The 55,043-nt window shown below is 70.4% G+C and carries 55 protein-coding genes and 1 tRNA gene (2 of these 56 running past the window's edge); 18 read left to right on the forward strand and 38 right to left on the reverse strand.

Translation table 11 applies throughout. From position 1 onward, the window contains the following. The 3 genes in view from ubiU to AC1RN5_RS11805 are tightly spaced (each overlapping or abutting the next) and all read left to right on the forward strand, a layout consistent with a single transcriptional unit that may run on beyond the window. On the forward strand, positions 1–802 hold the 3' portion of the coding sequence (gene ubiU, locus AC1RN5_RS11795; RefSeq protein WP_493041335.1) for a ubiquinone anaerobic biosynthesis protein UbiU. It extends 191 nt beyond the left edge of the window; the window shows 802 of its 993 coding nt (coding positions 192–993); its start codon lies beyond the left edge, outside the window; its stop codon occupies positions 800–802. Further along, positions 799–1,707, forward strand: coding sequence for a ubiquinone anaerobic biosynthesis protein UbiV (gene ubiV, locus AC1RN5_RS11800; protein ID WP_493041336.1), 909 nt, complete (start codon positions 799–801; stop codon positions 1,705–1,707). Before ubiU ends, ubiV begins: the two co-directional genes overlap by 4 nt. Then, the gene (locus tag AC1RN5_RS11805; protein ID WP_493041337.1) at positions 1,704–2,915 is read left to right on the forward strand and encodes an NAD(P)/FAD-dependent oxidoreductase; all 1,212 of its coding nucleotides are present in this window, start codon (positions 1,704–1,706) and stop codon (positions 2,913–2,915) included. The genes ubiV and AC1RN5_RS11805 overlap by 4 nt, the downstream gene beginning before the upstream one ends. Here the strand turns inward: AC1RN5_RS11805 and AC1RN5_RS11810 are convergent. The 11 genes from AC1RN5_RS11810 to AC1RN5_RS11860 are packed head-to-tail and all read right to left on the reverse strand — an operon-like array spanning position 2,851 to position 16,596. Beyond that, positions 2,851–3,453, reverse strand: coding sequence for a molybdenum cofactor guanylyltransferase (locus AC1RN5_RS11810; RefSeq protein WP_493041338.1), 603 nt, complete (start codon positions 3,451–3,453; stop codon positions 2,851–2,853). The two genes, AC1RN5_RS11805 and AC1RN5_RS11810, sit on opposite strands and share 65 nt — an antisense overlap. Then, a complete protein-coding gene (locus AC1RN5_RS11815; RefSeq protein WP_493041339.1) occupies positions 3,450–4,115 on the reverse strand; it encodes a carbonic anhydrase in 666 nt (221 codons plus the stop codon). The genes AC1RN5_RS11810 and AC1RN5_RS11815 overlap by 4 nt, the downstream gene beginning before the upstream one ends. Further along, complete coding sequence (locus AC1RN5_RS11820) at positions 4,112–4,660, reverse strand: hemerythrin domain-containing protein (protein WP_493041340.1); 549 nt, start codon at positions 4,658–4,660, stop codon at positions 4,112–4,114. The genes AC1RN5_RS11815 and AC1RN5_RS11820 overlap by 4 nt, the downstream gene beginning before the upstream one ends. 23 nt (positions 4,661–4,683) lie before the next feature. Next, positions 4,684–5,871 (reverse strand): alginate export family protein, encoded by a 1,188-nt coding sequence (locus AC1RN5_RS11825; protein ID WP_493041341.1) that lies wholly within the window; start codon positions 5,869–5,871, stop codon positions 4,684–4,686. A 3-nt stretch (positions 5,872–5,874) separates the two neighbouring features. After that, positions 5,875–6,999 (reverse strand): peptidylprolyl isomerase, encoded by a 1,125-nt coding sequence (locus tag AC1RN5_RS11830; protein ID WP_493041342.1) that lies wholly within the window; start codon positions 6,997–6,999, stop codon positions 5,875–5,877. 5 nt (positions 7,000–7,004) lie between these two features. Continuing rightward, positions 7,005–7,808 carry a respiratory nitrate reductase subunit gamma gene (gene narI / locus AC1RN5_RS11835; RefSeq protein ID WP_493041343.1) on the reverse strand — a complete coding sequence of 268 codons (804 nt, stop codon included), beginning with the start codon at positions 7,806–7,808 and terminating at the stop codon, positions 7,005–7,007. Between the two features lie 13 nt (positions 7,809–7,821). After that, entirely contained in the window at positions 7,822–8,529 is a 708-nt protein-coding gene (gene narJ, locus AC1RN5_RS11840) for a nitrate reductase molybdenum cofactor assembly chaperone (RefSeq protein ID WP_493041344.1), read from the reverse strand. Between the two features lie 3 nt (positions 8,530–8,532). After that, positions 8,533–10,056: a nitrate reductase subunit beta gene (gene narH / locus AC1RN5_RS11845; protein ID WP_493041345.1), complete on the reverse strand. Its 1,524-nt coding sequence runs from the start codon at positions 10,054–10,056 to the stop codon at positions 8,533–8,535. Then, a complete protein-coding gene (locus AC1RN5_RS11850) occupies positions 10,053–13,784 on the reverse strand; it encodes a nitrate reductase subunit alpha (protein ID WP_493041346.1) in 3,732 nt (1,243 codons plus the stop codon). Before AC1RN5_RS11850 ends, narH begins: the two co-directional genes overlap by 4 nt. Next, entirely contained in the window at positions 13,781–15,205 is a 1,425-nt protein-coding gene (locus AC1RN5_RS11855; RefSeq protein ID WP_493041347.1) for an MFS transporter, read from the reverse strand. The genes AC1RN5_RS11850 and AC1RN5_RS11855 overlap by 4 nt, the downstream gene beginning before the upstream one ends. Then, entirely contained in the window at positions 15,205–16,596 is a 1,392-nt protein-coding gene (locus AC1RN5_RS11860; protein ID WP_493041348.1) for an MFS transporter, read from the reverse strand. The genes AC1RN5_RS11855 and AC1RN5_RS11860 overlap by 1 nt, the downstream gene beginning before the upstream one ends. A 316-nt stretch (positions 16,597–16,912) precedes the next feature. On the opposite strand from AC1RN5_RS11860, the gene ftrB reads away from it, so the two are divergent. Then, entirely contained in the window at positions 16,913–17,671 is a 759-nt protein-coding gene (ftrB, locus tag AC1RN5_RS11865) for a transcriptional activator FtrB (protein ID WP_421933583.1), read from the forward strand. Between the two features lie 106 nt (positions 17,672–17,777). On the opposite strand, the gene moaA is transcribed toward ftrB, so the two are convergent. The 3 genes from moaA to AC1RN5_RS11880 all read right to left on the reverse strand — a co-directional run bounded on the left by moaA (position 17,778) and on the right by AC1RN5_RS11880 (position 22,484). Beyond that, a complete protein-coding gene (gene moaA, locus AC1RN5_RS11870; protein ID WP_493041349.1) occupies positions 17,778–18,767 on the reverse strand; it encodes a GTP 3',8-cyclase MoaA in 990 nt (329 codons plus the stop codon). Between the two features lie 197 nt (positions 18,768–18,964). After that, positions 18,965–20,158 carry an NnrS family protein gene (locus AC1RN5_RS11875; protein WP_493041350.1) on the reverse strand — a complete coding sequence of 398 codons (1,194 nt, stop codon included), beginning with the start codon at positions 20,156–20,158 and terminating at the stop codon, positions 18,965–18,967. Between the two features lie 88 nt (positions 20,159–20,246). Beyond that, positions 20,247–22,484 (reverse strand): adenosylcobalamin-dependent ribonucleoside-diphosphate reductase, encoded by a 2,238-nt coding sequence (locus tag AC1RN5_RS11880; RefSeq protein ID WP_493041351.1) that lies wholly within the window; start codon positions 22,482–22,484, stop codon positions 20,247–20,249. Between the two features lie 185 nt (positions 22,485–22,669). Here AC1RN5_RS11880 and AC1RN5_RS11885 point away from each other — a divergent pair, with 185 nt between their 5' ends. Continuing rightward, entirely contained in the window at positions 22,670–23,278 is a 609-nt protein-coding gene (locus tag AC1RN5_RS11885) for a hemerythrin domain-containing protein (protein ID WP_493041352.1), read from the forward strand. Positions 23,279–23,287: 9 nt separating this feature from the next. Here the strand turns inward: AC1RN5_RS11885 and AC1RN5_RS11890 are convergent, their stop codons facing one another. The 9 genes from AC1RN5_RS11890 to AC1RN5_RS11930 form a co-directional block, all read right to left on the reverse strand. Further along, positions 23,288–24,475, reverse strand: coding sequence for a molybdopterin molybdotransferase MoeA (locus AC1RN5_RS11890; RefSeq protein ID WP_493041353.1), 1,188 nt, complete (start codon positions 24,473–24,475; stop codon positions 23,288–23,290). After that, entirely contained in the window at positions 24,472–25,011 is a 540-nt protein-coding gene (gene moaB, locus AC1RN5_RS11895) for a molybdenum cofactor biosynthesis protein B (protein WP_493041354.1), read from the reverse strand. Before moaB ends, AC1RN5_RS11890 begins: the two co-directional genes overlap by 4 nt. Before the next feature lie 27 nt (positions 25,012–25,038). Further along, on the reverse strand, positions 25,039–26,328 hold the full coding sequence (locus AC1RN5_RS11900; protein ID WP_493041355.1) for an acyl-CoA dehydrogenase family protein: 1,290 nt from the start codon (positions 26,326–26,328) through the stop codon (positions 25,039–25,041). A 141-nt stretch (positions 26,329–26,469) separates the two neighbouring features. Continuing rightward, on the reverse strand, positions 26,470–26,637 hold the full coding sequence (locus tag AC1RN5_RS11905) for a hypothetical protein (RefSeq protein ID WP_493041356.1): 168 nt from the start codon (positions 26,635–26,637) through the stop codon (positions 26,470–26,472). 42 nt (positions 26,638–26,679) lie between these two features. Next, complete coding sequence (locus tag AC1RN5_RS11910; RefSeq protein WP_493041357.1) at positions 26,680–27,330, reverse strand: tetratricopeptide repeat protein; 651 nt, start codon at positions 27,328–27,330, stop codon at positions 26,680–26,682. Positions 27,331–27,358: 28 nt separating this feature from the next. Continuing rightward, a complete protein-coding gene (locus tag AC1RN5_RS11915; protein ID WP_493041358.1) occupies positions 27,359–28,114 on the reverse strand; it encodes an SDR family oxidoreductase in 756 nt (251 codons plus the stop codon). Beyond that, positions 28,104–28,775, reverse strand: coding sequence for an iron-containing redox enzyme family protein (locus AC1RN5_RS11920; protein ID WP_493041359.1), 672 nt, complete (start codon positions 28,773–28,775; stop codon positions 28,104–28,106). The genes AC1RN5_RS11915 and AC1RN5_RS11920 overlap by 11 nt, the downstream gene beginning before the upstream one ends. Before the next feature lie 11 nt (positions 28,776–28,786). Further along, the gene (locus AC1RN5_RS11925) at positions 28,787–30,232 is read right to left on the reverse strand and encodes an AMP-binding protein (protein ID WP_493041360.1); all 1,446 of its coding nucleotides are present in this window, start codon (positions 30,230–30,232) and stop codon (positions 28,787–28,789) included. Next, a complete protein-coding gene (locus AC1RN5_RS11930) occupies positions 30,229–30,948 on the reverse strand; it encodes a thermostable hemolysin (protein WP_493041361.1) in 720 nt (239 codons plus the stop codon). Before AC1RN5_RS11930 ends, AC1RN5_RS11925 begins: the two co-directional genes overlap by 4 nt. 164 nt (positions 30,949–31,112) lie before the next feature. On the opposite strand from AC1RN5_RS11930, the gene AC1RN5_RS11935 reads away from it, so the two are divergent. From AC1RN5_RS11935 to AC1RN5_RS11945, 3 genes are all read left to right on the forward strand, one after another. Beyond that, entirely contained in the window at positions 31,113–31,628 is a 516-nt protein-coding gene (locus AC1RN5_RS11935; RefSeq protein ID WP_493041362.1) for an RNA polymerase sigma factor, read from the forward strand. Between the two features lie 88 nt (positions 31,629–31,716). Then, positions 31,717–32,700 (forward strand): FecR family protein, encoded by a 984-nt coding sequence (locus AC1RN5_RS11940; RefSeq protein ID WP_493041363.1) that lies wholly within the window; start codon positions 31,717–31,719, stop codon positions 32,698–32,700. Positions 32,701–32,754: 54 nt separating this feature from the next. Beyond that, on the forward strand, positions 32,755–35,154 hold the full coding sequence (locus AC1RN5_RS11945; RefSeq protein ID WP_493041364.1) for a TonB-dependent receptor: 2,400 nt from the start codon (positions 32,755–32,757) through the stop codon (positions 35,152–35,154). A gap of 12 nt (positions 35,155–35,166) precedes the next feature. Here the strand turns inward: AC1RN5_RS11945 and AC1RN5_RS11950 are convergent, their stop codons facing one another. Genes AC1RN5_RS11950 through AC1RN5_RS11965 form a run of 4 tightly spaced genes read right to left on the reverse strand, consistent with a single transcriptional unit; the run spans position 35,167 to position 38,478 of the window. Then, on the reverse strand, positions 35,167–35,619 hold the full coding sequence (locus AC1RN5_RS11950; protein WP_493041365.1) for an OsmC family protein: 453 nt from the start codon (positions 35,617–35,619) through the stop codon (positions 35,167–35,169). Then, complete coding sequence (cydX, locus tag AC1RN5_RS11955) at positions 35,612–35,731, reverse strand: cytochrome bd-I oxidase subunit CydX (protein ID WP_421930681.1); 120 nt, start codon at positions 35,729–35,731, stop codon at positions 35,612–35,614. The genes AC1RN5_RS11950 and cydX overlap by 8 nt, the downstream gene beginning before the upstream one ends. Positions 35,732–35,748: 17 nt before the next feature. Further along, complete coding sequence (cydB, locus tag AC1RN5_RS11960) at positions 35,749–36,897, reverse strand: cytochrome d ubiquinol oxidase subunit II (protein WP_493041366.1); 1,149 nt, start codon at positions 36,895–36,897, stop codon at positions 35,749–35,751. Between the two features lie 12 nt (positions 36,898–36,909). Beyond that, a complete protein-coding gene (locus AC1RN5_RS11965; protein WP_493041367.1) occupies positions 36,910–38,478 on the reverse strand; it encodes a cytochrome ubiquinol oxidase subunit I in 1,569 nt (522 codons plus the stop codon). A gap of 255 nt (positions 38,479–38,733) precedes the next feature. Here AC1RN5_RS11965 and AC1RN5_RS11970 point away from each other — a divergent pair, with 255 nt between their 5' ends. Together AC1RN5_RS11970 and AC1RN5_RS11975 are read left to right on the forward strand one after the other, a co-directional pair. Then, entirely contained in the window at positions 38,734–40,197 is a 1,464-nt protein-coding gene (locus AC1RN5_RS11970; protein ID WP_493041368.1) for an ATP-binding cassette domain-containing protein, read from the forward strand. Continuing rightward, complete coding sequence (locus tag AC1RN5_RS11975) at positions 40,194–41,786, forward strand: ATP-binding cassette domain-containing protein (protein WP_493041369.1); 1,593 nt, start codon at positions 40,194–40,196, stop codon at positions 41,784–41,786. The genes AC1RN5_RS11970 and AC1RN5_RS11975 overlap by 4 nt, the downstream gene beginning before the upstream one ends. On the opposite strand, the gene phnN is transcribed toward AC1RN5_RS11975, so the two are convergent. Both phnN and AC1RN5_RS11985 read right to left on the reverse strand, forming a co-directional pair. Beyond that, a complete protein-coding gene (phnN, locus tag AC1RN5_RS11980) occupies positions 41,767–42,363 on the reverse strand; it encodes a phosphonate metabolism protein/1,5-bisphosphokinase (PRPP-forming) PhnN (RefSeq protein ID WP_493041370.1) in 597 nt (198 codons plus the stop codon). The two genes, AC1RN5_RS11975 and phnN, sit on opposite strands and share 20 nt — an antisense overlap. Before the next feature lie 144 nt (positions 42,364–42,507). Beyond that, positions 42,508–42,583, reverse strand: a tRNA-Ile gene (locus AC1RN5_RS11985). A gap of 145 nt (positions 42,584–42,728) precedes the next feature. Between AC1RN5_RS11985 and AC1RN5_RS11990 the strand changes: the two genes are divergently transcribed. Beyond that, a complete protein-coding gene (locus AC1RN5_RS11990) occupies positions 42,729–43,466 on the forward strand; it encodes an SIMPL domain-containing protein (protein WP_493041371.1) in 738 nt (245 codons plus the stop codon). A 66-nt stretch (positions 43,467–43,532) separates the two neighbouring features. Here AC1RN5_RS11990 and AC1RN5_RS11995 read toward each other — a convergent pair whose 3' ends face one another. Together AC1RN5_RS11995 and panD are read right to left on the reverse strand one after the other, a co-directional pair. Further along, positions 43,533–43,994: a hypothetical protein gene (locus tag AC1RN5_RS11995; protein ID WP_421930674.1), complete on the reverse strand. Its 462-nt coding sequence runs from the start codon at positions 43,992–43,994 to the stop codon at positions 43,533–43,535. Then, the gene (gene panD / locus AC1RN5_RS12000) at positions 43,994–44,350 is read right to left on the reverse strand and encodes an aspartate 1-decarboxylase (RefSeq protein ID WP_304700681.1); all 357 of its coding nucleotides are present in this window, start codon (positions 44,348–44,350) and stop codon (positions 43,994–43,996) included. Before panD ends, AC1RN5_RS11995 begins: the two co-directional genes overlap by 1 nt. A gap of 270 nt (positions 44,351–44,620) precedes the next feature. On the opposite strand from panD, the gene AC1RN5_RS12005 reads away from it, so the two are divergent. Both AC1RN5_RS12005 and AC1RN5_RS12010 read left to right on the forward strand, forming a co-directional pair. Continuing rightward, the gene (locus AC1RN5_RS12005; protein WP_493041372.1) at positions 44,621–45,259 is read left to right on the forward strand and encodes a hypothetical protein; all 639 of its coding nucleotides are present in this window, start codon (positions 44,621–44,623) and stop codon (positions 45,257–45,259) included. Continuing rightward, positions 45,260–46,180, forward strand: coding sequence for a M23 family metallopeptidase (locus AC1RN5_RS12010; protein WP_493041373.1), 921 nt, complete (start codon positions 45,260–45,262; stop codon positions 46,178–46,180). Here AC1RN5_RS12010 and AC1RN5_RS12015 read toward each other — a convergent pair. The 4 genes from AC1RN5_RS12015 to AC1RN5_RS12030 form a co-directional block, all read right to left on the reverse strand. Beyond that, positions 46,174–46,317 carry a hypothetical protein gene (locus AC1RN5_RS12015; protein ID WP_493041374.1) on the reverse strand — a complete coding sequence of 48 codons (144 nt, stop codon included), beginning with the start codon at positions 46,315–46,317 and terminating at the stop codon, positions 46,174–46,176. The genes AC1RN5_RS12010 and AC1RN5_RS12015 overlap by 7 nt on opposite strands. Then, positions 46,317–46,757 carry a hypothetical protein gene (locus AC1RN5_RS12020; RefSeq protein ID WP_493041375.1) on the reverse strand — a complete coding sequence of 147 codons (441 nt, stop codon included), beginning with the start codon at positions 46,755–46,757 and terminating at the stop codon, positions 46,317–46,319. The genes AC1RN5_RS12015 and AC1RN5_RS12020 overlap by 1 nt, the downstream gene beginning before the upstream one ends. 198 nt (positions 46,758–46,955) lie before the next feature. Continuing rightward, a complete protein-coding gene (locus tag AC1RN5_RS12025; protein ID WP_493041376.1) occupies positions 46,956–47,840 on the reverse strand; it encodes an alpha/beta hydrolase in 885 nt (294 codons plus the stop codon). 78 nt (positions 47,841–47,918) lie between these two features. Next, positions 47,919–48,275 (reverse strand): hypothetical protein, encoded by a 357-nt coding sequence (locus AC1RN5_RS12030; protein WP_493041377.1) that lies wholly within the window; start codon positions 48,273–48,275, stop codon positions 47,919–47,921. A 102-nt stretch (positions 48,276–48,377) separates the two neighbouring features. Here AC1RN5_RS12030 and AC1RN5_RS12035 point away from each other — a divergent pair, with 102 nt between their 5' ends. Next, positions 48,378–49,628, forward strand: coding sequence for a serine hydrolase domain-containing protein (locus AC1RN5_RS12035; protein WP_493041378.1), 1,251 nt, complete (start codon positions 48,378–48,380; stop codon positions 49,626–49,628). A 4-nt stretch (positions 49,629–49,632) separates the two neighbouring features. Here AC1RN5_RS12035 and AC1RN5_RS12040 read toward each other — a convergent pair whose 3' ends face one another. Next, the gene (locus AC1RN5_RS12040; RefSeq protein WP_493041379.1) at positions 49,633–50,001 is read right to left on the reverse strand and encodes a hypothetical protein; all 369 of its coding nucleotides are present in this window, start codon (positions 49,999–50,001) and stop codon (positions 49,633–49,635) included. 197 nt (positions 50,002–50,198) lie between these two features. Here AC1RN5_RS12040 and AC1RN5_RS12045 point away from each other — a divergent pair, with 197 nt between their 5' ends. From AC1RN5_RS12045 to AC1RN5_RS12055, 3 genes are all read left to right on the forward strand, one after another. Then, entirely contained in the window at positions 50,199–50,420 is a 222-nt protein-coding gene (locus AC1RN5_RS12045) for a flagellar basal body rod C-terminal domain-containing protein (RefSeq protein ID WP_421930664.1), read from the forward strand. Positions 50,421–50,547: 127 nt separating this feature from the next. Continuing rightward, on the forward strand, positions 50,548–50,814 hold the full coding sequence (locus AC1RN5_RS12050) for a hypothetical protein (RefSeq protein ID WP_493041380.1): 267 nt from the start codon (positions 50,548–50,550) through the stop codon (positions 50,812–50,814). A gap of 32 nt (positions 50,815–50,846) precedes the next feature. Further along, positions 50,847–51,467 carry a TIGR02466 family protein gene (locus AC1RN5_RS12055; RefSeq protein ID WP_493041381.1) on the forward strand — a complete coding sequence of 207 codons (621 nt, stop codon included), beginning with the start codon at positions 50,847–50,849 and terminating at the stop codon, positions 51,465–51,467. On the opposite strand, the gene AC1RN5_RS12060 is transcribed toward AC1RN5_RS12055, so the two are convergent. After that, positions 51,464–53,098, reverse strand: coding sequence for a M28 family metallopeptidase (locus tag AC1RN5_RS12060; protein WP_493041382.1), 1,635 nt, complete (start codon positions 53,096–53,098; stop codon positions 51,464–51,466). The genes AC1RN5_RS12055 and AC1RN5_RS12060 overlap by 4 nt on opposite strands. A gap of 134 nt (positions 53,099–53,232) precedes the next feature. Between AC1RN5_RS12060 and AC1RN5_RS12065 the strand changes: the two genes are divergently transcribed. Further along, entirely contained in the window at positions 53,233–54,048 is an 816-nt protein-coding gene (locus AC1RN5_RS12065) for an RMD1 family protein (protein WP_493041383.1), read from the forward strand. A gap of 37 nt (positions 54,049–54,085) precedes the next feature. Here the strand turns inward: AC1RN5_RS12065 and rpoD are convergent, their stop codons facing one another. Continuing rightward, positions 54,086–55,043, reverse strand: partial view of an RNA polymerase sigma factor RpoD gene (rpoD, locus tag AC1RN5_RS12070; RefSeq protein WP_493041384.1) — the 3' portion only. 1,001 nt of this gene lie beyond the right edge of the window; the window shows 958 of its 1,959 coding nt (coding positions 1,002–1,959); its start codon lies beyond the right edge, outside the window — the gene reads right to left on this strand; the stop codon is at positions 54,086–54,088.

Below are 55,043 nucleotides of genomic sequence, written 5' to 3' on the forward strand. Positions count from 1 at the left end.
TCTGGTGGCGGTCAACACCTTCGCCCGCGCCGGCGACGTCGACGCCTGGCGAACCTCGGTCGACAGCGCCGCGGCGGCCGGCGCCGACGCCATCATCGTCGCCGACCTGGGGGTGCTCGCCTACGCCCACGCCCAGCATCCCGGCCTGAGGCTGCACCTCTCGGTCCAGGCCGCCGCCGGCACCGCCGAGGCCATCGCCTTCTACGCCCAGGCCTATGGGGTGAAGCGGGTGGTCCTGCCCCGCGTCCTGTCGGCGCCCGAGATCGCCGCCCTGGTGCGCGAGACCGATGTGGAGGTGGAGGCCTTCGTCTATGGCGGACTGTGCGTGATGGCCGAGGGGCGCTGCGCCCTCTCCTCCTACGCCACCGGCAAGTCCCCCAACCTCTCCGGGGTCTGCTCCCCGCCGGACGCCGTCTCCCTGGAGGAGACCGACGGCCTGCTCACCCCGCGCCTCGGGGGCTTCATGATCGACCAGGTCGCGCCGGGCGCGGCGGCCGGGTATCCGACCCTGTGCAAAGGCCGCTTCGAGGCGGAGGGAACGGCCTCCCACCTGTTCGAGGACCCCACCAGCCTCAACGCCATGGCCCTGCTGGCCGAGCTGCGGACCGCCGGGGTGCGGGCGGTGAAGATCGAGGGGCGCCAGCGGGGCAAGGCCTATGTGGCCCGCGTGGCCGCGGCGTTCCGGGCCGCCCTCGACGCCCTGGATCGCGGCGAGACCACCGCCCCCTATGAGGCGCGCCTCACCGGGCTGGCCGAGGGCGGGCGGGAGACGGTCGGCGCCTACCGGAAGACCTGGCGATGAGCGGCGCGCCGATCGAGATCGCCCTGGGGCCGCTGCTGTTCAACTGGTCAGCCGACCGCATCGCCGACTTCTACGCCGCCGTCGCGGAGGAGAGCGACCTCGACCGCGTCTATCTGGGCGAGGTGGTCTGCGGCAAGCGCGAGCCCTTCATCGCCGGGCCCCTGGCCGAGGCCGCCGATCGCTTGACCCGGGCCGGCAAGACCGTGGTCTGGTCGACCCTGGCCCTGCCGGCGACGCCCCGCGACCGGCGCGGGATCGCCCAGATGGCCGCCGGCGAGGACCTGGTGGAGATCAACGACGTCTCGGCCCTGGCGCAGCGTCCCTTCGGAGCCCCCTTCGTGGCCGGCCCCCTGCTCAACATCTACAACGAGGCCGCCGCCCGCGAGCTGATGGCCCGCGGCTGCGTGCGCCTGTGCCCCAATGTGGAGCTGTCGCTCCCGGTCATCGGCCGCCTGGCCAAGGCCTGTCCGGCGCTGGAGATCGAACTCTTCGCCTATGGCCGCCTGCCGCTCGCCCTGTCGGGGCGCTGCTATCACGCCCGCGTCCAGGGCCTGCACAAGGACTCCTGCCAGCTGGTCTGCGACCGCGACCCCGACGGCTTGGCGGTGCGGACCCTGGAGGGCCAGGACTTCCTGGCCGTGAATGGGGTCCAGACCCTCTCCCATGGGGTGCAGGTGGCCGACCTGCCGGTCGCCGACCTCCGCGCGGCCGGGATCGGGGCCCTGCGCCTGTCGCCCCACACCGGAGACATGCTCAAGGTCATCGCCGCCTTCCGCGGCTTCAGCCAGGGGCGGCTCTCGCCCCAGGACCTGGGGGCCCAGGTGCGGGAAGCCGGGCCGCCGGGGCCCCTGGTCAATGGCTATCTGCACGGCCGCGCGGGCGTCGACTGGGCGCCGGCGTCATGACCGCCTGTCCCTCGCGCCAGGTCTTCGACGTGGTGGTGCTGGGGGGCGGCATCGCCGGCGCCGCCCTGGCCGCCCAATTGGCGGGCGACCGCCGCGTGGCCCTGGTGGAGCGGGAACCGCAGCTCGGCTACCACACCACCGGGCGCTCCGCCGCCATGTACATCCCCTCCTATGGCGGCCCCGCGGTCCAGCCCCTCACCGCCGCCAGCCGCGGCTTCTTCGAGGACCCGCCGTGCGGCTTCGCCGGGCGCCTGCTGAGCCCGCGGCCGGTGCTGCACATCGCCCGCGCCGACCAGGCCGAGCGCCTGGAGGCCTTCGCGCGCAGGACGCCCGGCGCGACCCTGCGCCGGCTGGGCCGCGAGGGCGCCCTGAGCCGGGCGCCGATCCTGCGGCCGCAGGCGGTCCAGGCCGCCCTGCTGGAGACCGGGGCGGGAGACCTGGACGTGGCGCGGCTGCATGGCGGCATGGTGCGCCGGGCCCGCGAGGCCGGCGCCGTCATCCTCGCCGACGCCGGCAGGCCCGACATCGCCCGCGAGGAGTCGCGATGGCGCGTGCGGACCCGCCAGGCCAGCCTCATCGCCCCGACCCTGGTCAACGCCACCGGCGCGTGGGCCGACGAGACCGCCCGCGACGCCGGCCTCGCCCCCAAGGGCCTGTCGCCGCTGCTGAGGACCGCCATCCTGGTGGACGCGCCCCGCGAGCTCGGCTTCCACGACTGGCCGGTGGTGAAGGACATCGACGAGCGGTTCTACTTCCGCCCCTTCGGCGGACGCCTGCTGATCACCCCGGCCGACGAGACCCCGAGCCCGCCCTGCGACGCGGCCCCCGACGAACTGGACATCGCCTGCGCCATGATGCGCTTCCATGACGCCGCCGATCACCCGGTGACGCGCATCCACCACCGCTGGGCGGGCCTGCGCACCTTCGCGCCCGACCGCGCCCCGGTGATCGGCTGGTCCGAGACGGCGTCGGGGTTCTTCTGGCTGGCGGGGCTGGGGGGCTTCGGCATCCAGACCGCCCCGGCCGTGGCCCGGCTCGCCAGCGCCCTGGTCCGGGGCCGCCGCGCGCCCCAGGATCTGACCGACCATGGCGTGGTCTCCGCAGCCTACGATCCCGGCCGTCTCGGCGAGGCGGCCGGCCCGATCATCCCGCCAGGGCGAGGTCCGCCCGTGATGGCTGATGGGCCGCCAGGTCTTCCAGCGTATTGAGGTTCACGAAGGGGTCGGGACCCGCGGCGTCCCAGGCCACCTCCCGCAGACCCACGTCCTGGGCGAAGCCCCTCAGGGACGAGCGTCCCGTGGCCAGATAGGCCTCCAGGCGATCGCGCGCCGCGACGCGCCAGAGGCCGCAGACCGGATGCAGGCGGCCGCCGCTCACCGGCAGGACCGCGCCGACGTCCGCCTCCAGGGCCCGCGCCAGCCGGTCGCTCAGGTCGGCCGGCAGATAGGGCATGTCGCAGGCCAGGGTCTGGACCCAGAGCGCGCCGTGGCGGCGGCCGAAGTCCAGGGCCGAGGCCAGACCCGCCAGGGGCCCGCCGATGTCCGGCGGATCGAACAGCAGGGGGACAGCGGCCCCCTGCCCCGCCTGGCCGACGTCCCGCACGGCGACGGCGACGTGGGGCGCATATCCGGCGGCCAGCTCCAGGGCGCGGTCCAGCAAGGGCCGGCCGCCCCAGGCGCGCAGGGGCTTGCCGCCCCCCATCCGGCGGCCCTCGCCCCCGGCCAGCACCACGGCGACGCCGGTCATGTTCTTGTCCTGGCGGGCTTGCGGCGCGGATCGGCGCCGGCGGGCGCCCCGATCAGGGCCCGGGCCTGGGGCAGGTCGGCGACGGTGGTCTCCAGGTCGCGCAGCAGGCCGTCATGGATGGAATAGATCCAGCCGTGCACCGTCAGGGGCTGGCCGCGCCGCCAGGCGTCATGCACCAGCGGATTGCCCGCCAGGCTGATCACCTGTTCCACCACGTTGCGTTCGCACAGATGGTTCACCCGGGTCTCGACGTCGAGGATGGCGTCGAGCTCCCCGGCATGGCGCCAGAACAGGCTGCGCACCGGTTGCAGCCAGTGGTCCACCAGGCCATGACGCTCACCGCTCAGGGCCGTCCGCACCCCGCCGCAGCCATAGTGGCCGCAGACGATCACGTGCCGCACCTTGAGGACCTCCAGGGCGTACTGCAGCACCGAGAGGAAGTTGGCGTCCTGGGCCGGGGCCAGGTTGGCGAGGTTGCGGTGCACGAAGAGTTCGCCCGGCGCCAGGCCCGTCAGGTCATGGGCCGGCAGGTGGCTGTCGGCGCAGCCGATCCACAGATAGTCCGGCGCCTCCTGGGCCGCCAGGTCGGGAAAGAAGTTCCGGTCGTCGCGCGCCCTGGCCGCCGCCCAGGCCAGGTTGCGGCGGAACAGGGCCTGGGTCACGCGTCGGGCTCGTGGAGCACGCGCCCGCGGCGCGCGGCCAGCCGCCGCCCCAGGGTCGCCAGGTCGTCGGCGTCCAGCCGCAGCCGGGCGATGGGCAGGATGACGGCGTTCTCCAGCCCCAGGTGCCGGCGCTCCTGGCTGGCGAACTCCGAGAGGATCTTGCGCCGGCCCGGATCCAGGCCGGGCGCGCACTGCTTCGACAGGCAGGCCTTGAGCAGGTCGCTGACCTGGCTGGCCTTGGCGACATCGGCGCGGTGCTCGGCCGAGAGCATGCCCAGCACCGCCTCGACCTCGTCCTCCGGCAGGCAGCGGCGGCGCAGCAGGGGGAAGAAATCCTCCTCCTCGTCGATGACGTGCAGGGCCAGGTCGTGGCCCAGGAAGGCCACCACCTTGCCGATCTTGTCGCCGTCGAACACCGTGGCCGCGCAGACCTCGTCGATCATCTGGCAGAGCTGCCGGTGGCGATAGTGTTCTGCGAAGAACCAGTCGAGAGGCTCGGCGAGCAGCTCCAAGGGAACCTCCTCGATTTCGGTCGTTTGTTTCACCACCGGCTCCTCTCGACCTTGGGTCAGAGCTTGAATTCGAGCGTCAGCCAGATCTTCGTCCGATCGGGGAAGGCGGGCCGGTCGCCCTGGAAGGCGGCCGCCTTCAGCTCGGCGCCGATCTTCGGGGTCAGGGGCATGGAGATCGAGGCGTCGAGCTCCTGGCCGAGCCCGGCGCCGCCGCCGGACTCGTCGAACTGGTGCAGCGCCGCCTGGATCTTCACCGGCTTGCCACGCGGACCCTTGAGCACCGAACTGCCGGTCAGGCTCAGGTCACGCACGCCGTTCGCCGGGGTGGTGAGGAAGACGTCGGCCCACCCCTGATAGATGTGCAGGGTGGCCAGCGGCGTCGAGAACCCACGGCGGCCGTCGCCGTCCAGCTGCTCGAAGCCGAGCGCCACGGCGTTGGTCTTGGTCTTCAGCCCCGCTGAGAGGGCGATGTAGTCCAGGTCGAAGCTGGTGGGGCTGTTGCCGTAGTCGGTCTGGCGGGCGTACTCGGCTTCATAGGTGGCGCTGAGGCCGGCCTTCAGCGGGCGGGCGCCCGTCAGCCGCGCGCCCCAGGTGGCGCTCGACTGGGTCGGCGCATTTGCGAAGTCCAGCAGGTAGCCATAGGCCGAGACCTGGCCGAGGCCGGTCTTGGCGTCCACCTGGGCCAGGTGGGAGTCGCTGCGCCAGTTCCCCTGCGGATGATCCTCGCCGAAGATCCGGTGGACCTTGTCGATATAGGCGTAGGTGACGCTGACCTTGGGGGACGGCCGGTAGACCAGCTTGACCGCGTCGAAGGTCTGTTCGTTCTGGCGGAAGCCGACATTGCCCACGAAGCGGGCGTTGGCGAGGATCAGGCGCTGGCGCCCGACGACCGCCTCGCCCTGCGTCCCCGTCCAGGACACCTGGGCGCGGTTGAGTTCGGTGGTCTCCGGATCGGTCACCAGGGGATAGGCGGTCTTGCCGTTGGTGCTGCTGTTGTAGCGATCTGACAGGGCGGTGACGTTCTCCCCCTCCACCAGGGCCTTGAAGCCGTGGAAGGCCGGGGTCTCGTAGCCCAGCCGGGTGCGCAGGGTGACCGCCTGGGCGTCCTTGGAAAACCCGTCCTGGGACACGGTCTCATAGCGCAACCGCGACTCCAGGATCAGGCCCTTGGGCGCTTCGGCCGCGCTGGCCAGGGACGGGGCGGCCAGGGCCGCCAGGCCCAGGAGGCCGGGAAGAAGACGCATGACTCAGACTCTCCGAACGATGGTGTAGGTGCGCGCCTTGGGCGTCAGCTTGGTCCTCAGCAGGGAGGCCATGGCCGCGATGGCCGGGTCCTTGGCGCCCTGGGCGGCCGAGATCAGGTGGGTCCAGCTCTCGTCCCCGGCGTTGTCGACGAAGTGGGCCACCGCCCGGCGCACGAAGGCCGGGACGTCGAGATTGTCGGCCAGGGCCGCGGCCCGCACGCGCCCGGCCAGCTCCGGGTCGGTGGCGTCGAGCCAGGCCTCGAGCTCGTCGGCCGAGCCGCCCTGGGACAGCAGTTCGCCCAGCGACAGGGAGCCGGTGGCGAACCGGCCGTCGCGGCTGAGACTGAAGGCCACGCCCTGGGCGCGGGCGCGGTCGGCCAGGTCGGAGACATAGCGGGTCGCCGCGGCGGTCCAGGCGCGGCTCTCCAGGTGGAGGGCGATCTTGTCCTCCACATAGTCGAAGGGCAGCTCGCGGCCCTCGATCCGGCGTTCCAGCTTCAGGATGTGCCAGCCGAAGCGCGAACCGACCGGGCGCGGGAAGATGTCCCCGGCCTGCAGGCCACCGAGCGCGCGCTCGATCTCGCCCACGACGTCGCCGGGACCCAGTTGGCCGAGGGACCCGCCGACCTTGCCCGAGGGACAGTCCGACAGGGTCTTGGCCAGGTGGGCGAACTGCGACGGCTGCGCCAGGCAGCGGTCCAGGACGCCCTGGGCGGTCTGGCGCGCCTGCTCGAGGGCCTCGGCGTCCTCGCCCTGGGGCTCGATGAGGATGTGGGCGGCCTCCAGCAGGGGCGGACTGGTGAAGTGCGCGCGCTGGGTGTCATAGACCCGGCGGCATTCGGCCTCGCTGGGAGACTCGATCTCGATCTCCGCGTCGAGGACGGCCCGGATCAGGGCCTCCTCATTGGTCTCCTCCCGGCCGGCCTCGTCCTTGATGGGGTTCGGCGTCAGGCCCAGCTCGTCGGCCCGGTGCAGCAGCAGGGCCTTGACCGCCAGCGCCTTGCCGGCGGCGGCGCGGGCCTCGGCGGCCGACAGGCTGGGATGGTTCTGGACCTCCTCGGCGATGAGGAACTCGGGGATCTCCACCCCTTCGACGACGACGGTGGCGGTCGCGGCTGTGGCGGTCATGGGGGCTACTCCGCGGCCTTGAGGGGCGCGGGCCGGACCGCCTGGCTGGTCGGATGGACGGCGGCGGGCTGAACGCCGGGCTTGGTCGGATAGACCGGGGCGCCCTTGTCGCGGCGATGCGGCAGGGGACGCCGCGTCCGGACCAGCTGCCAGCCCCGGCGATTGAGGTACCAGATCGGCGCCGAGAGCATGTGCACCAGGCGGGTGAAGGGGAAGACCAGCAGAATGGTCATGCCCAGCACCAGGTGCGCCTTGAAGATCGGATGGACGTCGGAGACGTAGTCGGCGACCCCCGGCTGGAGGGTGAAGACCCCCTGGGCCCACATCATGAACTTGACCATCTCGTGCCCGTCCAGGTGGCCGAGGGAGACCGGGATGGTGGCCAGGCCGAGGGTGAGCTGGAGCATCAGCAGGATCAGGATGGCGGTGTCGCCGAAGCTGGAATTGTGGCGGATGCGCGGATCGAACAGCCGGCGATGCAGCAGGATCAGGCCGCCGACCAGGCACAGGGCCCCGGCGAACCCGCCGGCGACGATGGCCAGCAGCTGCTTAGCGCTGTGCGGCACCCCCAGGGCGTCGAACACCCAGATAGGGGTCAGCAGGCCCACGAAGTGGCCGCCGAAGATCATCAGCACCCCGACGTGGAACAGGACCGAGCCCAGCACCAGCTGCTTGCGCCGCAGGAGCTGCGATGAGCCCGAGCGCCAGGTGTATTGCTCGCGGTCGAAGCGGATGACCGATCCGAGGGCCAGGACGGTCAGGGCGATGTAGGGATAGACGCCGAACAGGATCTGATTGAGCAGTTGCATCTCAGGGGGCTCCTCAGGCCGTCGCGCCGGCGCGGCGTGACGCGCGCGGCGGTTCGGCGTTCATGGCCTCGACCAGGGCGCTGGCCTTGGGGCAGTCGGAGTCGGACGGGCCGAAGGTGACGGCGGTCTCGGCCCAGGCCTTGTCGAGGGCCTCCAGGTCGTTGGGGTTCTCCTCGGGCTCGCTGAGCAGGGCCGCCAGCACGCCCGGATCGGCCTGGGTATCGGCCAGGCGGGCCAGGGCCCCGAACACCGCGCGATAGGCGCTGCCGCGGGTCTTGAGCCGTTCGCCCATGGCCTCCAGCACGTGGCTGGCCTCGCCCAGCAGGGACGCGGCCTGGGGCTCGGACAGGGTCGAGAGGAATTCGAGGAACACCGGCAGGAAGTCCGGCAGCTCGTTGGCCGCCAGGTCGAGCCCCTGAGCCCGATAGAGCTCCAGCAGGGCCACCATGGCCTCACCGCGATCACGGCTCTCGCCGTGCACGTGCTCATAGAGGTTGAGGGAGAGCGAGCGCGTGCGGTCGAACAGCTCGGTGTAGCGCTCCTGCAGGTCGTAGATGTCGTCCTCGGTGATCTCCACCACCAGCTTGCGCAGGGCCTGGACCAGGGTCTTGTTCAGCATGCCCTCGGCCTCGATCACGGCGAGCGCCTCGGGGGCGAAGGCCTGCAGATCGCGGTTGGGATAGGTGAGCAGCAGCGCGAGCGCCTTGTAGGTGCGGGCCATGTCTCAGACCTCCATGGGGGTTTTGGCGCGCGAGCGCTTGTTGGGACCAAACAGGCCCAGCTCCGTGCGGCCGCCGGAGCAGCCATTGCCGAAGGAGAAGCCGCAGCCGCCGCGCATGTCGTAGGCGTCCTCGGCGGTCTCGCGGTGAGCCGAGGGGATGACGAAGCGGTCTTCGTAGTTGGCGATCGCCAGGTAGCGGTACATGGAGTCGATCTCCGCCGCCGTCAGGCCGACCCGTTCGGCCAGGGCGTGATCGATCACCCCCTCCACCGTCTTGGCCCGCATGTAGCCGCGCATGGCCAGCATGCGCTCCAGGGCCAGCTGGACCGGCGCTTCCTTGCCGGCGGTCAGCAGGTTGGCGAGGTACTTGATCGGGATCCGCAGCGAGTGGACGTCGGGCATGTCGCCGTCCATCTCCAGGGCGCCGGCGGCCACGGCCGACTGGATCGGCGAGAGCGGCGGCACGTACCAGACCATGGGCAGGGTCCGGTATTCCGGGTGCAGCGGGAAGGCGATCTTCCAATCGATGGCCATCTTGTAGACGGGGCTCTTGCGGGCCGCCTCCAGCCAGGCCTCCGGCACGCCGTCGGCGCGCGCCTGGGCGATCACCGCCGGATCGCTGGGATCCAGGAAGACGTCGAGCTGGGCCTGGTAGAGGTCCTGCTCATCGGGGGTCGAGGCCGCGGCCTCGATGCGGTCGGCGTCGTAAAGCAGGACGCCGAGATAGCGGATGCGGCCGACGCAGGTTTCCGAGCACACGGTCGGCTGCCCGACCTCGATGCGCGGGAAGCAGAAGGTGCACTTCTCCGACTTTCCGGATTCCCAGTTGTAGTAGATTTTCTTGTAGGGGCAGGCCGAGACGCACATCCGCCAGCCGCGGCACTTGTCCTGGTCGATCAGGACGATGCCGTCCTCCTCGCGCTTGTAGATGGCGCCCGAGGGGCAGGCCGCGACGCAGGTGGGGTTCAGGCAGTGCTCGCACAGCCTGGGCAGGTACATCATGAAGGTGTTTTCGAAGGCGCCGTAGATCTCCTTCTCGACGCCCGCGAAGTTGTAGTCGGCCGAGCGCTTGGAGAACTCGCCGCCGAGGATTTCCTCCCAGTTGGGCCCGCGCTCGATCTTCTCCATCCGCTGGCCGGTGATCTTCGACCGCGGCCGGGCGGTGGGGAAGGCCTTCATCTCCGGCGCCGTCTGCAGGTGGGCGTAGTCGAAGTCGAAGGGCTCGTAGTAGTCGTCGATTTCCGGCAGGTCCGGGTTGGCGAAGATCTTCGCCAGGATCCGCCACTTGGCCCCCATCTTCGGCTCGATCTTGCCGTTGGCCTTGCGGGTCCAGCCGCCGTTCCAGCGCTTCTGGTTCTCCCAGTCGCGGGGGAAGCCGACGCCGGGCTTGGTCTCGACGTTGTTGAACCAGGCGTATTCAACGCCCTCGCGGTTGGTCCAGACGTTCTTGCAGGTGACCGAGCAGGTGTGACACCCGATGCACTTGTCGAGGTTCAGCACCATGCCGATTTGCGCGCGAACCTTCATTGGGCGAAATCCTTGGCGTTGAGAGGTTCTTCCAACCAGTCGACCTTGGTCATCTTGCGCAGGACCACGAACTCATCGCGGTTCGAGCCGACCGTGCCGTAGTAGTTGAAGCCGTAGGCGAGCTGGGCGTAGCCGCCGATCATGTGGGTCGGCTTGAGGACCGTGCGGGTCACCGAGTTGTGGATGCCGCCGCGCTTGCCGGTGATCTGGGATCCCGGCGTGTTCACGATCTTTTCCTGGGCGTGATACATGAAGGTGGTGCCTTCACGGATCCGCTGGGAGACCACCACCCGGGCGGTGAGCGCCCCGTTGGCGTTGAAGGCCTCCACCCAGTCGTTGTCCACCAAGCCGACCTTCTTGGCGTCGGTCTCGGAGACCCAGATGACCGGTCCGCCCCGGTTGAGGGTGAGCATCATCAGGTTGTCGGAATAGGTGGAGTGGATGCCCCACTTCTGGTGCGGGGTGATGAAGTTGAGGACGATCTCCTTCTCGCCATTGGGCTTGAGGCCCTTGACGTAGGTGGTCTTCAGATCGATCGGCGGACGGTAGACGCAGAGCGCCTCCCCGAACGCCCGCATCCACAGGTGATCCTGATAGAGCTGCTGGCGGCCGGTCAGGGTCCGCCACGGGATCAACTCGTGGACGTTGGTGTAGCCGGCCGTGTAGCAGACCTTCTCGCTCTCGATGCCCGACCAGGTCGGCGAGGTGATGATCTTGCGCGGCTGGGCCAGCAGGTCGCGGAAGCGGATCTTCTCGTCTTCCTTGGGCAGGGCCAGGTGGGTGTGCTCGCGGCCGGTCTGCTTTTCGAGGGCTTCCCAGGCCTTGACCGCGACCTCGCCGTTGGTCTCTGGCGCCAGCATCAGGATGGTCTCGCAGGCGTCGATGTCGGTATCGATCCGCGCCAGACCCTGGGTCTGGCCCTCCTCCAGCACCGCGCCGTTGAGGGCGGTCAACAGGTCGACCTCATGGTCGGTCTTCCAGCCGATCCCCTTGCCGCCGTTGCCGGTGGCCTTGAGCAGCGGACCAAGGGCGGTGAAGCGCTTGTAGGTGTTGGGATAGTCGCGCTCGACCACGGTGATCTGCGGCATGGTCTTGCCGGGGATCGCCTCGCACTCGCCCTTGGACCAGTCGCGAACGTCGAAGGGCTGGGCCAGTTCGGCGGCGCTGTCGTGCTGGATAGGGGTGAGGACCACGTCCTGCTCGACCCCCAGGACCTCCGGGGAGACATCGGAGAAGGTCTTGGCGATCGCCTTGAAGATCTCCCAGTCCGACTTCGACTCCCAGGCCGGATCCACGGCCGCCGACAGCGGGTGGATGAAGGGGTGCATGTCGGAGGTGTTGAGGTCGTTCTTCTCGTACCAGGTGGCCGTCGGCAGGACGATGTCGGAATAGACCGCCGTGGTGGACATCCGGAAGTCGAGGGTGACCAGCAGGTCGAGCTTTCCCTCCGGCGCCTCGTCATGCCAGACGACCTCGTTGGGCTTGCGCCGGCCGTCCTCGCCCAGGTTCTTGCCCTGGACGCCGTGGGAGGCGCCGAGCAGGTGCTTGAGGAAGTATTCGTGGCCCTTGCCCGAGGAGCCCAGCAGGTTGGAGCGCCAGACGAACATGTTGCGCGGCCAGTTGGCGGGATCGTCGGGGTCCATGCAGGACATCTTCAGATCGCCGCTCTTGAGCTGGTCGAGGGCGTAGGCCTTGGGGTCCTGACCCGCCGCCGCGGCCGCCTTGGCCACCTCCAGGGGGTTGGTCTGCAGGGCGGGCGCCGAGGGCAGCCAGCCCATCCGCTCGGCCTTGGCGTTGAAGTCGATCATCGCCCCGTCCCACACGCCTTCCGGCGCGGTGGGCGAGAGGATCTCGCTCATCTCCACCGTCTCGTACCGCCACTGGTCGGAGTGGGCGTAGAAGAAGGAGGTGGAGTTCTGCTGGCGGGGCGGCTTCACCCAGTCGGTGGCGAAGGCCAGCGGGGCCCAGCCGGTCTGCGGCCGCAGCTTCTCCTGGCCCACATAGTGAGCCCAGCCGCCGCCCGACTGACCGACGCAACCGCACATGACCAGCATGTTGATGGCCGCGCGGTAGTTCATGTCCATGTGGAACCAGTGGTTCATGGCCGCGCCGATGATCACCATCGACTTGCCATTGGTCTTCTCGGCGTTGCCGGCGAAGCCGCGGGCCACGGCGATGATCTGGTCCTTCGGCACCGAGGTGATCGCCTCGGCCCAGGCCGGGGAATAGGGCTCCACCTCGTCGTAGCTGGCCGGCATGTGGTCGCCGCCGAAGCCCTGGTCGACGCCGTAATTGGCCAGGAACAGGTCGTAGACGCAGGCCACTAGGGTCTCGCCCTCGGGCAGCATCATGCGCTTGACCGGCACGTTGCGGACCAGCACGTCGGGGTGGTCGGTCATGGCGAAGCCGTTGGTGGCCGCGCCGCCGAAATAGGGGAAGCGCACCGCGGCGACCTCGTCGTGGACGCCCTTGAGGCCCAGGCGCAGGGTGGTCTCGCGACCGGCCCCGTCCTTCTCCTCGAGGTTCCACTTGCCGTCCTCGCCCCAGCGGAAGCCGATGGAGCCATTGGGGACGATCACCTCGCCGGTGGTCTCGTCCAGGGCGACGGTCTTCCAGTCGGGGTTGTTGGTCTCGCCCAGCGCCTGGTCGAACTCGGCGGCGCGCAGCAGGCGCTCGGGCACATAGGCGCCGTCCTGCGGCACCAGGCGCACCAGCATCGGCAGGTCCGAGTACTTCCGCAGGTAGTCGCGGAAATAGGGCACCTGGCGGTCGATGTGGAACTCCTTGAGGATCACGTGGCCAAAGGCCATGCCCAGGGCGGCGTCGGTCCCCTGCTTCACGGGCAGCCACAGGTCGGAGAACTTCGAGGCCTCCGAATAGTCGGGGCAGATGACCACCGACTTGGCGCCGCGGTAGCGGGCCTCGGTGTAGAAGTGGGCGTCCGGGGTGCGGGTCTGCGGGACGTTGGAGCCCCAGAGGATCATGAACCCGGAATTGAACCAGTCGGCGCTCTCGGCCACGTCGGTCTGTTCGCCCCAGGTTTGGGGCGAGGCCGGCGGCAGGTCGCAGTACCAGTCGTAGAAGGATCCGCAGACCCCGCCGAGCAGCTGCAGGTAGCGCGCGCCGGCGGCGTAGGAGACCATGGACATGGCCGGGATCGGCGAGAAGCCGAAGATCCGGTCCGGGCCCCATTCCTTGATGGTGTAGGCGTTGGCCGCGGCGATGATCTCGGTGACCTCGTCCCAGGTCGCCCGGATGAAGCCCCCGGCCCCGCGCATGGTGACGTAGGAGGCGCGTTGGCTCGGATCCTGCTGGATCGAGGCCCAGGCGGCCACCGGGCTGCGGGTGGCGCGCGCGGCGCGCCACAGCTTCAGCAGGCGTGAGCGGATCAGCGGGTATTTCACCCGGTTGGCGGAATAGAGGTACCAGCTGTAGCTGGCGCCCCGGGCGCAGCCCCGCGGCTCATGGTTGGGCAGCTCCGGCCGGGTGCGCGGATAGTCGGTCTGCTGGGTCTCCCAGGTGACGATCCCGCCCTTGACGTAGATCTTCCAGGAACAGGAGCCCGTGCAGTTCACCCCGTGGGTGGAGCGGACGACCTTGTCGTGCTGCCAGCGGCGCCGGTAGGCCTCCTCCCACTTGCGGTCCTCGTCGGTGAGGACGCCGTGGCCTTCGGAGAACAGCTCGGTCTTGCGGGCGAAGAAGGTGAGGCGATCAAGGGTATGGCTCATGCCACGATTTCCATCTTCGAAGGGGTTTGGGGCGCGTGCAGCAGCGAGGATTTGCGGGCGTAGAAGGCCCAGTTCACCGCGACGCAGCTGAGGTAGAAGGCCAGGAAGACCAGCAGGGCGGTGCCGGGCCCGCCGGTGGCCTTCATCGAGTCGCCGAAGGCCAGCGGGATGAAGAAGCCGCCGAAGGCGCCGATGGCCGAGCTGAAGCCGACGATGGCCGCCGACTCCATGTCCGCGGCCTTGAGGCGCGCGGCCGGATCGGCCTGCGGCAGCAGCCGGGGCATGTCGGCCCGGACGATCGCGGGGATCATCTGGAAGGTCGAGGCGTTGCCGACCCCGGTCCAGAAGAACAGCCACATGAAGCTGGCGAAGAAGATCGGGAAGGAGGGCGCCGCGCCAAAGCCGCCGACGCTGTGCATCACCGACAGGACCCCGAGCGCCAGGGCGATGAAGACCCAGTGGGTGACGTTGTGGCCGCCGAACTTGTCGGAGACCCAGCCGGTGAGCGCCCGTGAGGCCGCGCCGACCAGCGGGCCCAGGAAGACCAGCTGCATGGCGTGGGTCCCGGGGAACAGGGTCTTCATCAGCAGGGGGAAGGCCGCCGAGAAGCCGATGAACGAGCCGAAGGTGCCCAGGTAGAGCCAGCAGATGACCCAGTTGTGCTTGCGCTTGAAGACCACCGACTGCTCGGCGAAGGAGGCCCGCGCCGAGGCGATGTCGTTCATGCCGAACCAGGCCAGGCTGCCGGCCACCAGGATGAAGGGGACCCAGACGAAGCCGGCGTTCTGCAGCCAGATGGTCGAGGCGACCCCGTTGTCCATCGCCGTCTGCGGCGCGCCCACCAGGGGCATGAACATCCCCAGCCCGATCACCACCGGCACCAGGAACTGCATGACGCTGACGCCGAGGTTGCCGAAGCCGGCGTTGAGGGCGAGCGCGTTACCCTTTTCGGCCTTGGGGTAGAAGAAGGAGATGTTGGACATCGAGGAGGCGAAGTTGCCGCCCCCCAGCCCGCAAAGCAGGGCCAGGACCACGAACACCTCATAGGGGGTGGTGGGATCCTGCACGGCCATGCCGATGCCGATCGCCGGGATCAGCAGGGACAGGGTGGTGAGCGTCGTCCACAGCCGGCCGCCGAGGATCGGGACCATGAAGCTGTAGAAGATCCGCAGGGTCGCGCCCGACAGGGCCGGCAGAGCGGTGAGCCAGAAGAGCTGCTCGGTGGTGAACTTGAAGCCCACCAGCTTCAGCTTGGCCACGACCATCGACCAGACCATCCAGACCGAGAAGGCCAGCAGCAGGTTGGGGATCGAGATCCAGAGATTTCGCCGGGCGATCGCCTTGCCGGACCCCGACCAGAAGGCCGAATCCTCGGGGCGCCAGTCGGTCAGGACGTGACGGGCGGGTTTGCGGGAAGCCATCAAGGCGCTCCTCTTGTTGGGGTCGCCGCGCGAGCGCGGGCGGGCGCACCGGAAGCCGGGCGCGGTTGAAGATCGGCGTGCAGGGACGCCATTTCGGGAAGTTCGGGCAGCTCACCCAGCTGCGGGGCGCCGGCGTGCTCCATCCGGCGGATGGCGAAGTGCATCCAGGTCAGGGCGCTGGCCACCAGGACGAACAGCAGCATGAAGCAGCTGGTCCAGACCCCGGTCAGGTCGTTGAGCGCCCCGAAGGCGATCGGCAGGACGAAGCCGCCGAGACCGCCCACCATGCCCACCAGGCCGCCCACCGAACCGATGGTGCCGGGATAGTAGACCGGGATGTGCTTGTAGACCGCGGCCTTGCCCAGGCTCATGGCGAAGCCGAGGCAGAACAGCAGGATGATGAAGGGGATCAGGCCCGTGGCCAGGCGGAAGGCGATCGGCCCATGGACCCCGTCCACCACATAGCTGGTGGGCGGATAGGACAGCAGGAAGGTGGCCACCACGCTGATGCTGAAGGTGATGTACATCACCTTGCGCGCGCCGATCTTGTCGGAGAGCCAGCCGCCAAACACCCGGAACAGCGACCCGGGGATCGAATAGGCCGCCGCCAGCATGCCGGCCGTGCGGATATCCAGGTGATAGACCGCCACCAGATAGTGAGGCAGCCAGAGCGCCAGGGCCACGAAGGCGCCGAAGACGAAGAAGTAGTAGAGGGCGAAGCGCCAGACCTGCAGCTTCATCAGCGGGGCGAACTGCATCGCCGCGGCGACCGGCTTGGCGCCGGTCCGGCGGCGTTCCACCAGTTCCGGATCGTCGCGGGTCAGCAGGAAGTAGACGACCGCGATCACGGCAAGGGCCGCGGCCCAGGCCTGGGCGACCGTCTGCCAGCCATAGGCGATCATCACGAAGGGGGCGGCGAACTTGGTCACCGCCGCGCCGACATTGCCGGCCCCGAAGATGCCCAGGGCCGTGCCCTGCTTTTCCTTGGGGAAGAACTTGGAGACGTAGGCCACGCCGACCGCGAAGGAGCCGCCCGCCATGCCGACCCCGAGGGCCGCCAGCAGGAACTGCGGATAGGTCTGGGCGTGGGAGAGCAGGAAGGTGGCCAGGGCCGCCGACAGCATCACCACCAGGTTCACCACCCGGCCGCCGTACTGATCGGCCCAGACCCCCAGGACGACGCGCACCAGGGAGCCGGTGAGGATGGGCGTGCCGGCCAGCAGGCCGAACTCGGCCTCGGTCAGGCCGAGGTTCTGCTTAATCTGCACGCCGATGATCGAGAAGATCGTCCACACCGCGAAACAGGCGGTGAAGGAGAAGGTGCTCATCCAGAGCGCCATGCCGGCGCCCGGGGCGTTCTCTGTGGTGGGCGGTGTGACTGCGACGCTCAACTTGTCCCCCGGCCTCTTCGCTGCGGGTGCCAGACGCCCTCGCTTCGGCCAAGTTTATGGAGCGGGCGGCGACTCTTTGGATTGACGATCATCAAATCCAGCCGCCGATGTTGCTAGGTTTATCGGCTCCGCATCAGGAATAGCGGGTGCGGTTTACGTACGTAGTTGGCCCGATTACTTTTGTTGGCTGCGGCGATTGACGGACATCAAGCAGCCCCGGCGACCGCGACCCATTGGCGCCGCTTGATCTAGGTCAAGGCCAGACTCGCCTGCGAAGCCGAAGTGAGGTTGACGCAAGGGGACCATAGGAATGTCGATGCGAGTCGTGGACGTGGAGCGCGTAAAGGGTTTGTCCCTGTTCTCCGGTGTCTCGGACGAGACCTTCAGCGCCGTGACGGCGGGCGCCTTCCTCCAGAAATTCCCGGCGGGCACCACCCTTCTGCACGAAGGCGATCCGGTCGATTTCCTCTATGTCCTGCTCGACGGTCTGGTTGAGCTGGAGGGGACCTGGAACGACAAGGAGACCACGCTGGCGGTCCTGCGCCCGGTCTCCACCTTCATCTTCGCCGCCGTCGCCCTGGACGCCGACGCCCTGATGAGCGCGCGCACCGTCGAACGGTCCGACATCCTGATGCTCTCGGGCGAGGCCCTGCGCCGCGCCATGCAGACCGACCCGCGCTTCAGCTACGCCGCCACCCTGGAACTCGCCGGCTGCTATCGTGGCCTGGTGCGGTCGCTGAAGAACCAGAAGCTGCGCGGCGGGGCCGAGCGCCTGGCCAACTATCTCATTACCCAGAAGGTGCGCCAGGGCGGGGCCGAGACCTTCACCCTGCCCCACGAGAAGCGCCTGCTGGCCTCCCTGCTGGGCATGACGCCGGAGAACCTGTCGCGCGCCTTCGCCACCCTCACCGGCTACGGCGTGGTGGTGAACGGACCCGAGGTCACCATCGCCCGGCCCGTGGTGCTGGAGCGCCTGGCCAAGCCCGATCCGCTGATCGACAATCATCAGCCCCCCAGCGCCACGCCGATCGGCAAGGCCGAGCGGGAGCTCTGGCCCGCCAGCCGCGCCGGCTAGAGCATTTTCCGATAAGTGTGAAACGGTTATCGGATCGAAAAATGCTCTAACCTTTTGAATTAGAGCCCTTTCCGATCTGATTGAAGCAATCGGATCGGAAAGGGCTCTAGCCGCCGAACTGCGCCAGGTTGCGGGTGTCCCCGGCCTGGCCGCTGGCCAAGTCATGCCCCAGGGGCTTGCCGGTCAGGGCTTGAGCGACCCGCGCCGCCAGCAGGTCCGAAGCCCCCTCCCCCGCATCGGCCGCCAGCAGGTCGCGCAGGTTCACGCCGCCCTGTCCGAACAGGCATAGGCGCAGCAGGCCCTGGGCCGTGACCCGCAGGCGATTGCAGCCGTCGCAGAACCCGGCGCCATAGGGGGCGATCAGACCGATCCGCCCGGCGAAGTCCGGATGCTCGTACTCCGTGGCCGGGCCATCGTCGGAGGCGCGGGGGCGGGCGCTCCAGCCCTCCTGAGCCAGCCAGGTCTTCAGGCGTTCGCCGCTCACATGCTGGTCGGTGAAATAGGCGGCGTTGTCGGCGGTGCGCATCAGCTCGATGAAGCGGACGGCCACCGGACGGCGGCGGACGAACTCGGCGAAATCGGCGAAGCCGTTCTCCAGGCTGTCGCGGAGCAGGACCGCGTTGACCTTCACCGTGGGGACGCCGATGGCCAGGGCCTGGTCCAGGCCGGCCACCACCTGATCGAGGCGGTCGTGGCCCGTCAGGCGGGCGAAGGCCTGGCGGTCCAGGGCGTCGATGGAGACGTTGAGATTGGTCAGGCCCGCGGCGCGCCAGCCGGCCACGTGGCGATCCAGGTTCCAGCCGTTGGTGGTCATGGCGACCTTGGCGATCCCGGGAACCTCGGCGACCCGGGCGATGATCTGGCCGACGTCCTTGCGCACCGTGGGTTCGCCCCCGGTGAGGCGCACCTTCTCGATCCCCAGTCTCTGGAAGGTGGAGACCAGGGCGCCGATCTCGTCGACGCCGAGGAAGGCGGGCCCGGCGGTCTTCCGGTAGCCGTCGGGCAGGCAGTAGGTGCAGCGGAAATTGCACACCTCGGTCACCGAGAGGCGGAGGTAGCGGAAGCGGCGGCCGAACCCGTCGATCAGGGGGTCCATGGGACAGGTTCCTCACGGGACAGAAGAGGCGCCGGTCTCCCGGCGCCCCAAGACCCGGCGGATCGCCGGTGTCGACGTCACCCAAGCCGACGCCGGAGGGAGGAATGGCGTCGCGCACGACGGGCGGATCGAGGGTGAGCCTAGGGGGGCCTGCGCGCCCGGGGTATGACGGCTGACGGCGTGGGCCTTGATTTCGGTTAAGCCGGACTTGGCCGGGCCTTGCCGCGCGGGCTGACGGGCCATCCGAGCAGCATCGGCCCATAGGCCAGGGCGAAGCCGCCGAAGGCCGCGCTCCACAGGACGCCGGAGGTCGCCAGCAGCACCGTGCTGCCGGGTCCGCCGAAGCCGGCGCACACCCGCACCAGGGCCGCGGCGTTGACCAGCAGATAGATGGCGAGGGTCCAGCCGTCGGCGACCCGGGGACGGCCGCTGTGGCCACGGGTGGCCCGGGTCATCATGGCCAGGGTCATGACCCCGACCGCGCCGGCCGTCAGGGCGTGGACCCCGGCGGTCCGCGGCACGATGTCGGGCGCCAGGATGGTGAGGCCGATCAGGATCAGCCCGACCCCGAGCCAGGCGTATCCAAGGTGAAGCACCCAGACCAGGGGCTCGGTCAGGGTCCTCAGGCCCTGCCAGCGCGCCAGGCGGGCCAGGGCCGCGAGCCCCGAGGCCGTCAGCAGCGCGCCGGCCAATGGGGTTTCGGGGGCCGCCACCCAGGCCGCGCCGCCCAGGCCGGTGAGGATCAGGGCGGCCATGTCGGCGCGGTCGGCGGGGGCCGGCATCGGGCCGGGGGCGCGCTGGGTCAGCCAGTTGCGGGTGAAGCTGGGGGTGACCCGCCCGCCGATCAGGGCGATCAGTAGGGCGATGGCGCCCAGCGCCGCCCGCTGGCCGACCGCCTCCGGGGCCCCCAGATGGAAGGCGATATTGGCGCAGGCCAGCACGGTGACCAGCCCACAGACGGCCAGGTTGCGCCAGTTGCGCCCGGCCAGGACCTCGCGCCAGATCACGCCGGCGAACACCACCAGGAAGGCGCTGTCGATCACGCTGGCCCAGACCCCGAGTTCGGTGGCCGCCAGCATGGCCAGGCGTCCGGCCAGCCACAGGGACGACAGGGCCACGAGCGGGGCGCCCATCACCGGCAGGCGGCCGGTCCAGTTGGGCACGGCGGTCAGCAGGAAGCCGGCGACGATGCCGGCCAGGACCCCGAACAGCATCTCGTGGATATGCCACTCGCGGGAGAGGGCGGCCCAGGGCAGGTGACCGGTGAAGGACAGCAGCCAGAGGGGAACGGCCAGCGTCGCCCAGATCGAGGCGGCGAGGAAGAAGGGGCGGAAGCCGTAGCTGAAGAGCTTGGGCCCCCGGTAGGCGCGCCGATCGGCGGCGGTGGCCATGGGGCGACTCCGGTCATCTAGAGGACAGGCCCCCTTCTAGGCCTGTCCGGCCCCACCGCCCTTGTCGGACATCAAGCGCCGACCCTTCTCATGCGCATTTGGAGTAGCCGCAGCCGAAACAGGTGTCGCAACCCTCCTTGCGGACCAGCTCGAACCCTCCGCATTGCGGGCAACAGGCCTTGCCGGCGGTGTGCGCGTGGGGGGCCGCGGCGGCGTGAGCCGGGGCCGCGGCGGCGTGAGCCGGGGCCGCGGCGGCCTCGATCCTCAGGTGTCGCTCGATCACCCCGCCGATGGCGGCGGGCAGCGAGGGGACGTAGCGGCCGTCGATCCAGCCGCCGCCGCTGGGGTCGAAGACCGCCTTCAGCTCCTCGGCGACGAAGGCGACGTCCCCGCCCCGGCGGAACACCGCCGAGATCATCCGCGTCAGGCCGAGCGTCCAGGCGTAGTGCTCCATGTTCTTGGAGTTGACGAAGATCTCGAAGGGTCGCGGCCCCTCCCCGGTGTCGGCATCGTTGATGGTCACATAGACGGCGTGCGCGCTCTGCGGCCATTTGATCTTGTAGGTGGCGCCCTGCAGGACGTCGGGCCGTGGCGAGAGCTTGGGTTCGGTCGGCGCGGCCGCCTCCGGGGTCGGCGCCACCGACAGCACCGAGCCGGTGACGGCGTTGGGCCGGTAGGTGGTCAGGCCCTTGCAGCCCAGGCGGTAGCCTTCCAGGTAGATGTCCGAGAAGTCGGCGAAGGCGATGTCCTCCGGGCAGTTCACGGTCTTGGAGATCGAACTGTCGATGCAGGCTTGGGCCGCGGCCTGCATCCGCAAGTGGTCGGCCGGGGTCAGGTCCTGGGCGCTGACGAACAGCTCGGCCGGCGGGGCGGCCTCGCCCTTCAGCCCGCGCCAGACGGTGAGCGCATAGTCCTCCACCTGCTCCTCGCGCGAGGAGCCGTCCGGCTGGCGCACCTTGCGGGTATAGGCATAGGCGAACACCGGCTCGACGCCGGAGGAGACATTGCCCGCCAGCAGCGAGGTCGTGCCGGTTGGCGCGATGGAGGTCAGGCAGCCGTTGCGCAGCCCATGCTCGGCGATCAGGGCGCGGGTCTCCTCGTCGAGGTCCCGCAGGTTTGGGCGGTCCAGGATCTGCGGGTCGTAGAGCGGGAAGCAGCCCTTCTCGGCGGCCAGCTCGGCCGAGGCGCGATAGGCCTCGCGCTTGATCACCCCGAGCCAGCGCTGGGTCAGGGCCACGGCCTCGTGGCCGCCATAGCGGGCGCCGCAGAACAGCAGGGCGTCGGCCAGGCCGGTGACGCCGATGCCGATCCGCCGCTTGGCGCGCGCCTCGGCCGCCTGCGCCTCCAGGGGGAAGCGGGAGATGTCGATGACATTGTCCAGCATGCGGACGGCGGTGCGCGTCAGTCCCCCCAGCCGCGCCGCGTCCAGTTCGGCCCCGTCGGAGAAGGGCGCCTCCACCAGCCGAGCCAGGTTCAGGGATCCCAGCAGGCAGGCGCCGTAGGCGGGCAGCATCTGCTCGCCGCAGGGATTGCTGGCCAGGATCTCTTCGCAATAGGCCAGGTTGTTGTTGGCGTTGACGCGGTCGATGAAGATCACGCCGGGCTCGGCGGCGTCATAGGTGGCGGTCATCAGCCGCGCCCAGAGGTCGGCGGCCCGCACATTGCGATGGACCTTGCCGTCGAACACCAGCGGCCATTCGGCGTCCGCCGCCAGGGCCTGCATGAAGGCGTCGCTCACCAGGACCGAGAGGTTGAAGTTGCGCAGGCGGCCGGGCTCGCGCTTGGCGTCGATGAAGGCCTCGATGTCGGGGTGATCGATGCGCAGGCACCCCATCATCGCCCCGCGGCGCTGCCCCGCCGAGAGGATGGTGCGGCACATGGAGTCCCACACATCCATGAAGCTGAGCGGCCCGGAGGCGTCGGCGCCGACGCCGCGGACCAGGGCCCCGCTGGGCCGCACGGAGGAGAAGTCCATGCCGACCCCGCCCCCCTGCTGCAGGGTGACGGCGGCCTCGCGGACATGCTCGAAGATGGCGCCCAGGTCGTCCGGAATCTTCCCCATGACGAAGCAGTTGAACAGGGTGACCGACCGCTGGGTGCCGGCTCCGGCCAGGATGCGGCCGGCCGGCAGGAACCTGTAGTCGGTGAGCGCGTCCATCACCTCGGCGCGGAAGGTCTCGCGGCGCTCGGGCGCCTCGGGTTCGCTCACCGCGCGGGCGACGCGCGCCCAGGTCTCGGCGAGGCTGGCGTCTCCGCCCCCGCCGTGCGGGGCGAAGCGGTACTTGCTGGACCAGATTTCTCCGGCGAGGGGATTATCGAAGGCCATGGCGGTCTCTCTGCGTGGGGAGAGCGAGGCTGGCCGATTCCCTGCGGCGTCAGGGTCGCGCAACGGGTGTCGCAGGCGGCGAAATCGGCCAGGCCTGGACTTGGCGAAAATCAAGCCGGCGTCCCGCCCCGTTCAAGGCGCTCGCGACGAAGGGGGCCTAGTCTGACCTCATTGAGGAGACCGCCATGATCCCTATCCCCACCCCTGGACTCAATCTCTGGGCCCGCGAGATGGTCAAACGATCGCCGGAGGCCAACGACATCTTCCGCGTCCAGGGCCCCCTGACCACGGTGGAGAAACTCGAGCGCGACCTGACCCTGGCGTCGCGGGGCGACAAGGCCGGCGACCGCGCGGCCGCCAAGCTGATCGACCACATCCTGGAGCGCTATCACGAGACCCATCGCCAGGAGTTCCCCAAGGCGATCGACCTGGCCCGCACGGTCGAGCGGGTTCACGCCACCGACCCCGACTGCCCCAGGGGTCTCGCCGACCACCTGGCGATCATGGCCGACGACCTCGAGGGTCATCAGCGCAAGGAGGAGAACATCCTCTTCCCCACCATGCTGGCCGGCTCCTGCGGCGTGCTGCGCTTCCCCATCTCGCGGATGATGTCCGAGCATGACGACGTCTATGAGCAGCTGGCCCGCCTGGCGGCCCTGACCAAGGATTTCACCCCGCCCCAGGGCGCCTGCCAGACCTGGCGCGCCCTCTCCCAGGCCTGCAAGAAGCTCGATCGAGACCTGCGCGAGCACATGCGCCTGGAGAACGACGTCCTCTTCCCCCACTTCCTGTAGCCGGGGTCCTCAGAAGTCGAGGACCTCGACCTGGTCCCCCGTCGCCGCGGCGGGGTCGCCGGGCCGCCGGCGAATGAGCAGCTCGGCCAAGGCCAGGGCCTTCTGTGACGAGGAGTCCTGATCCGACAGTGGCGCGACTCCGGTCGCGACGGTCCGCGCCCGCAGGAAGGTCTCCCGATCGCCGCACGCCTCCAGCGCCTGGGCCAAGGGCGCCCGGCGCCAGGCCAGGGCGCGGTCGGGATCCTGCCCGCCCAGACCGGCGATCAGCGGCGCCAGCAGCAGCCGCGCCGTCACCATGGCCGCGGTGGGATTGCCTGGTAGGCCCACCACCAGCTTGCCCCCGGCCCGCCCCAGCCAGACAGGCTTTCCGGGCTTGATGGCCACCTTGGCGAACACGCAGTCCAGGCCGAAGGGCGCGAACATCGCCTTGGCGTAGTCGCGCTGACCGACCGATGCGCCGCCGGTCACCACCACCAGGTCCGCGGCCTCCAGGGCCGCGCCCGCGGCCGCCTGCAGCCCCGGCAGGTCGTCCCCCAGCCGCCGTCGGCCGATCACCTCCCCGCCCCAGGCGCGCACCAGGGCGGCCAGGCCGAAGGAGACGCTCTCGGGGATCGACGCCCCGCCGCCCGGTCCATGACCGGGGTCGTGCAATTCGTCGCCGGTGCTGAGGATCATCACCCTGGGCCGGGCCACCACCTCCAGTTCGGACAGATCGGCGGCGGCCGCCGCGATCAGCCGTTGCGGGGTGAGCCGCAGGCCCGCGGCCAGCAGTTCGTCGCCGGCCCGGAAGTCGCAGCCGGCGGCGCGGACGTGCCGACCGCCGCAGGGCGCCTGGGCGAAGAAGGCCACCTCGCCCTCGTCGCGCACCGCCTCCTGCATCACCACCCGGTCGGTTCCGGCCGGCGCCGGCGCGCCGGTGAAGATGCGCACGCAGGCGCCGGGCGCGAGAGGATGCTCAAAACCCCGGCCGGCATAGGCCGCGCCCATCACCGGCAGGCGGACGGGCCCGTGGGACAGATCGGCCTCGCGCACGGCGTAGCCGTCCATGGCCGAGACCGCGACGGCCGGGGACGACCTCTGCGCCAGGACGGGAACGGCGAGAACCCGGCCGTCGGCCTGGTCGAGTCCGACGCGCTCACGGGCCAGGGGCCGGGCCAGCCGGGAGACCAGGGCCGTGGCGTCGTCGAAGGCGATCAATTGCAGACGCCCCGATAGCGGGGGATCTGGCCCACCAGGGAACAGGGGCGGAAGCGGCTGTCGAACTCCTCGGCCAGCACCAGGTCCCAGGCGTCCTTGCAGGCGCCGGTGGAGCCGGGGACGCAGAAGATGAAGGTCTCGCCGATCTGGCCGGCCAGGGCGCGCGACTGCAGGGTCGAGACCCCCACCGTGCCGCGGCTGGCCTGGTGGAAGACCACCGAGAAGCCGTCCATGGTCCGGTCCAGCAGGGGTTGAACCGCCTCGGGCGTCACGTCGCGCGGCGAGAATCCGGTGCCGCCGGTGGTCAGGATGACGTCCACCTCGGCCGCCGCCGCCCAGGCGCGGACCTGGGCCGCGATGGCCTCGACCTCGTCGGCCACGATGGCGCGGCCGGCCAGGACGTGACCCGCGCTCGTCAGCCGGTCCGCCAGCAGGCCGCCGGAGGTGTCGGTGACCTCCGTGCGGGTGTCGGAGATGGTCAGGACCGCGATGTTCAGCGGATGGAAGGGCAGCCGTTCGTCGATGCCGGTCTTCATGGGGTGTCGGGTTCCAGGATTATGGGTCTAGGCCGGAGTCGGGACCTGCCCGGCGTCCAGCGGCGCGCCCTCGCGCCAGGCCCGCAGGCGGGCGCCGTGGCGGCCCATCTCCAGCTTGGCGATGGCCCGCTTGTGCACCTCGTCGGGACCGTCGGCGATCCGCAGGGCGCGCATGCCGGCATAGGCCCGGGCCAGGCCGAAGTCCTCCGACAGCCCCGCCCCGCCGTGGGCCTGCATGGCGTCGTCCAGCACCTTCAGGGCGGTGCGCGGCGCGGCCACCTTGATCATGGCGATCTCGAGCTGGGCGGCCTTGTTGCCCACCTTGTCCATCATGTCGGCGGCCTTCAGGCATAGCAGCCGGGTCATCTCGATCTCCAGCCGGGCCTCGCCGATGCGTTCCTCCCAGACCGACTGGTCGGCCAGGCGCTTGCCGAAGGCCACGCGGGAGAGCAGGCGGTCGACCATCTTCTCCAGGGCCACCTCGGTGGCGCCGAGCGCGCGCATGCAGTGGTGGATGCGGCCGGGGCCGAGACGGCCCTGGGCGATCTCGAAGCCGCGCCCCTCCCCCAGGATCAGGTTCTCGACGGGCACGCGGACGTCGCGCAGCATCACCTCGGCGTGGCCGTGGGGGGCGTCGTCATAGCCGAAGACCGGCAGCATGCGCACCACCTCGAAGCCTGGCGCGTCGGTGGGGATCAGGATCTGCGACTGTTGGGAGTGGCGGGCGCCCTCGGGGTCGGTCTTGCCCATCAGGATGGCGATCTTGCAGCGCGGATCGCCAATGCCCGAGGACCACCACTTGCGGCCGTTGATGACATAGCTGTCGCCGTCGCGGCGGATCGAGGTCTGGATATTGGTGGCGTCGGAGGAGGCCACGTCGGGCTCGGTCATCAGGAAGGCCGAGCGGATCTCGCCGTCCATCAGGGGACGCAGCCACTGGGCCTTCTGCCGGGCCGAGCCGTACTGGCGCAGCACCTCCATATTGCCGGTGTCCGGCGCAGAGCAGTTGAACACCTCCGAGGCGAAGCCGACCCGGCCCATCTCCTCGGCGCAGAGCGCGTATTCGAGGTTGCTGAGGCCCGGCCCCTTGTAGTCCTCCTCATCCTCCTCCGACGGATTGAGGAACAGGTTCCAAAGCCCCTCGGAGAAGGCGCGCGCCTTCAGCTCCTCGACGATGGGGATGACGCTCCAGCGGGCGGCGCCCTCGCGGTCGGTCTGCTTTTGATAGACCGGGATGGCGGGATAGACGTGGTCGGCCATGAATGTCCGGACGCGATCGCGCCACATGGTCTCACGCTCGGAAAGGCCAAAATCCATGGGCAGGCTCCATCAAGGTCGATGGCAAGCCTTAGGCCGCGCGCGCCGGACGCGCCTTGATGGCGGTCAACCCGTTCGCCGACGATGATCACCCCGGCGGCGGGGCGAGACGGCGCTGGCGTCGTCTCGCCCCTCCCGGCGTCAGGCCTTGGTGTCGAGGATGGTCCCCTGGCCCTTGGGCGGGGTCGCCTTCGGAGCAGGCTTCTGCGCGTCGTCGGCGTCGTTGTCGTTGCGGATCTCCGGCCCGCTCGCCTCGGCCGCTTCAGGCGTCTTGGGCGGGGTCACGGGACCGACGCTGGAAATGCTCACGATGATGATCCTTCAGGTTGGGAAGAGACGAGGATGGGGGCCTCAGGACTTGAGCTTCTGGCGCGCCTTGGCCAGCAGGGCCGTGGCCTCGGCGCGGCGGCCGCGGTCGGCGAGCTCCCGGCCCGGGCGAGGCGGGGCGGCGAGCGCGCGGTCCAGGGCCTTCACGGCGCCCGCGGCGTCGCCCTGGCGCAGCAGGAAATCGCCCTGGAAGAAGTTGGGATCGACCCCGGTCGGGTTGGCCGCCAGGGCCTTGGCCAGATAGGTCCGGGCCTTGGCGGGATCGCCGAAGCCGATGGGGAAGCCCGGCACCTGGGCGTAGAGGGAGCCCAGGGTCGTGTAGACCGAGCCGTCGCCGAGTGCGGCCGGATTGATCCTCTCGGCCTTCTGCAACAAATCCCGCGCGCTCTTGGCCAGGGCCAGGCCGCCAAGGCCGCCCTTGGCGCCGGCCTCCGTGGCCTGGGCGATGGCCTCCCAGACCAGGGGTTCGGCGCGGTTGGGGTACTGTCGGGCCAGCGCCTCGGCCTGGCCGGCGAGGCGCTCGGCCTCGGCGGCCTGGGCGGCCTTGTCGCGGACTTCGTAGTTCACGTGGGCCCAGCCGCGCGCCAGGCCGTCGATACGACCGTCGAAGGGCTCGGCGGCCTGGGCCGCGCTGGCGGTGAGGGACAGGGCGAGGAGGCAGGCGGCGAGTTTCATGGGTTTCGGTCTCATGGGTCCTGGGGGATCAGCTGGCGAACAGCCGGGCGGCCTTGCGGTCGTTGGCCGAGAGGGCGCGGTCGACGAGGCCGGGGAAGACGGCGTTGAGGCGGACGAACAGGCTTTCCGGGAAGCCGAAATAGACGTCCCGCCGGCGGCCCCGGATGGCGTCGACGATGCGGGCGGCGATCAGCTTGGGCTCGTCCATGTTCATGTGGGTGAGCTTGGCGAAGGCCATCACCTCGGCGGAGTTGAGCGCGGTGCGCACCGCGCGCGGCGCCACATAGGTCACCGCCACTCCGGTCCCCGCCAGCTCCCGCCGCAGGGCCTGACTGAAGCCGCGAAGTCCGGCCTTGGCGCTGGAATAGGTGACGAAGTGGGCGAAGTTGATGGACCCGAACACCGAGCCGACATTGACGATCTGCCCCTGCCCGCGGGCCTTCATGGCCGGCAGCACGGCCTGGGTCAGGCGCACCGGGGCCACCAGATTGACCATGTAGCTGGCCAGCAGGTGGCTGGGGGACTGCCGCTCCAGGGGGCCGAAGTGCTGAATGCCCGCCAGGTTGACGACGATGTCCCAGGCCTTGCCCGACACCGCCGTGGCGGCGGCCTCCAGGCCCTCGGGCGTGGAGAGGTCGGCCTTGAGGTAGCCCACCGCCTGGGCAGGCGCGACCCGGTCCAACACCGTGACCCGCGCGCCCTCGGCGGCGAGCTGGGCGCTGATCAGCGCCCCCAGTCCGCCGGCGCCGCCGGTGAGCAGGATCTCCTTGTCCTCAAACCGCATGGGCAAGCTCCCGGTCGTGCGGAATGGCGCGGAACACCGCGGCGAAGCGGTCGAAGATCCCCTTGGCCACCTCGATGATCGCGGCCTGGTCGGCGGGATCGTCCAGCCGGTCCATCAGCTTCTGGAAGAAGACCAGGTGCTCCTGGTCCAGCGCGCCGTGCGAGGTGAGATAGCTGAAGCACTCCGGCCCCAGGTTCAGGCTCTTGGCGACGGCCGAGGCGCCCTGGGTGGCCAGCTGGACGCTGGTCCCCTCCAGCACCAGGACCATGCCGAAGAAGCCCATCGGATTGACCTTGGCGATGTAGTCGTAGGCGTAGTCCACCATGGCCTGGGTGGCCGGGCGCGGCGGGCCGCGGCGCACCGCCTCGGCGTCGCCGCCGCAATGGCGGATGTCGTTGAGGATCCAGGCCTCGTGGCCGGTCTCCTCGGCGATGTATTCGTCCAGGGCCTCGCGGAAGCCGGCATGGGCGTCGTCGAGCCCCGCCTTGGCCGCCTGCATCAGGGGCACGGTGTGACAGACGTGGTGATAGGCCTCGGTCAGATAGGCGATGTAGGTCTCACGCGAGATCCTGCCGGCCAGGCCGTCCTGGATCTGCGGCACGGCGGCCAGGGTCGCCTGGCCCTCAAGGGTTTCGGTGATCAGTCTCTCGAAGAAGGTCACGTTGGCGGTTCCTAGGCTTGGGCTTCGACAAAGGGATGGGCGAGCAGCACCGCGCGGCGGGGCCGGCCGTTGCCGGTCAGCTCCCCCGCGGCGGGATCGAAGGGGGCGCGCACCTGCCAGCGGCCGATCTGGGCGTAGGCAGGCAGGTTGCGGTTGGCGCGCTGGACGGCGGCCTCGAGGTCGGCGGCCGCCATGTCGGGGGCCAGCGGCACCAGCAGGGCGCCCAGCCGCGCCTGGCCCTCGCCGAACACGATGGCCTGGCGGATCTCCGCCTGGGCCAGGAGTTCGCTCTCCACCCATTCCGGCGCGATGTTGCGGCCATAGGCGTTGATGATGGTGTTGGCGCGCCGCCCGTCGATGTGCAGGAAGCCGTCGGCGTCGAACCGGCCGAGGTCGCCGGTGCGGACCGGACCCAGGGCGGGCTCGCCGCCGGCATAGCCGAGGAAGGGTCGCGGGCTGACGATGATCTCACCGTCGGCGTCGATCTCCACGCTCAGGTGCGGCAGGGGCCGGCCCGCCGCCCCCGTCTGCTGGGCGGAGGGCGTGTTGAGGGTCACCACCGAGGCGCACTCGCTGAGCCCGTAGCCCTCATAGACCGGCAGGCCGAGGGCCTGGGCCTGGACCAGCAGCTGCGGGGCGACCTTGGCCCCGCCCACCGCCACCAGGTTGAGGTTGGGGAACCGCGCGCCGGTGAAGCTCATCACCATCAGCAGGGCGCGCAGCAGCTCTGGCACCAGGATCAGGCTGGTGGCCCCCTCCCCGGCGATCGCCGCGGTGAGGCGGGCGAGGTCGGGGCGGAAGGGGTTGTCGAGGCCCAAGGTGGCGGGCGGCAGGACGTGATAGCGGCCGCCGCCGATCAGGGTGGCGTAGAGACCCGCCACGTTCTCCAGCAGGATGGACAGCGGCAGCAGGGGCAGATGGAGGCCCGCATAGTCGGCGCCGATCATCTCCACCAGGGAGGCGGCCACCGCCTCCATCTGATCCTGCGACAGGCAGACACCCTTGGGCTGGCCGGTGGAGCCGGAGGTGTAGGTGATCTTGGCGGTCCCGGCCGGCAGGCGCGGAAGCCCACCCGCCAGGGGCGTGGCCGTCAGATCGGTCCCGGCGATCCGCAGCTGGGCCCCGGCGTCCTCGGCCGAGATCAACAGGCCTGCGCCTGAGTCGGCGACGGCGTGGTCGCGCTGAGCCGGGGTGAAGAAGCCCGGGATCGGCAGGCTCGGCCAGCCCAGCCGGACCAGGGCCAGGTCGAGGATCACCCAGGCCGGGCCGTTCTCCAGCACCACGGCCACCGGCGCGTCGGGCGCCTTGAGGTGCGCCAGCCCCGCGAGCTGCGCGGCGGCGTCTTCGATGGCCAGGGCCAGCTCGGCATAGGTGAAGGCCTGATCGAGGCCGCTCAGCGCCACGGCGTCGGGCTTGGCTTCGGCATGGGCCGCGATGGCCCCCAGGACCCGGCTCATCGCACGTCTCCCCGCCAGGCCGGGTGCAGGCGGGGGATGACGTCGGCCTCGGCGATGGGATCGGCCGTCAGCATCTGGGCGAGCGCCGGCAGGGCCGGGGCGATGGCGCCGGCCAGGACCTCCGGATCGCGGCTGTAATAGACGCCCCAGTCGGCGGCGGCGCCGCCCAGCCGGGCGGGCTCGGCGCGGCTCAGGGGCTGGGTGGCGAAACCGACCCGGGCGAAGCTGCGGCGCAGTTGCCGCGTGGCGGTGGCCACCGCGTGGGTGCAGCCGCGCTGGTCCAGGTGGCGGGCCAGGGCCAGGAACAGGAACAGCGAGGCGCCGGGACTCTCCGAGGCCAGGTTGCCGATCTCGGCCACCGCGGCGCGGTCGGTCGGAGCCCCCAGCCTGGAGGTCAGCGCGGCCTCCACCGGCTCGTCCAGATACTGCTCCAGGAACAGGGGGCCGAGGCCGGCGAACCGGAAGCCGACCGCGGCGAGGATGGTCCCCTGCCGGTCCTGCACGCTCATCAGGGTCGGGTAGTGGCTGCGGATCCTGCCCTGGAAGGCGCGGTCATAGGCCGCCTCCAGGAAGGCCTCGACCCGCAGGCGCTCGGGGGCCAGCAGGTGGTGGATCGAGATCACCCGCGGCTCCACCGAGGTGAAGCGCCTCACCCGCTCGGCGTCGAATTGCAGGCGGCCCTGCAGGGCCCCGTCATCGACCATCATCACTTCCATCGCGGCTCGTCTCCGGTCCGTGTGAGCGCCCCAAGGCCCTTCAACCGGTAAGGACGACGCGTCCTCCAGACCGCCTCAAAGGTTTTGGATTGCGTCGCGCGGCGGCATGGGGAACATCGCGCCCGCACACCGGATTCCCCGGGGCCGAAGGATTTCCGCCCGCCTTGGACGATCGCGATCCCCTGCTGGCCGTCTACCTGGAGCGGCGCGCCGAGCTGGTGCGCTATTTCCGCGTCCGGCTGCGCTCGGAGGAAGCCGCCGAGGATCTGGTGCAGGACATCTATCTGAAGATCTCGGGCCGCCCGCCGGAGGACATCGGCAATCCCGCCGCCTATCTCTACCGGCTCGGCTCCAACCTGATGCTGGACAAGATCAAGCAAGCGAGGCGCGCCGGCCATCGCGACGCGGCCTGGCGCGACGTCCACACCAGCGCGGCCGGCGGCGAGGATATCTCCGAGACCCCGCCCGCCGACGAGGCGCTCGCCGCCCGCCAGCGCCTCGAACAGATCATCGAGACCGTCAACGAACTGCCGCCTCAGGTGCGGGAGGCCTTCCGCCTGCACAAGCTGGAGGGGCTCAGCCACGCGGAGACCGCAGCGGCCATGAAGATCTCCCGGTCCAGCGTGGAGAAACACATCATGGCCAGCCTCAAGCGCATCCTGGCCAAGGTGGGACGATGAGGACGAAGATTTCTTGGAGGCGCCTGGCGGTTTGTGGCGTCTTTGGGGCGAGACCCATGATGACCCGCACCACAAGCCCGATGCCGAAATGAGTCCGCGCAACGACCAGAGCGCGACAGACGCCCTGCGCGACGAGGCGTTGGCCTGGCTCGTGCGCGTGCAGTCCGACGCAGCCACCGGCGAGGACTGGTCGGCCCTGACCGACTGGCTGGAGGCTTCCGAAGAGCATCAGGCCGCCTTCGAGGCCGTCGAGGCCCTGGCCGCCGAGGTCGCCGACCAGGCCGCCCAGATCGCCCCGCGCCTGGCGCCGTCCACCGGCCAGGTGCTCCCCTTCCGGCCCCGGCCGGCCGCACCCCGACGTGGGGGCTTCATCGCCGCCCTGGCCGCGGCGGCCGCCGTCCTGGTGGTTTCGCCGCTCGCCTGGCGCGCCTATCAGGGGCCGGCGACCACCTACGAGACCGGCGTCGGCCAGACTCGCGAGATCGCCCTGGCCGACGGCAGCCACATCCGTCTGAACGGCGGCTCCAGGCTGACCGTGCGCCTGGGCTGGCGCGCCCGGCGGGTCGAGATGGCCCAGGCCGAGGCGACCTTCGACGTGGCCAAGGATCCGTCCCGTCCCTTCCTGATCTCGGTGGGCGATCAGCAGGTCCGGGTCGTGGGCACCGAGTTCAACATCCGCCACGACGGCAAGACCGTGGTGGTCAGCGTCCGCCGCGGGGTGGTGGAGGTTCGCCAACCCGCCCTGGGCCCCGCTCCCGTGGCGCGGCTGACCGTCGGCCAGGCCCTGCGTCACGTGGAGGGCGCCCGCGCCTCCCAGGTCTCCGCCGTGGCGCCCGACGCCGCCTTCGCCTGGACCCAGGGCCGCCTGGTCTGCGAGGACCAGCCGCTGTCGGAGATCGTCGCGGCGCTGAACCGGCGCTACCCGACCCCGATCCGCGTGTCGGAGGCGGCCGGCCGGCGGCGGTTCTCCGGGGTGCTCGACCTCGGCGACCAGGGGCTGCTGGTGGATCGACTTTCGCGCTACATGTCGCTGTCGGTGGATCGCACCGGCGGGGAAATCACTCTACGCTGACGCCCCGGCTCCGTTTCGAGGGCGTTCGCCTTGCCGTCTGTTCCGTGGCGCCCGATGGCGTTGGTCCTGAGCCTGACAGCCGGTCTCGCGGTCTCGGGCGCCGCTGTCGCCGCGCCGCGGGTCATCGACTTCCATATCGCGCCCAAGCCCCTCTCGGCCGCCCTGGTGGACATGGCGATTCAGGCGCGGGTCTCCATCAGCACCCGCCGGGCCGCCGACTGTCGCCAGGCCCCCCGCGCGCTGACCGGGCGCTACACGCTCGAGGCGGGCCTGACCCGCCTGCTGGCCGGAACCGGCTGCGGCTACCGGTTGATCGACGCCGGCGCGGTGGAGATCGTCCGCCTGCCGCCCCCGGCCCCGCCCCCGTCCCCGTCCGGGCCGGCGCCCGCCCCGCCCCCCGCGGAGGCCGATCTCTCAGAACTGATCGTGGTGGCCACCCGACGCCCGACCCGCGCCGACCGCCTGGCCTATCCGGTCAGCGCCCAGGACGAACAGACCCTGGCCGCCCTGGGTGTCCGCGACGCCACGGACCTCGCCCTCACGACACCCGCCATGACGGTGACCAACCTCGGGCCCGGACGCGACAAGATCCTGCTGCGCGGCCTGTCCGACGGCCCCCTGACCGGCCGCACCCAGTCCATGGTGGGGCTGTATCTCGACGACGTCCGCCTCACCTACAACGCCCCCGACCCCGACCTGCGGCTGACCGACATGGCTCAGGTGGAGGTGCTGCGGGGGCCCCAGGGCGCCCTCTATGGCGCGGGCTCCCTCGGTGGGGTCCTGCACCTGGTGACCGCCGCGCCCGACCCTGGCCGGCGCGCGGCCTGGGCCTCGGCCAGCGCCGGCGCGACCCGGGGCGGCGATCCGTCGGGCGTGCTGGAGGGGATGCTCAACCTGCCCCTGGCTGGCGGCGCGGGGGCGGCGCGGCTGACCGCCTATCGCGAGGTCCAAGGCGGCTATATCGACGACACGGGCCTGGCGCTCGGCAACGTCAACCGTTCGGTGCGCGCCGGCCTGCGCCTGACGGGCCGCCTCGACCTCGGCGACCGCTGGACCGTGACCGGCGGGGTGGTCACCCAGACCATCAATTCCGACGACACCCAGTACGCCCTGGCGAGCGAGGCGGCCTATACTCGGCGCAACCAGGTGCGCGAACCGCACGACAACGACTTCGCCGAGATCCATCTGAACCTCGGCGGCCGCTTCGACTGGGGAGAGGTTCACGCCTCCACCGCCGTGGTCCGCCATCAGGTGTCGAGCCGCTACGACGCCACCGCCGCCCCGCCGCTCCCCATGCCCCCCGGCCCCGCCGCCTTCGATGACGAGGACGACATCACCAGCCTGGTGGCCGAGGCCACCGTGGCCTCGCGGGCCGAGGCGGCCAATCCCTGGCTGGCCGGCGCCTTCCTGGCCCGCACCCGCCAGGACATCGGCCTGAGTCTCACCACCGTCGGCGGCGCGCCCGTGACGGGTTTCGAGGAGGCCCGTCGCGACCGTCTCGACGAAGCCGCCATCTTCGGACAGGCCGACCTGCCCTTGAGCCCGTCGATCCGCCTCACCCTGGGCGGTCGGCTCTTCACCTCAGACAGCCGGGTGACCAGCGCGATCTCCGCCCCCCTGGCCGGAACCGCCACGGCCTTCACCGGCCGGTTCAAGCGCACCGGTTTCGCGCCGAAGGTGGTGATCTCCTACGCGCGCTCGCCGGCGATGCTGGTCTACCTCCAGGCGGCGGAGGGCTACCGGGTGGGGGGGATCAACACCACCGGGGCGCCGGGGCAGGTGTTCAACCTCCCGGGTGGTCCCCAGCCCTACCGAACCTATCAGGGCGACGAACTCTGGAGCTTCGAGGCCGGCGGCCGGTTCCGCCTGCTGCAGGATCGTCTGACGGTGCGGGCGGCGATCTTCGAGGCCTTCTGGAGCAACATCCAGAGCGACCAGCTGCTGCCCTCGGCCCTCCCCTTCACCGCCAATATCGGCGACGGCCGCAACCGGGGGGTCGAGGTGGAGGCCGCCTATCACGACGGCCCGCTGGTTCTGCGCGGGGAGATCCTGGTCAACAGCCCCGAACTCGACCACGCCAATCCGGCCTTCCCGGCCCGCGCCGACCTGGGCCTGGCCGGCGCGCCGGAGGTCTCGGCCGGGGTCTCGGCCCACTATGCCTGGCCCCTGGCCGGCGACCGCAGCCTCGAACTTGATGGCCGCTACAGCTATGTCGGTGTCTCGCGCCTGACCTTCGACGCGCAGACCTCGCCGAAGATGGGCGACTACGCCACGGGCCGGCTGAGCGCCAGTCTGGTGGCTCCGCCGTGGCGGCTGACCCTGGCGGTCGACAATCCCGCCGACTCCCGGGGCGACACCTTCGCCTATGGCAACCCCTTCACCCTGAGGACCTCGCGCCAGTTCACCCCGCTTCGGCCCCGCACCCTCTCGGTGACCCTCAAGGTCGCCTACTGAAGGACGACGCCGCTAGGCGGTGGCCTCGCCCACGGGTGCGAGGTCGGCGAGACGGGACCGGATCATCGAACCGCCGGCCAGGGTCCGGCTGACCGGGCAGCGATCGGCGATCTCCAGCAGGCGCGCGCGTTCCTCCGCCGAAAGGTCCCCCTCCAGGAGGATTTCGCGGTCGAAGATGTCCTTCGGCGCGCCGGCGGCGGCGCGGACGGGATGGGTGACCCGCACCACGACCCGCTCCAGGGGCCAGCCCTTGCGGCCGGCATAGAGGCGAAGGGTCATGGTGGTGCAGGCGCCCAGCCCCGCCATCACCAGCTCGAAGGGATCGGGCCCGGCGTTGCCGCCCCCCGCGGACTCCGGCTCGTCGGCCAGTAGGTGGTGCGGCCCGATGGCGATCTCCGCGCCCAAGGGCCTGGGACCGGTGTCGGAGACGACGACGATCCGCGCCGCCGGTTCGCCCTCACTCATCGTCGCGGCCGTCGTCGCCGGAATCGACGAGATGGAACTCGTGCCAGATCCCGTTGAGAATCCCGAAGGCGACGGCCAGGCCCAGTCCGAGCACCCAGGTGAAGTACCACATGGTCGAGGCTCCTTGTCTCAGTAGAGGTCGGGATTGGTGGTGAGGTCGCCGACCGAGGCGCGGCCGAACATCACCTTGTAGGCCCAGGCGGTATAGGCCAGCACGATGGGCAGGAAGACCACGGTGACCACCAGCATGATGAACAGGGTCATGTGGCTGGACGACGCGTTCCACACCGTCAGGCTGGACCTCGGATCGATGCTGCTGGGCAGGATGAAGGGGAACATCGACAGCCCGACGGTGGAGATGATCCCGAGGGCCGAGAGCGAAGAGCCGGCGAAGGCCGGCGTTTCACGGCCGGCGCGGATGCCCACGAAGGCTAGGATCGCCCCCAGGAAGCCGAGCGCCGGGGCCGTCCACATCCAGGGATAGGTCGCGAAGTTGGTGAGCCAGCCGCCCGGCTGGGCGAGGGCCCCGGCGCGCAGCGGATTGGAGGGGCCTGCCGGGTCGACGGCGCCGTCCAGCCGGAAGCCGAGGTCCCCGAAGGCGACGAAGGCGTAGCCGACGGCGAACAGGACGATCGCCGCCAGGGCGGCGACCTGGCCGAAGGTCCGCGCCCGGTCGCGCACCGGACCATGCTCGGCCTTGATGGTCAGCCAGGCCGCGCCATGGGTCACCAGCATGGCCACCGACAGCAGGCCGCAGACCAGGGTGAAGGGGGTGAAGAGCCCGAGGAAGGTCCCCTCATAGGTGGCGCGAAGGTCGCCATCGAGCCGGAAGGGCACGCCCTGGAGGACATTGCCCACCGCCACGCCGAACACCAGGGCCGGCACAAAGCCGCCGATGAACAGCGCACAGTCCCAGGTGGCGCGCCAGGTCTTGGAGGGCCGCTTGGAGCGATACTTGAATCCGACCGGCCGCAGGATCAGGGCCGCCAGCACCGCGAACATCGCCAGGTAGAAGCCCGAGAAGCTCACGGCATAGACGAAGGGCCAGGCGGCGAAGATCGCCCCTCCCCCCAGGATGAACCACACCTGGTTGCCTTCCCAGGTGGCGCCGATGGTGTTGATCACCATCCGCCGTTCGCCGTCGTTGCGGGCCACGAAGGGCAGCAGGGCGGCGACGCCCAGGTCGAAGCCATCGGTCAGGGCGAAACCGATCAGCAGCACGCCCATCAGGCCCCACCAGATGACCCGCAGCGTCTCATAGTCGAGGGGGATGTTCATCGTCAGGGATCCTTATTCGGCCGGGGCCAGACGGATGGGAGCCGCCTCGCCATGGTCCGGCTGGTCGTGGTGCGCATAGGGCCCGCGCCGGATGGTCCGCACGATCAGCCCGACCTCGACGACGGCCAGGGTTCCGTAGAGCAGGGTGAAGCCGACGATGGTGGTCCAGAGCTGGGCCACGGTCAGGCTGGAAGCCCCCAGGAAGGTGGGCAGCACGCCCTCCACCGCCCAGGGCTGGCGGCCCAGTTCGGCCAGCAGCCACCCGGCCTCCACCCCGATCCAGGGCAGGGGCATGATCGCCACCGCGGTCCACAGCATCCACTTGGCGTCCCACTTGCGCATCGTGACCAGGACGAAGGCCGCGGCGAAGACGGCGATCTGCAGGAAGCCGATGCCGGCCATGATGCGGAACACCCAGAACATCACCGGCACGTTGGGCACGGTGTCCCAGGCCGCCTTCTGGATGGTCGCCCGGTCGGCCGTGCGCGGATCGGCGACGTAGCGTTTCAGCAGCAGGCCATAGCCCAGGTCGCGACGATTGAGCTCGAAGTCGGCGCGCGCGGCCGGGTCGGCGGGATTGGCCTTCAGCCGCTCCAGGGCGTCATAGGCCTTCATGCCGCGCTCGACGCGGGTCTCGGCGACGGCCACCAGGGGCAGGATGCCGGCCACAGGCCGATCCAGGCTGCGGGTGGAGATCAGGCCCAGGACATAGGGGATCTTGATCTCGGCCTTGGTGGTGCGGGTCGCCATGTCCGGAATGCCGAAGGCCGTCAGCCCCGCCGGCGCGGGCTCGGTCTCCCACATGGCCTCCAGGGCGGCGAGCTTCATTTTCTGGTTGTCGGTGAGCGCATATCCGCTTTCGTCCCCCAGCACGACGACGGACAAGGAGGCGGCCAGGCCGAAGGAGGCGGCGACCGCGAAGGAGCGCTTGGCGACCCGCGGCCACTTGCCCTGCAGCAGCATGATCGCCGAGACGCCGAGCACGAAGACCGCGGCGGTGACGTAGCCGGCGCTGACCGTATGGACGAACTTGGCCTGGGCCACGGGGTTGAACAGCACCTCGCGGAAGCTGGTCACCTCCATGCGCATGGTGTCGGGGTTGAAGGCCGCGCCGACCGGGTTCTGCATCCAGCCGTTGGCGATCAGGATCCACAGGGCCGAGAGGTTGGAGCCCAGGGCGACCATGAAGGTGACGAACAGGTGGCCCTGTTTCGAAAGCCTCTCCCAGCCGAAGAACATCAGGCCGACGAAGGTGGCCTCCAGGAAGAAGGCCATCAGACCCTCGATCGCCAGGGGCGCGCCGAAGATGTCTCCGACATAGTGGGAGTAGTAGGACCAGTTGGTCCCGAACTCGAACTCCATGGTCAGGCCGGTGGCGACGCCGAGCACGAAATTGATGCCGAAGATCGTCGCCCAGAATCGCGTGATGGTCCGCCAGATCGGCCGACCGGTCATGACATAGATGCTCTCCATGATGACCAGCAGGAACGACAGGCCGAGCGTCAGCGGCACGAAGAGAAAGTGGTACATCGCCGTCAAGGCGAACTGCAGCCGAGAGAGCTCGACGACACCCATATCCATGACTCAATCCTTCAGCTTGGCCGCACCTAGCGCCTGCCAGCTTCGCAATGCAACATCATCATATGCTAAGATACGCATCTATGTATCTGTAGCCCGATGAACGCCGCCGACTCTGACGCCGATCGTCATTTTCTCAAAGCCCTTGGCCGCGCGGCACATGCCCCCTCCCCGGTCCTGGGCGCATTGACGCTGGTCAACGCCACCGCGGCGGCGGGCTTCGCCCTCGCCCTGACGGGAATCTTGACGAGCGACAGCTTGCTGCCGCCCCTGGCGGGCCTCGTGGCGGCCCAGGCGGCGCGCGCCCTGGCGGGATGGGGCGCCAGCCGGGCGGCGGCCCGGCACGCCCTGCGGGTCAAGACACGGCTGCGCCGCGAGGCCCTGTCCGTCGCCCTGGGCCGCGGACGGGGCGACGCCGCCTCGGTGGGGGAAGCCGCCGGCGCCGTCGTCGACGAGATCGAGTCCCTCGACGGCTATTTCAGCCAATTCCAGCCCGCCGCTCTGGACGCCCGCATCGGGCCCCTGATGATCGCCGGCGCGGTGGCCCTGGCCAGCCCGGTTTCGGCGGGGATATTGCTGGCCACCCTGGTTCCCTTCGCGGCGATCATGGCCCTGGCCGGCGGCGCGGCGGGCGCCGAGGCGACCCGCCAGTTCGAGGCCCTGGCCAGGCTCTCGGGCCACTTTGTCGACCGGGTCCGGGCCCTGCCGGTGGTGCTCGCCTTCCAAGCCGAGGCGCGGGAGACCGCCAGGGTCGCCCAGGCCGCCCAGGAGGTCAGCCAGCGCACCCTGGGGGTGCTGCGGATCGCCTTCATCTCGACGGCCGCCCTGGAGTTCTTCGCCGCCCTGGCCGTGGCCCTGGTGGCGGTCTATTGCGGCTTCTCCCTGCTGGGCCTGCTGCCGTTCAAGGTTCCGGAGAGCCTCGACTTCCGGCACGCCTTCTTCGCCCTGGCCCTCGCCCCGGAATTCTACGCGCCCCTGCGCCGGCTCGCCGCCGCCTATCACGAGAAGCAGCTCGGCGAGGCCGCCGCGGCGCGCCTGCGGCCGTTGCTGGCCGACGGCCCGCCTGCGCCGATCACGCACCTTGGCCTAGACACCGCGCCGGAGGTGCGGCTGCGCGATCTCACCCTGAGGTTCGGCGATCTGGTCATCGGCCCGCTCGACGCGGTGGCCCCGGCCGGCGCCCTGACCGCCCTTGTCGGCCCCACGGGGTCGGGAAAGTCCTCCGTCCTGGCGGCGATCCTCGGCCTCTCGCCTCTGGAGGCGGGGTCCGTCGAGGTCGGGACGCTGCGGCTGGCCGACACCGGCGGCTTCGCCGGCCTCGCCGCCTGGGCCGGTCAGACGCCGGCCTTCCTGCCGGGCACGATCACCGACAACCTGATGGCCGCGGCCCCCGGCGTCTCGGCCGAGGCGGCCCTGGCCATGGCCGATCGGGTCGGTCTGACGCCGGCCCTGGCCCGTCGCGATCTGGCCGCCGACACCCGGCTGGACGAGCGCGGCTCTGGCCTGTCGGGCGGGGAGCGCCGACGGCTGGCCCTGGCGCGCGCCCTGCTCAAGCCCGCGCCCCTGCTGCTGCTGGACGAGCCCACCGCCGATCTCGATCCCGTGGCCGAGGCCGAGATCGTGGCCCTGATCCGCGCGGCGTCGCGGGCGCGCACGATCATCGTCGCCACCCACTCAGAGGTTCTCGCCGCCGCCGCCGACCATGTCGTGAGGCTGACGTGAGCGGTCCCTCCCCCATCGGCGACTTCCTCGCCCGCCAAGTGCGCCTGCGCCGCGGCGACCTGCTGATCGCCGGCCTGGCCGGCGCGGCGACCGCCGCGGCCACCACCCTGTTGCTGGGCCTCTCGGGCTGGTTTCTCGCCGGCGCGGCCCTGGCGGGCGCGGCGGGCCCCGCCGCCGTCCAGGCCTTCAACTACCTGTTGCCCAGCGCGGGCCTTCGGGGCCTGGCGATCCTCCGCACCGCCGGGCGCTACGGGGAGCGGCTGTTTGGCCATCGCGCCGCCTTCCGCGCCCTCGCCGCCCTGCGCCCGGCCCTGTTCGCGGGCCTGGCGGCGTCGCCCCCGCAGCAGTCCCTGACCCTGTCGACCGGGGAGGCCTCGACCCGCCTGGTGCAGGACGTCAACGCCGTCGAGACCCTGTTCGTGCGCCGCTCGGCGCCCTGGGCCGCGGCCGCGGCGGCCGGGGCGGCGGCGACGGTCATGGGACTGGCCTCGGTCTGGGCCTCGGCGGCCTTCCTCGCGGGCCTGGCGCTGCAGATCGGCCTGGGCCGCCGCCTGGCCGAGCGCCTGACCCGCGACGCCGGCCGCGACCAGCTGCGCGCCGCCGGACGGCTCAAGGACGGCCTCGGCGCCTATCTGCTGGCCGCCCCGGAACTGCGCTGCTTCGACCTGACCGACCGCGCGGTGGAGGCGCTGATGGCGCACGACGCCGACCTGGGGCGGGCCAACCTGGCGCGCAGCGACGCGGAGTCCCTCCTGGGACTTGTCCAGGCTGCGCTGACCGCCCTGACGGTGATCTCCGTGGCGGCGCTGTCGGCCCGCGCCGCCCTCCCCCTGGCGGCCCTGGCGGTGCTCGCCGCCCTCGCCGGCCTGGAGGGGGTGACGGCCTTGCTGCGGGCCGCGCAGCAGCAGGGCGCCTATCGCGAGGCGGTCTCCCGCCTGGACGCGCTCCTCGTCGACGCCGGCCCGCCGCGGGGCGACCCGCCGGCCGACGCGACCCTTGAGATCGACGGCCACCGGCTGGCGCCCGGCGACCGCCTGGCCATCGTCGGCCCCTCCGGCGGCGGCAAGACGCGGACCCTCGAGGCCCTGGTGGGCCTGCGGCCCGCGCCGCCCGGACGGATATTCATCGGCGCGCGGCCCCTGGAGGCCGAGCCCACGGGATGGGCGCGCGCCCTGTTCGCCTACGCCCCTCAGGACGCCCGCCTGCTGACCGGCGCCGTGGCGGAGAACCTGCGCCTGGCCGCGCCGGAGGCCGACGAGGCCGCCCTGTGGGACGCCCTGGCCGACGCGCGGCTGGAGGCCCGCGTGCGCCGCCTGCCCCAGGGCTTGCAGACCTGGATCGGCGATGGTGGCGAGGTCCTGTCCGGCGGCGAGCGCCGCCGCCTCTCCCTGGCGCGCGCCTATCTGCGGCCCGCCCCCTGGCTCCTGCTCGACGAGCCGACCGAGGGACTCGACGCGGCGACCGAAGCCGAGCTCCTGGAAGCCCTCGACCGGCGGCTGCGCCGGACCGGCCAGGGCGCCGTGATCGTCAGCCATCGGCCGGCGCCCCTGGCGCTCTGCTCCGCCCGGCTCACCCTGGGCGGCGCTTGAGGGCCGCCAGCAGTTGGGCGACACCGTCGGCCGGGGTCCCGTCATTGCGCACCACCACCACGTCGAGGCCCGTCACCGCGAAGGATTCGGCCCGGGCGAGGCGCTCGGCGATCTCGGCGGGGGTCTCGCGGCCGCGTCGCGCCAGGCGATCGGCCAGCAGCTGGCGATCGGCGGTGATGGCGATCACGCGGACGTCGCCGAACCGGGCGCGCGCCTCGTCCAGCACGCTGCGCGAGACATTCACCACCACCGTGCGGCCCGCGGCCAGGTCCTCGAGGATCGCGGAGGGGACGCCATAGGCCAGGCCATGGGCGCGCCAGGACAGGGCGTAGCCCCCAGCCGCCTCACGAGCCGCGAAGTCCGCCTCGCTGACGGCGATGTGCGCCTCACCCCCGGCCTCGGCGGGCCGGGTGATCTCCCGGCGGGGAAAGACGAAGCGGCTGTCATCGGCCAGGGCGGCGCGGGCGCCGTCCAGCAGGGTGTCCTTGCCGACGCCGGAGGGGCCGACCACCAGCGCCAGCAGGCCGGACGCCGCCGTACTCTTCGACGAAGGCGTCGGCGTCGAGGGCGTCGGCATGGCTCCAGTCCCACCAGGAAGTCGCCAACAGACCATCCTGGACCGCCCTGGGGAAGCGTTCGCGGATCGACGAGGCGCGCCCACCGCCGCCGGCGGCAAAGGCAGGGCGCTCCGCACGTCCGCCAGGCGTGGGTGGAAGCGTGCTGGTGGGCCCGGTAGGACTCGAACCTACAACCAGACCGTTATGAGCGGTCGGCTCTAACCATTGAGCTACAGGCCCCTGCAGCGGCCTGCGGGTTACCATGGGCTGCACGTCCATTAAAGCCGCCGTTCAGCTTGGCCTTGTCATCAAGGAACCCAGTCCCGCGTTCATCGTTCGAAAGCGGGGTGGTACAGTCAAGCTCGCACCCCTTTGGGAGATATCGATGAAAACCTTCGTCCGCGCCGGCGCGCTCAGCCTGCTCCTGGCCACCACGGTCGCGGCGCCCGCCGCCCTCGCCCAGGCCGCCCCGCCCGCCGCCGACTCCATGTTCCGGGCCACCACCCTGAACCTGTCGGCCTATGGCGAGACCCGCGTCGCGCCCGACATGGCCACCATCAATCTGGGGGTCAACACCGAGGCTCCGACCGCCTCGGCCGCCATGGCCGCCAACGCGACCCAGATGAACAAGATCTTCGCCGCCCTGCGCCGCGCCGGCATCGCCGACAAGGACATCCAGACCTCCGGTCTGAACCTCAACGCCCAGTACGACTATGTGGAGAACAACCCGCCCCGCCTGCGCGGCTACCAGGCCAGCAACCAGGTCACCGTCACCGTCCATGACCTGGCCCGCCTGGGCTCGGCGGTCGACGCCACGGTCAACGCCGGCGCCAACCAGGTGAACGGCATTTCCTTCGGCCTGAACGATCCCACGGCGGCGGAGAACGCCGCCCGCCAGGACGCGGTCAAGGCGCTCAGCGCCAAGGCCGACCTCTACGCCCGGGCCACCGGCTACCGCATCGGCCGGCTGGTGACCCTGAGTGAAGGCGGCGGCTACAGCGCGCCCCCCCCGATGCCGGTCATGGCCATGGCGCGGATGGACAAGGCCGAGTCCACCCCCGTGGCGGGCGGCGAGCTGCGGGTGCGTATCGACGTCACCGGGCTCTACGAGCTGACGCGCTAAGATCGAAGGTGGTCATCCCCGGCTTGTCCCGGGGATGACGATCACCGGAAGCGGGCGCCGAAGCCCCTATTTCTTGATCAGGCCGGCCGCGGCGAAGGCGGCGGCCAGCTTGTCGGCGATCACCACGCCGGGGGGCGTCTTGTCGCCTTCCATGGCCGCGGCGTAGACCAGCTCGTCGTGGGTCTCGACCCCGCCGGCGGCCCAGGCCACGGTCCGGGCGCCATCCGGCGAGCTGTCGCAACTGATATTGGCCGGCGCCCGGCTCTTGGCGGTGACCTTCAGCAGGGCGTCGACCGTGCGGGTGGCCCCATTGCAGGCCGGCAGCACCCGGCCGCAGGTGACGTTGGAGCCGAAACGATAGACCACCTCGCCGGACCCAGTCTCGCCGATCAGCACGCAGGTGCCCGGGTCTCCGACCCGTTCGTTGACCGCGGCGTCGAGGGCGGCCTTGTCGATGCCCTTGGGCGCGCCCGGCGAGCAGGCGGCGAGGCTCAGGCCCGCCGCCGCCAGCAGGACGAGCGCGCGCATCAGGCGGCCTTCTTGATGTCGTTGGCGTCGTCGAGCAGCACGACGGTGGGGGAGTAGTTGCGGGCCTCCTCGGCCGGCAGCAGGCCGTAGGTCACGATGATGACCTTGTCGCCCTTCTGCACCAGGCGCGCGGCCGCGCCATTGACGCCGATGACCTTGGAGCCGCGTGGCGCCTCGATGGCGTAGGTGGTGAAGCGGGCGCCGGTGGTGATGTTGAGCACGTCCACCTGCTCGTGCGGCAGGATGCCGGAGGCGTCCAGCAGCTCGCGGTCGATGGCGATGGAGCCTTCGTAGTCCATGTCGGCCTGGGTCACCGTGGCGCGGTGCAGCTTGGCCTTCATCAGGGTGACGAGCATGGCGCTTCCTTACACAAGGCGCGGGCGCACACTGGCGCGAAACCCGCGTCGACAACGGCTGTGCATATAGCCAGCAACCGGCGCCGGTTCAATTGCGGCGGCGCAACAAGCCTGCCCCTAGGTCAAGCAATGACGCCCGGGCCGGTTCAATCAACAGGAGAATTCGCCAGTCTTTTCGGCGCGATAGGGGGAAAACCGTATTGGGTTGCAACCGAGGGTTAACAGCATGCGTCAAATGCGCCAAGCTTGGCTCTGACGCGGGGGTGGCCAATGCGTAGTCCAAGGATCCAAGCTCTGATCGCGGTCGGCGCGGCGCTGACCTGCGTCACCGCCAGCGCCCAGACGGCGCCGACACGGCCCGCCCTCACCCGTCCGGGCGGGCTGGCCGCGCCCGCGGCCATTGGCCCCCGCCCCCCGAGCCCGGACGGGATCGACTGGCGCGGCGCGGTCGGCGGCCTGCGCCAGAGCGGCAATGCCGGCCCGGGCCTCGGCCGGGGCCTGGACCCGGCGGCGGTGGACAAGACCAAGCTGCCGATCCTCCTGCCAGCCGACGCCGACCTGATGAGCGGGGCGCGGATCTATTCCTTCGGCGACTACTATTCGATCACCGCCAATCTGAGCGCGGCGCGGGTCTCGCTGACCGGCACGGCGGAGACCACGCCCCTGCCCGCCGGCTCCAAGCTGAACCTGCCCGCCGTCGGACCCGAGCAGCTGGTGGTCCAGCGCACGGTGGACGGCCAGCTCGCCAGCTTCGTGCGCTACGGCGTGCTCTACACCGTCGAGCTGCGCTGCGACGCGCCGTCGGACGCCCGCTGCCGCACCGACGGCTTCGTGCGGGGCCTGGTGGCCAAGAGCACCGTCGTGGTGATGGGCAAGGCCGCCCGTCAGGCCGCCGGACTGGGGGCCTAGATGCGCGCGCCGCTCATCATCCTGATCCTGATCGTCATCGCGGTCCTGGCCCTGGTGGGCTACAATTCCGGCTGGTTCGGAAGCCCGCCCGCCCCCGGCGCCGGCCCCTCTCCCACCCCCGCCGCCTCTGGCGCGACGACGCCCTCGGGCCCGGCCGCCGAGCCCGAGGAGCCCGTGGGCGACGGCGGCGTCGAGCAGCTTCCCGACGAGGCCCAGCCCCAACCCGCCGCCGATCCGGCCAAGACTCCCGACGCCCCGTCGGCGGGCAGCTTCGGCCACTTCCCGGCCGGCGATCTGGTCCCGAAATCCGGCTCGGGCTATCTCGACCGCACCGTCTGGTCGCCCAACCTCTGCTTCCCCTTCGCCGAGGACGCTTTCGCCAACTCCCAGGTCTATGGCGCGGGGGGCGGCATGGGTCCGAAGGACAAGCCCAACCAGTGCGACTCCAGCAATTACAGCCTGCCCTGGCGCGACAATTTCTGTGAGAGCCGCGGCTACGCCAGCCCGCTCTGCGTGTCCGGCAAGGGCCACCAGGGCCAGGATATCCGGCCGGCCACCTGCAAGAAGGACGTCCACTGGGTGGTGGCCGCCGAGGACGGGATCATCACCGACGTCGGGACCTACACCGTCACCCTCACCGGCTCGGCCGCCCCGCACCGCGTCTATCGCTACCTGCACATGCGGATGAGCCAGCTGGCGGTGAAGGAAGGCGCCTCGGTCAAGGCCGGCGACAACCTGGGCAAGGCCTCCAACGACTTCGGCGGCACCCCCACCACCATCCACATGCACTTCGAGATCCGGGCCGGGGTCGCCGGGACCTCCACGGACGGCAAGGCGGTCAAGCTGCACACCTTCCTGCCGCCCTATCAGAGCCTGGTGGCGGCCTACGACCGCAAGCGATCCGGACAGGCGTGTCAGTAGGGCCGGAAGCCGAAGATCAGCGCCCGGGCCGTCGAACTCTTCCCGACGCTGCCCACGCCGTTGAGGATGATGACCTGGGCGGGGCGGTTCGAGCTCTTGTCCATGGCCGCGACGGTGGCGGAAGGCGGCCAGGCCATCAACCCTCCGGCAGAGCCGCCAGGTCCGGCGCCACCCAGCCCCGCCGCGCCGCCACGGAGAACAGGCGCTCCTTGCTCCAGTAGGCCAGCAGCCAGTCGCGGTCGCCCAGGGGCGAGGCCATCAGACGATCCACCACCTCATGCAGCGGCTCGGCCGCCGGCCGTCCGGCCAGGAAGCGGGCGGCCTCCCCGATCGAGGCCTGGGTGATGGTCTCGTGATAGCCCTCGGTGTCGGAGTTCACCCCGCCCACCGCCGCGTTGTAGGCCCGGATCAGGTCCGGCATCCGCGCCGACACCTCGGCATGGGGGTGGCGGCGCAGCAGCCACAGGGCCGCGGCGAAGTGGGCCGCGTGGGTCCAGTCGGCCTTGGGCAGGGATCGGTCCAGCAGGCCGGCGCCGATGCGTTCGACGGCCGCCTCGGTGGCGAAGAACTTGGTCATGGGGTCTCCTTTGGCGAGGGTCCGGACAGCAGGACGCCCCCGCCGGCCGGGCGGGGTGGGTGGCGCATTTGAAGAGGGATCGGGACCTAGACCGAACCGCTCGCGCGCACCCGCACCGCCATTAGGTGGCGTTGCTGTTGTTGGGCGCGGGTCAGGGCGGAGGCCATGGCTCCGCTTAGTCGCGCGGAGCCTCGCCTGTCAATCGGCGTCCGGCTTCACCGCGGCGTCCAGGAAGGCGCTCATCTCGGCCAGCACCGGGGCCCGGCCCCGCAAGGGGCGCGACAGGGCCAGGACCATGCCGGCGTGGTCGATCCCCGCATAGTGGCGCTCCTCCACCCGCACCCCCGCGCCGCGCAGGGTTCGGGCCAGCGCCTTGGTGTTGCGGGGAAAGACCGTGCGGTCGGCGTCGCCGGTGGCCAGGAAGGCGGGCGGGCTGGCGGCGCTGACATAGGTGGCGGGCTGGGTGGCGGCGAGGTCGGGGGTCCCGCCGAAGGTGCGCCGGGTGATCGGACCGTCCAGGGGCACGAAGTCATAGGGACCCGACAGGCCCGCCACGGCGCGGATGCGATGGATGTCGACGCCTTGGGCCTTCAGGTAGCGGCCGTCCAGGCCCAGCATCACGGCGTTGTAGGCGCCCGCCGAATGGCCGATCAGCACGATGCGGCTGGGATCGCCCCCATAGGCGGCGGCGTGGTCCACGGCCCAGCGGATCGCCGCGGCCCCGTCCTCGAGGAAGTGCGGATAGGTCACCTCCGGATAGATCCGATAGTCGGGGACCACGGTGACATAGCCCTGGGCGGCCAGGGCCTGACCCACCCAGCGGTAGTCCTGCCGCCGTCCGGAATCCCAGGAGCCGCCATAGAAGAACACGGCCACGGGAGCGCCGGCCTTGGTTCGGCGGGGGGCGTAGACGTCGAGCCTCTGCCGCGACAGGGCGCCATAGGCCGTGCCGGAGTTGAGACGGCTGGCGGGATCCTTCGGCGTGAAGGTGGAGAACAGGGTGAGCGGCGAACAGGCCGCCGTCAGGGCGGCGGTGGCCGCGGCCAGGCCAAGGCGGAGGGGACGACGGATCGAGCGCGGCATCGGGTCCAGGAGCTGAAGGCGGGTGGAAGGCTCGCTCCCTTTACGCTCAGGCGTCGGCGGCGGACGCAAGCGTGGCCCTCACGGGTTCTCGTCCTCGTCGGACGCATGCATGTGGTGCAGCAGACGGTGCAGGACCGGCGCCAGGATGATCCCGGCGGTGGCCACCAGGAACAGGCCCGAATAGATCGCATAGCCCCCGGCGAACAGCTTGCCGGCGTCGGTGTCGGGCGCGCTCAGGGGCCCCATGCCCGACAGGATCATCGCGGCCTCGGCGAAGGCGTCGATCCAGGGCTTGGCCTCATAGGTGTGGTAGCCCCACATCCCGGCCGCCAGCGAGCCCGTGATCAGCACTAGGGCCAGGACCACGTTGCGGATCAGGCGGAAGATGAACACCCAATGCGGCGCGACGGGCTCGCCGACTCGTTCATAGGCCATGCCGGCCCTCCCCTTTTGCTTGACGGCGCCTGCGTCACCCGACGCAATCACGTCACAGAACGCGGGGCATCATGGACCCGGGACCAACAGGGTGGAATGACGATGGACGGCGATCAGTCTTTGGGCGGCTTCTCCACCGAGGGTCTGGCGCAGATCGCGCCCAACCTGCAGGGCGTCGTGGACGCCGGCGACCTGTCGGGATTCGTCACCCTGCTGTGGCGCAAGGGCGAGGTGGCCCAGGTCAACACCATCGGGATGCGCGACATCGCCGGCGGCAAGCCGATGACCCGGGACACGATGTTCCGCATCGCCTCCATGACCAAGCCGATCACCTCCGTCGCCCTGATGATGCTGGTGGAAGAGGGCAAGGTGAGCCTCGACGACCCCATCACCAAGTGGGCGCCCGAATTCGCGAACATGAAGGTGCTGAAGTCCGCCAGCGGCCCGCTGGACGAGGTCTATGACGCGCCCCGCGACATCACCATCGACGACCTGATGACCCACCGCTCGGGCCTGGCCTATGGCTTCACCTCTGTGGGGCCCATCGCGCACGCCTATGAGAAGGCGCTCGGCTCCCCCATCGGCAACCCGCACGCCCCCGACATCTGGATGGAGCGGCTGGCGGAGCTGCCGCTGTCCTATCCGCCGGGCGATCGGTTCCACTACAGCCACGCCACCGACGTGCTCGGCTTCCTGGTGGGCCGCATCGCCGGAATGGGCTTCCGCGAATTCCTGATGGAGCGGATTCTGGGGCCCCTCGGCATGACCGACACCGACTTCTGGTGTCCGCCGGAGAAGCGCGACCGGATGGCCAAGCTCTACCGGGTCGACCCCGAGACCGACAAGCTGCAGGACGTCTCCTTCGTCCATGAGGACGCGCCCCCGGCCTTCTGCGGCGGCGGCGGCGGCCTGATCTCCACAGCCGACGACTACCTGACCTTCGCGCGCCTGATGCTGGGCAAGGGCGAGTTGAACGGGGTGCGGCTGCTGAAGCCCGAAACCGTGGAGCTGATGACCGCCAACCGCCTCACCGACGCCCAGCGCGAGATCCCCTTCATGGGCATCCCCTTCTGGATGGGCCAGGGCTTCGGCCTCGGCCTCTCGGTGATCACCGACCCGGAGAAGCAGGCCTGGATGGGCGCCGGCTCCAAGGGGGCCTTCGGCTGGCCCGGCGCCTTCGGCACCTGGTGGCAGGCCGACCCGGCCGAGGACATGGTCATGCTCTACCTGATCCAGAACTCCATGCCGCTCGGACCCGAAGCCGCCAGCCAGCTGGCCACCGGCCAGCGCATGGGCGGCCGCGTCGCCCTGCCCGTCTTCCAGAAGCTGGTCTACGGCGCGCTCGGGAAATAGCGCCCTAGTTGTTGCTGAGCGGGTCGCGCGCGGCGACGCACATCGGGCGGCCCTGATAGAGGTCGCCGATGAGGCTGCCATCGCGGGCGGCGGCCTTGCGCGCCTTCTCATAGGCGAGAGTCTCGCCGGGCGCCTTCTGGCCGGGGCCGCAGACGGGCGCGGTCACCTTGACGCCCTGGTGGCAGAGGCAGAAGTCCTCGCGCTTATCCAGCCGGCTGGCCGGGACCTTGCACACCGCCGGCAGGCTCTGGCCGCCGACGTCGATGCAGATCGTCCGCTCGCTCGGCGGATTGCTCATCGGCCCGGCCAGGGCCGCGCCCGCCGAGCCCGCCAGCGCCAGGGCCAGGGCCACGATCATCGAGATACGGATCATCGACGTTTTCCTCCACGATTTCGGAGAGACACCACACCTCGACCGTGGCGCTTTTCAGGCGGGGCGTCTGGGAGTTCCGGAGGCGAGGCTCCGAGAGCCCGAGGCGGGGCTCGCACACCCCCTGATTTCGTTCACCATCTTCGCTGGCGAAAGCTTTACCGCGGAGGGTTCAGGCTAGGGTCCAGGAGGGCTGAATCATGAACCCCATCGCCACGGCCCAGTATGGCCTGTTCGCCGCCACCCGCCGCTTCGAAGCCTCCGCCCAGCGGACCGCGCAGATGGGCGACCCCACCGCCGACGTCGACTACACCAACGAGGTGGTGGAGCAGATCACGGCCAAGCACGAGTTCAGCGCCAACCTGGCGGTGATCCGCACCGCCGACGAGATGACCGGCGACCTGCTGGATATCCTAGCCTGACAACGAAAGCTTTATACCCGAAATGGATATACTCATTTCGAGCGTGAATATACATAAAGCTCTTTGACCAATTCCATGCGCGATAGCTTAACCGCGCCGCCTCTACACCGTGCGTGGAGGTTGAAACATGGACCCGATCATTACCGCGCAGTACGGCTTCTTCCTGGCCGTGGAGCAGTTCAACCGCACCTCGCAAGCCGCGAGGTCCGCCGCCGCGCCTGACATCGCCACCCTGCCCCTGACCGACGGCGCCGGCCCCTCGCCGCTCGGCCGGGCCATCGCCGCCAAACGGGTCGCCGACCATCACGCCCAGGCCCAGGCCCAGGTCGGACGGCTCGCCGCCGAGATGATGACCGACCTGCTCCGACTGCAGGCGGGGTCCGGCGAACTTTGACATTGGCCGTGGGGCCGGTTAGCGCCGGTCGCATGTCCACCCGTCCGCTCTTCGTCACCCAGGTCTACGAGGCCACCCTCGCCGCCGAGCGCGGCTTCTCCGAGTTCAACGCCGAGCTCGAGGAGGCCGCCCACATGCTGGCCGACGAGGACCTGGCGGGCCAGGCCTGGTGCCGCGAGCACGCCTATGGCGGCTATACCTCCTACGCCTCCCTGGACGACCTGCCCCAGCGGGCCAGCGTGTTCGGGGCGCTGAAGACCAAGCTCGACAAGCACGCCCAGGCCTACGCCAAGGCCCTCGAGCTGGATCTCGGGCGCGGCCGGCTGCGGATGGACAGCCTCTGGGTGAACATCCTCAAGCCGGGCGCGGCCCATTCGGGCCACATCCACCCCCACAGCGTCATCTCCGGCACCGTCTATGTGGCCACCCCCAAGGGCGCCAGCGCCCTGAAGCTGGAGGATCCCCGCCTGCCGCTGATGATGGCCGCCCCGCCGCGGCTGGCCGAGGCCGCCGAAACGGCCAGGACCTTCGTCTATCTGCAACCGGAGCCGGGCTCGATCCTGATGTGGGAGAGCTGGCTTCGCCACGAGGTGCCGCCCAACGCCGCCCGCAAGGAGCGGATCTCCATCAGCTTCAACTACGGCTGGCGCTAGGGCTTGCGGCTGTACTTCGTCCCGAAGAAGTCGCCCCGGTTCCAGGCCGGCTTCTCGGGCGCATCGGTCAGGTCCCGCGTCACCTCGTAGTTCAGCCGCGCGAACTTGGCGCCGGCCGACCAGTTGATCGCCTGGCTGAGGTCGTCATTGGGCTTGTGGTAGCGCTCGGCCAGGAAGGTGCGGAATTCTTTCTCTCCGCCGTTGGCGAAGCCGGTCATGAAGAACACCGCCGGCACGCCGACCTCCACGAACCGATAGTGGTCGGAGCGGGTGAACAGCCCCTCGTCGGGCATGGGGTCGGGAGACAGCGCCACATTCATGGCCGCCGCCGCCCGGCGCACTGCCGGCCCGATGCTCGACCGCTCGGCGCCGAAGGCCACCACATCGGTGAAATCATAGGTCAGGATGGGCATGTCGAGGTCGACATCGGCGACGATGCTGGCCAGCGGCACGGTGGGATTGCGCGCGAAGTACTCGGCGCCCACCAGGCCCTTCTCCTCCCCGGTGTCGAGCAGGAACAGGATGGTCCGCTTGGGCGGCTGGCCGGAGTCGCGGAACATGCGGGCCACCTCCAGGGTGGTGGCGCTGCCCGCGGCGTTGTCCAGGGCGCCGTTGTTGATGGCGTCGCCATTGACCGGCTCGGTCACCCCCAGGTGATCGAGGTGGGCGCTGAGCACCACCACCTCGTCCTTCAGCTCGGGATCGGCGCCCTCGATCAGGCCCACGACATTGGAGCTCTCCACCGGCTTGATGGTGGTGGCGAAGGCCGCCTCCAGGGTGAGCGGTAAGGCGAAGCGCGGCGGGTCGGCGGCCTTGGACTGAGCCATCTCGACGATGCGGTTGAGGTCGGCCGGCGCGCCGGCGAACAGCTTCTCGGCGCCCTTGACGCTGATGGCGGCCAGCAGGGGGGTCTTGGGCGCCACGGCGAAGGCGGCGCCGGAGGTGGTGCGCCAGCTCATGCCCCAGGTCTTCCACTGGCGGACGGAATTGGCGAAGGGATAGAGCTTCTCGTCGCCGGGCGTGCCGACCTGGACGAAGCCCACAGCGCCTCGGGCCTCGGCCAGGGCCCGCTTGGTGCGCCCGCTGGCGTAGTACGCGCGCTCCTCGGTCTGGTAGGAGGGCGGCGCGCCGCTCAGGGCCACGACGATCTTCCCCTTCACGTTCAGACCGGCATAGTCGTTGCGCTTGTGCTCCGGCGCCACGACGCCATAGCCGACGAACACCAGAGGCGCCGACACCCGGGTCTGGGCCGCCACCGGATTGCGGCTGACGATGTAGTCCTCGCCGAACACGAGGGGCACGGCCTTGCCCGCCTTGTCACGCAGGACGAAGGTCCCCTGGTCGGCGGCCTGGTAGGCCACCATCGGCACGTGCTGGAAATAGGTCCCCTTGTCCCCGCCGGGCTTGAGGCCTAGCTGGGCCATCTGGGAGGCCGCATAGGCCGCCGCGATGTCGTAGCCCGGCGATCCCGCCTCGCGCCCCTGCAGCAGGTCGCTGGCCAGGAAGGTGACGTGGGCCCTGATGTTGTCGGCGCTCCTCTGGACCTCGGCCGCGGAGGGCTCGGCGGCCCACCCCGAGGTCGCCGTCAGGGCCAGGGCGCACACCGACGCAATCACCTTGCCCAGACTCATCGCCGCCTCCCCGCTTGTTGGGGCGAGCTTAGAGGAGCTCCGCGGGGCGGGGGATTAAGTTGCTGTAACGCGGCGGGCCGATGTTACCCCGCAGGGAGGCTTCAACCTTGACCGCGCATGTGGTGGTGTAGGCCATGGACACCGCGCCGCTTCCCGTCCCCGTCGGCCTGGAGCCGCTCACCGCCCGGGCGGTGGTGCTGGGCGAGCGGATCGACACCGCGGGCCTGGAGCGCCGCGACGCGCTGTCCACCGCCCCGCTGTCCTTCCGGGTCGGCCATGGGCTGGTGGTGGTGTTCCGCTATGGGGTGGCGGTGCTGATCGGCCTGGACCCCATCGCCGAGGACGAGGTGCTGCGCGGCATCCGCCCGAGGGTGCAGGGCCACCTGGATATCCACGAGGAAGAGACCATCCGCCTGGCGGCCCGGGACGATCTGGACGAGGGCGTGCAGCCCGACGGCGTGGTGCGCATCGGGGCCCTGTCGCCCGACAAGCTGCTGGTGGTGGCCGACGCCGTGGCCAAGAGCGCCGCGCTCGCCCACGACGAACGCCAGGTCGCCCAGGTGTTCGACACCATCGAGCCCTGGGCCCGGGTCCTGGCCGAACAGGGCCGCAGCCCGAGCGGCCGCCGCGCCATGGTCAAGCTGATCGGCTCGGCCCTGCTGGTGCAGCACCGGGTGGCCGAACGGGTGGCCGTGCGCGAAAAGCCCGACATCCTCTGGGACCGCCCGGACCTTGAGCGCCTCTACGCCCGGCTGGAGGACGAATACGAACTGGTGGAGCGGGCCGAGACCCTGGGGCGCAAGCTGGACCTGATCGGCGACACGGTCACCGTGATGACCGACCTCATCGACACCCAACGCTCCCTACGGCTGGAGGCCATCGTGGTGGGGCTGATCCTGCTGGAGGTGGCCCTGACCTTGTTCCAGATGGCCACCGGGACGACGCACTGAAACGAAAAACCCCGCCGGAAAGGCGGGGTTTGACGGCTTAGCTGTCCAGGAAGCTGCGCAGTTTCCGCGAGCGGCTGGGGTGCTTCAGCTTGCGCAGCGCCTTGGCCTCGATCTGACGGATGCGTTCGCGGGTCACGCTGAACTGCTGGCCCACCTCTTCGAGGGTGTGATCGGTGTTCATCCCGATGCCGAAGCGCATCCGCAGGACGCGTTCCTCACGGGGCGTCAGCGAGGCGAGCACGCGGGTGGTGGTTTCCCGCAGGTTCGACTGGATGGCCGCATCGATGGGCAGGATCGCGTTCTTGTCCTCGATGAAGTCGCCCAGGTGGCTGTCTTCCTCGTCGCCGATGGGGGTCTCGAGGCTGATGGGCTCCTTGGCGATCTTCAGGACCTTGCGGACCTTCTCGAGGGGCATGGCCAGCTTCTCGGCCAGTTCCTCCGGAGTCGGCTCGCGGCCGATCTCGTGCAGCATCTGGCGGCTGGTGCGGACGATCTTGTTGATCGTCTCGATCATGTGCACCGGGATGCGGATGGTGCGCGCCTGGTCGGCGATCGAACGGGTGATCGCCTGACGGATCCACCAGGTGGCGTAGGTGGAGAACTTGTAGCCGCGGCGGTACTCGAACTTGTCGACCGCCTTCATCAGGCCGATGTTGCCTTCCTGAATAAGATCAAGGAATTGCAGGCCGCGATTCGTGTACTTCTTGGCGATGGAGATCACCAGGCGAAGGTTGGCCTCCACCATTTCCTTCTTGGCCTGACGAGCCTCGCGCTCGCCCTTCTGCACGGTCTGGACGATGCGGCGATAGTCGTCGATCGGCACGCCGGTCTCGGTGGCGAGCGCCGCGATCTCGTGGCGGATGTCGCCGATCTGGCTGGCGTCATTCTCGACGAACTTGGTCCAGCGCACGCCCAGGGGCTTGACCTGGTCGGACCAGGCCGGGTTCAGCTCGGAGCCGAAATAGGCCTTGAGGAACTCGTTGCGGCTGATGCCG

This window comes from Phenylobacterium sp. GW821-FHT12F10 (assembly GCF_058806695.1).

Coding starts and splice junctions, on each gene's coding strand:
- ubiV (WP_493041336.1), top strand. CDS start 799: ATGAGCGGCGCGCCGATCGAGATCGCCCTGGGGCCGCTGCTGTTCAAC.
- AC1RN5_RS11805 (WP_493041337.1), top strand. CDS start 1,704: ATGACCGCCTGTCCCTCGCGCCAGGTCTTCGACGTGGTGGTGCTGGGG.
- AC1RN5_RS11810 (WP_493041338.1), bottom strand. CDS start 3,453: ATGACCGGCGTCGCCGTGGTGCTGGCCGGGGGCGAGGGCCGCCGGATG.
- AC1RN5_RS11825 (WP_493041341.1), bottom strand. CDS start 5,871: ATGCGTCTTCTTCCCGGCCTCCTGGGCCTGGCGGCCCTGGCCGCCCCG.
- AC1RN5_RS11830 (WP_493041342.1), bottom strand. CDS start 6,999: ATGACCGCCACAGCCGCGACCGCCACCGTCGTCGTCGAAGGGGTGGAG.
- narI (WP_493041343.1), bottom strand. CDS start 7,808: ATGCAACTGCTCAATCAGATCCTGTTCGGCGTCTATCCCTACATCGCC.
- narJ (WP_493041344.1), bottom strand. CDS start 8,529: ATGGCCCGCACCTACAAGGCGCTCGCGCTGCTGCTCACCTATCCCAAC.
- narH (WP_493041345.1), bottom strand. CDS start 10,056: ATGAAGGTTCGCGCGCAAATCGGCATGGTGCTGAACCTCGACAAGTGC.
- AC1RN5_RS11850 (WP_493041346.1), bottom strand. CDS start 13,784: ATGAGCCATACCCTTGATCGCCTCACCTTCTTCGCCCGCAAGACCGAG.
- AC1RN5_RS11855 (WP_493041347.1), bottom strand. CDS start 15,205: ATGGCTTCCCGCAAACCCGCCCGTCACGTCCTGACCGACTGGCGCCCC.
- ftrB (WP_421933583.1), top strand. CDS start 16,913: ATGCGAGTCGTGGACGTGGAGCGCGTAAAGGGTTTGTCCCTGTTCTCC.
- moaA (WP_493041349.1), bottom strand. CDS start 18,767: ATGGACCCCCTGATCGACGGGTTCGGCCGCCGCTTCCGCTACCTCCGC.
- AC1RN5_RS11875 (WP_493041350.1), bottom strand. CDS start 20,158: ATGGCCACCGCCGCCGATCGGCGCGCCTACCGGGGGCCCAAGCTCTTC.
- AC1RN5_RS11880 (WP_493041351.1), bottom strand. CDS start 22,484: ATGGCCTTCGATAATCCCCTCGCCGGAGAAATCTGGTCCAGCAAGTAC.
- AC1RN5_RS11885 (WP_493041352.1), top strand. CDS start 22,670: ATGATCCCTATCCCCACCCCTGGACTCAATCTCTGGGCCCGCGAGATG.
- moaB (WP_493041354.1), bottom strand. CDS start 25,011: ATGAAGACCGGCATCGACGAACGGCTGCCCTTCCATCCGCTGAACATC.
- AC1RN5_RS11900 (WP_493041355.1), bottom strand. CDS start 26,328: ATGGATTTTGGCCTTTCCGAGCGTGAGACCATGTGGCGCGATCGCGTC.
- AC1RN5_RS11910 (WP_493041357.1), bottom strand. CDS start 27,330: ATGAAACTCGCCGCCTGCCTCCTCGCCCTGTCCCTCACCGCCAGCGCG.
- AC1RN5_RS11915 (WP_493041358.1), bottom strand. CDS start 28,114: ATGCGGTTTGAGGACAAGGAGATCCTGCTCACCGGCGGCGCCGGCGGA.
- AC1RN5_RS11925 (WP_493041360.1), bottom strand. CDS start 30,232: ATGAGCCGGGTCCTGGGGGCCATCGCGGCCCATGCCGAAGCCAAGCCC.
- AC1RN5_RS11930 (WP_493041361.1), bottom strand. CDS start 30,948: ATGGAAGTGATGATGGTCGATGACGGGGCCCTGCAGGGCCGCCTGCAA.
- AC1RN5_RS11940 (WP_493041363.1), top strand. CDS start 31,717: ATGAGTCCGCGCAACGACCAGAGCGCGACAGACGCCCTGCGCGACGAG.
- AC1RN5_RS11945 (WP_493041364.1), top strand. CDS start 32,755: ATGGCGTTGGTCCTGAGCCTGACAGCCGGTCTCGCGGTCTCGGGCGCC.
- AC1RN5_RS11950 (WP_493041365.1), bottom strand. CDS start 35,619: ATGAGTGAGGGCGAACCGGCGGCGCGGATCGTCGTCGTCTCCGACACC.
- cydX (WP_421930681.1), bottom strand. CDS start 35,731: ATGTGGTACTTCACCTGGGTGCTCGGACTGGGCCTGGCCGTCGCCTTC.
- cydB (WP_493041366.1), bottom strand. CDS start 36,897: ATGAACATCCCCCTCGACTATGAGACGCTGCGGGTCATCTGGTGGGGC.
- AC1RN5_RS11965 (WP_493041367.1), bottom strand. CDS start 38,478: ATGGATATGGGTGTCGTCGAGCTCTCTCGGCTGCAGTTCGCCTTGACG.
- phnN (WP_493041370.1), bottom strand. CDS start 42,363: ATGCCGACGCCCTCGACGCCGACGCCTTCGTCGAAGAGTACGGCGGCG.
- AC1RN5_RS11990 (WP_493041371.1), top strand. CDS start 42,729: ATGAAAACCTTCGTCCGCGCCGGCGCGCTCAGCCTGCTCCTGGCCACC.
- AC1RN5_RS11995 (WP_421930674.1), bottom strand. CDS start 43,994: ATGCGCGCGCTCGTCCTGCTGGCGGCGGCGGGCCTGAGCCTCGCCGCC.
- panD (WP_304700681.1), bottom strand. CDS start 44,350: ATGCTCGTCACCCTGATGAAGGCCAAGCTGCACCGCGCCACGGTGACC.
- AC1RN5_RS12005 (WP_493041372.1), top strand. CDS start 44,621: ATGCGTAGTCCAAGGATCCAAGCTCTGATCGCGGTCGGCGCGGCGCTG.
- AC1RN5_RS12010 (WP_493041373.1), top strand. CDS start 45,260: ATGCGCGCGCCGCTCATCATCCTGATCCTGATCGTCATCGCGGTCCTG.
- AC1RN5_RS12015 (WP_493041374.1), bottom strand. CDS start 46,317: ATGGCCTGGCCGCCTTCCGCCACCGTCGCGGCCATGGACAAGAGCTCG.
- AC1RN5_RS12020 (WP_493041375.1), bottom strand. CDS start 46,757: ATGACCAAGTTCTTCGCCACCGAGGCGGCCGTCGAACGCATCGGCGCC.
- AC1RN5_RS12025 (WP_493041376.1), bottom strand. CDS start 47,840: ATGCCGCGCTCGATCCGTCGTCCCCTCCGCCTTGGCCTGGCCGCGGCC.
- AC1RN5_RS12030 (WP_493041377.1), bottom strand. CDS start 48,275: ATGGCCTATGAACGAGTCGGCGAGCCCGTCGCGCCGCATTGGGTGTTC.
- AC1RN5_RS12035 (WP_493041378.1), top strand. CDS start 48,378: ATGGACGGCGATCAGTCTTTGGGCGGCTTCTCCACCGAGGGTCTGGCG.
- AC1RN5_RS12040 (WP_493041379.1), bottom strand. CDS start 50,001: ATGATCCGTATCTCGATGATCGTGGCCCTGGCCCTGGCGCTGGCGGGC.
- AC1RN5_RS12045 (WP_421930664.1), top strand. CDS start 50,199: ATGAACCCCATCGCCACGGCCCAGTATGGCCTGTTCGCCGCCACCCGC.
- AC1RN5_RS12050 (WP_493041380.1), top strand. CDS start 50,548: ATGGACCCGATCATTACCGCGCAGTACGGCTTCTTCCTGGCCGTGGAG.
- AC1RN5_RS12055 (WP_493041381.1), top strand. CDS start 50,847: ATGTCCACCCGTCCGCTCTTCGTCACCCAGGTCTACGAGGCCACCCTC.
- AC1RN5_RS12060 (WP_493041382.1), bottom strand. CDS start 53,098: ATGAGTCTGGGCAAGGTGATTGCGTCGGTGTGCGCCCTGGCCCTGACG.
- AC1RN5_RS12065 (WP_493041383.1), top strand. CDS start 53,233: ATGGACACCGCGCCGCTTCCCGTCCCCGTCGGCCTGGAGCCGCTCACC.